This window comes from Aurantimonas endophytica (assembly GCF_014196845.1).
Taxonomy (GTDB): domain Bacteria; phylum Pseudomonadota; class Alphaproteobacteria; order Rhizobiales; family Rhizobiaceae; genus Aurantimonas; species Aurantimonas endophytica.
Window position 1 is genome coordinate 56,771 of record NZ_JACIEM010000003.1, and the last position, 57,369, is coordinate 114,139.

Genomic DNA, 57,369 nt, shown 5'->3' on the forward strand with positions numbered 1-57,369 from the left:
GGTGTACGAAGTCCAAGGCAGGAAACAAGCCGAAATCCCATATGATCTGGCCGTCAGAAACGACGAGAAAGACTCAGTCATGCGCATCGCGAAAGAACGTGACGAGTTGGTGAAGAGCCTTTCCAATGAACCCAGGGTCGGTATTTTTTGACACAGATTTTTCCTTCCATGACGGAGTATCTGGCGAAAAACTCTTTGTAGTCTTGGGCGCATCAGCAGACGTTTCTGTTGTCGCGAAAACCACTTCTATACAGCACGGGCGAGGCGTAACGTACGGATGCCAACCTAAAGATAGGTTCCACAATTTCTTCATACCTCCCCAGGCCACGTATCTAAAAAAGGGCACGTGGGTTTGCCTAGACGAGTTCTACGAGCTTCAAGCCAAGAAGGCCCTTCAGAAGTCGTTCGACGGCAAGATTAAGCCCGTTTGTGTTTTTGCCGAAGCCATCATCCGAGGGATTCAGGAGTGCGCGTTGGAAAGCGACGACGTCTCGGAAGCTCAAGCCGACCTGATACGTGCATGCCTGGTGGAGACTCCCTGACCAGATGATCATGTGGATCATTTTCTGCAGCGAGCTTCTTCCCACTGCGGAAGCGCTCTGTGTAGAAGAAAGCGGGGCGGCGCAACATAGACGCAACATGACGGCCAAAAAGTCATCTAATTCAATGCCCTTCGCCCCATTCCTAATCTGAGGGTCACTGGTTCAAATCCAGTCGGGATCACCATTCCTCTAGCCGATCCGGCAAGAGGGAGTTTCGGTTCGCGACAACGCGCAGTTCCCCTCAGAACGGAACCACCCCTCCCTGACTGGACAAAGCCGGCGGTTCCCGGGTCCGCCAAGATGCCGGGATTCAAAGGCGAAACAGGATTTTCCATGCAAGCATTCGTGTTCAACCGCCGCTTCTGGGCGACGGCGGGCGTCGTGCTCTTCGTCGTTCCCGCCGTCTCAGCGCTGCTCGTATACGCGCTCGGTCTTGAGGCGACGGGTGGCGAGGGAGGACCGCTCGAACTGGCGCAGGAGGCATTACTGATCCTCACCGCGCTGATCTACGCGGCTGCAGCGACCCAGCAGCGGCAGGCAGAGCGGATGGCTTCGGTCGGCGCGACCGTCCTGTCGGTCGTCTTCTTCTTGCGCGAGTTCGACCGGCCGGTCACAGGCGCGGTCACCGCCTATCTCGACTCGCCGAGCTTTCGCTGGCACGAGACATCCCTGGTCGTCGCGATCGCCGTCATCTACCTGGCGTTCCGCTGGCGGCTGATCCCCGTCTTCGTCCGGTATCTGCGGACCCTGCATGCCGGACCCTACGTGCTGGTCGCGGCTCTGCTCTTTGCCGGCGGGCTCATGGATGGCAGGCACTGGCTCTGGGGCATCGCCTATCTGCCGACGGCGATCGAGGAAACGGCCGAGACGGCGGCCTATCTGATCTTCCTGCTCACCGGCCTGCATGTGTTCCGCGCGGCACGGCGCGCCCACGCGCTGCCGGATCTGCCCAGGCAGGAGACCGCCGCGGCGCGTCGTCTCGGATCATCGTCGGCGCCCATCCGCAGCTGAGCGCGGAGCCGCCAAAAACGGCGACGCCGTCGCGGTCTGATCGCGGATGGATGAGTTCGCGAGCGTCAGGGTGCGGACTGTACGACCTTGTCGGACGTGCCGCGATCGTCGATCGCCTGCACTCGACACCAGGGAAAGCCCTCGGCGACCGACACCTCCGCATCGGCACGTCGGGGTGCCTTGGCTGAGGCCCCGGCCTTCTTCGGCCGCGCGCGGCGCGGCTTGTTCCGGGAGGGACCGCGCGTGCCCGGCACGGGCTTGTCCTTGAAGGGCCGGCGCTAGCCAAGCCGCGCGGGTCGGCGGACCATCCGTGCGAAAGGAAAGGATCGGCAAAAGATCCGCATCGCCAGAATGCCGCGGTTCAGCTTCGCCTTTCGGTCAGGATCGCGCCGGCGATGACATCGAAGAGATGGTCCGCGCGGGGCCTGAGCGACGGCTGATCCCGGAGCCATGCGAGCGCGCCCAGGAGGGCGAACAGGTCGGTGCCGTCGATGTCGGGGCGCGCCACCCCCGCAACCTGGGCACGGGCGAGGAGCCGCGTGCCGGCGGCGCGCATCGTGGTGCAGGATGCATGGAGCGCCGAATCCGGATCGGCGATGGCCGCCACCATCGCGGCGATGGCGCCGCTGTAATTGTGCGCGACCGCCACGGCCTCCCGCAGCCACGAGACCAGGGCCTCGTCGGGGGACGCGGCAATTTCAAGCCCACCCGCTCGCGCCGTCAGTTCGTCGAAGCTGGCGCGCAGGAGCGCTTCGAGCAGCGCCTCTCGCGTCGGGAAATGGCGGTAGAGCGTGCCGAGCCCGACCTCCGCCTTGCGGGCGATGTCGCGCAGTGACGCATCCGCGCCCTGTTCGGCGATGACCGCCCGCGCGACGGCCAGCAGGTGGTCGTAATTCTTCCTGGCGTCGGCGCGCATCATTCTCCCTTGACAACCGGGTCAGTGCTCCGCTTATACGGGTCACCGCTCCGGAAGAGCGATACGGGAATTTGGACGAAGGTGGAAGCGATGTCGGCAGAAATGATGAAGGCGGTCCGCCAGCATGAGTTCGGAGGCCCTGAGGTGCTGGTCTACGAGGATGCGCCCAAGCCCGAACCGAAGCCGGGAGAGGTGCTGGTTCGCGTTCACGCGGTCGGGGTCAACCCGCCCGACTGGTATCTGCGCGACGGCTACAAGATGCTGCCGCCCGAATGGCAGCCGCAGGTTGCGTTTCCCGTCATTCTCGGAACCGACATTTCCGGCGTCGTGGCTGCCGTTGCCGATGACGTCTCGGGCTTCACCGTCGGCGACGAGGTCTATTCGATGGTTCGCTTCCCGAGCGGCCTTGCCGGGGGCAGCAGGGCCTATGCGGAATATGTCGTCGTGCCGGCGTCGGAGCTGGGCCGCAAGCCGGCCGGCATCGATCATCTCCATGCCGCAGCGGCCCCGATGTCGCTGCTGACCGCGTGGCAGTATCTGATCGCGCTGGGGCACGACGAACCGAACCCGCTTCAGCCGAACCGGCATCAGCCGGTGCCGATCGAGGGCCGGACCGTCCTCGTGAACGGCGCAGCGGGCGGCGTCGGCCATTTCGCGGTGCAGCTGGCCAAGTGGCGTGGTGCGCGCGTCATCGCCGTCGCGTCCGGCAAGAACGAGACGTTCCTGCGCGACCTCGGCGCCGACGAATTCATCGACTACAGGAAGAGCCTTCCCGAGGAAGTCGTGCGCGATGTGGATCTTGTCCTGGACGCTGTCGGCGGCCCGACGACCGGCCGCTTCCTGCGCACGCTGAAGCGGGGCGGCGCCCTGTTCCCGGTGTTCCCCCTGGGTTTTGCCGGCGCCGAGGAGGCCGAGAAGCAGGGCGTCACGGTTTCGGCGACCCAGGTCCGCTCGAACGGGGCGCAGCTGGAGGAAGTGGGACGCCTTCTCGACGACGGCACCATCCGCGTGGCGATCGACAGCAGCTTTCCGCTGGCCGACGCCCGCGAGGCGCACGAGCGGGCGGCCGAGGGGCACATCCAGGGCAAGATCGTGCTGACGGTCGCGTAACCGCGGGTCACGCCCCGGCCTGTTCCGCTTCGGCCGAAGGCCGGCACTTCATCGAAAGGATGGTCGGATGACCGATGCCAAGCTGCGCCAGGGAACCCCCGCCTGGTTCGAGATGGTCGGCAGGCTGATGCGCGAAGCCGCCTTGCAGGCGCCGCTGTCGCCGGATCTCAACCTGTCGCTGGTCGAGCGCTACACCGATGGGGCGGAGATGCCGGGCGGGCTCGTCCAGGGCCTGCGCTTCGACATCCGGAACGGCAAGCCGACTTTCAGGGTCGGTGCGCGGCACGGCGAGCGAGGGGACGTGACGATCGAGATAACCGCCGCGGCTGCCCGCACATTGAACCGCCTGCGCAGCGACGACTTGGAATTTCAGGCGGCGCGCGACGGTTTCCTCAAGTCAGGCGAGATGCGGGTGGACGGCGATCCCGCGGCGATGGGCAGCTGGCTGGAGACGGTACACGACCCGATCGTGGACCGGACGCTTTAGCCCCGCGCGGCCTTCCCGACCTATCTCGCGTCGCTGCCGGGCTCGACGCCCTTGGCCTGCGCTTGCCGCCGCCGGCACCGCGGCCGAAGAAGCGCCGCGGCTTGGCTTGTCAGGCGCGGGGCTTCTTCGGCCGCGGGCGGCGCGGCTTGTCGCGGGAAGGCCCGCCCGAGCCGTGCACGGGCTTGCCCTTGAAGGGCCGGCGCTCGCCATCCTGGCCGCCCGGGCCGGCGGAACCATCGGCGTAGGAAATCGTGATGTCGTCGCCCTCGCTGTGCGCGGCGGCGTCGGCGAAGCGCTTGGCGACGCTTTCGGTGATCTCGAACTTGGTCTCGCGATCGAAGATCTTGATCGCGCCGATCTCCTGGCGGGTGATCTTGCCGCGGCGGCACAGAAGCGGCAGCAGCCATTTCGGATCGGCGTTGTTGCGCCGCCCGACATCCATGCGGAACCAGACCGAGGGACCCGAGCGCTCGTGCTTGGCGGGGCCGCGCTCGTCGCGGTCGCGGCCGCCGGGCTTGGCGCCCTTCGGATCCGGGCCGAAATTCGGCTCGAAGACGTCCTCCGGCGACGGCAGGCTGGCGCGCCACTTGCGCACCAGCGCCGCGGCGAGGACTTCCGGCGAGTGGGCGGCGATCAGCCTTGCGGCGGTTGCCGTATCCTCCTCGGAGGCTTCTTCGGTGAAGATCGGGTCGGCGAGCAGCCGCGCCTCGTCGGCGGCGCGGATCTCCTCGGCCGAGGGAGCCGCGCCCCAAGTCGCGTTAATGCGGGCCTGGACGAGCAGGGCTTCGGCCTTGCGGCGGCGCGAGATCGGCACGAGCAGGACCGAGACGCCCTTGCGCCCGGCCCGGCCGGTGCGGCCCGAGCGGTGCTGCAGCGTCTCGGCGTCGCTCGGCAGGTCGGCATGGATGACGAGGCCGAGGCTCGGCAGGTCGAGACCGCGCGCCGCGACGTCGGTCGCTACACACACCCGCGCCCGGCCGTCGCGCAGCGCCTGGATCGCCTGGTTGCGCTCGGCCTGGCCGAGCTCGCCCGACAGCGTCACGGCGGCAAAGCCGCGCTCGATCAGCGCGGACGACAGATGCCGGACGGTCTCGCGGGTGTTGCAGAAGACGATGGCGCTCGGCGCCTCGGCCTGGCGCAGGATGTTGGTGACGGCGTGCTCGACCTCGTTCGGCGCGATGCGGATGGCGCGGTATTCGATGTCGGCATGGCCGGCCTGGCCGCGCGCCACCTCGATGCGCAGCGCGCCCTGCTGGTAGCGCTTGGTCATCTGGATGATGGTCTTCGGCAGCGTCGCCGAAAACAGGAGCGTGCGGCGCGAGGCGGGCGTCGCCTCGAGCAGGAATTCCAGATCCTCGCGGAAGCCGAGATTGAGCATCTCGTCGGCCTCGTCGATGACGAGAGCCTTCAGATTGCCGATCTGCAGCGCGCCGCGGGTCAGGTGGTCGCGCAGCCGGCCCGGCGTGCCGACGACGATGTGGACGCCCTGGCCGAGCAGGCGGCGCTCGGCGCGCGGGTCCATGCCGCCGACCAGCGTCGCCAGCTTGGCGCCGGTATTGGCGTAGAGCCAGGTGAGTTCGTTGGTGACCTGGATGGCGAGTTCGCGCGTCGGGGCGACGATCAGCGCCATCGGCTCGCCCGCCTCGGGCAGCGTCTCGGCATCGCCGAGCAGGTCGGGCGCCAGCGCGAGGCCGTAGGCGACGGTCTTGCCGGAACCGGTCTGGGCGGAGACCAGCAGATCTCTTCCGGCGGCCTCCGGCTTCAGGACGGCGGACTGGACCTCGGTGAGGTCGGTGTAGCCACGGCTGGCAAGGGCGGCGGCGAGCGGAGCGCTCGTCGTGGGAAGCGGCATGGAAATGTCCTAGACGGGCGGGGACCGGGCGGATGCGCGCGACGGTTCCCTGAAATGCGGGCGACATGTCGCCTTGACTGTTGCCGGCTGCATATCAAGCTTTTGCCGGGAAGCCAATCATGGCGACGCGCGCAAGAGGCGTGCGGCAGCCATTGCGCACGCCGCTTGCGCCGGTCGGCCGATCGGCGGCGGCACTGGGCGCGGTGCTCTGTACGCAAACCGCATCGGACGGCCACCCGCATAAGGGGAGCGGCCACCCTGTCCCGCATCAGGCCGGGATGACGAACTCGGCTTCCACCCGGCGGCAGTCCATCTCGAAATCCAGCCCGATGACGGGCGGCCGGTTGTAGTGCCAGGCAAGGCCGTTACGGGCGGCGCCGGTCGGGCCGATCAACTCGGCATAGACCGCGCCGAGGTCGTGCACCGTATAAACCTGCACCGCGGTGGTATCGGCCCAGCCGGCATCGAACAGCCCGAGCCGGCGCTCCATCTCGGCCAGCACGAAGCGCGCCTTGTCGGCGAGGCCCTCGGTGCTGGTATCGCCGTGGCGGACGATCCGGTCGACATATTCGCCCTCGCCGAGCTCCGCGACCTCGCAGGAGCCGGCAACGACGAAGGACGGCGCTGCCGCCTCGTCCGGCACCGTGTAACTGAAGGCGTGGAAGGAAGGCGTCGCGGGCGGATCGATCGCCGGGCAGACATGCGAGCGGGCGACCGGATTGGCATCGCCTTCCATCACGCCCCATTCGCGCAGCGTGCCGGCATAGACGCGGTTGAAGGCGAGGAAGGTCTCCTCGGTGAACGGTGCCGGCGAGCGGAGCTCACAGGCGCAGAAGGCGGTCAGCGGCCGGCCCACCGCCGCCAGATGCGCCGCGATCTTCTCGAAGCCCTCCGCGACCGGCACCGGCTGCGAGAACCGCACGCGCTGCATTCTGTAGCCCGGCCGCGCCACGACACCGGCGGAAAACTGCATGACCAGCGGGATGTAGGCGTAGCCGCCTTCCCGCATTTCGACGAGGCTCATCGGCCCACTCCCGTACTGGCCAGCCTTTTGGGTGACCTTTGAACATGATTGATTGATCGCGGCGATCCGCAGATTCAGGCCGGCACCGCGTGCTCGCCGGCCGGGATGATGCAGCGCGCCATCCGGCGGGGCCCGAGTTCCGCGACCGGCGGCGGCGCGACGACGCAGCGATCGATGGCAAAGCCGCAGCGCGGCGCGAAGGAGCACGCCACCGGCGCGACGTCGAGCGGCGGCGGCGCGCCCTGGATGGTCTGCAGCGGCTCGCCGCCCGGATTGCCGTGCACAGTCGAAGCGAGCAGGCCTTGCGCGTAGGGATGCCGCGGATCGCGGACGACCTCGCGCAGCGCGCCGTTCTCGACCACTTCGCCAGCATACATCACCGCGATCCGGTCGCAGATCTCCACCGCGACGCCGATATCGTGGGTGACGAAGATCACCGACATGCCGAATTCCTGCTGCAGCTCGCGCAGCAACAGCAGAATCTGGATCTGCACCGTCGCGTCCAGCGCCGTCGTCGGCTCGTCGGCGAGCAGCACCTTCGGACGGCAGGCGAGCGCCAGGGCGATCATCGCGCGCTGGCGCATGCCGCCGGACATTTCGTGCGGATAGGCATCGAGCCGGCTCTTGGCCGAGGGAATGCGCACCCGCTCCAGCATCGCCAGGGCCCGCGCCCGCGCCTCGGTGTTGGAAACGCCCTCGTGGCGCACCACCGATTCGGCGATCTGCGCGCCGATCGTATAGACCGGGTCGAGCGCCAGCATCGGCTCCTGGAAGATCATCGACACGGTCCGGCCGCGAAACGCCGACAACTGCTTGTCGCCCATCGCGACGACGTCCTCGCCGGCAACGCGGATCTTGCCGGAGATCGTCGTCCGGCGCTTCGGCAACAGCCGCATCAGCGCCTTCAGCGTGACGCTCTTGCCCGAGCCGCTCTCGCCGAGCAGGCCCAGCACCTCGCCCTCGCGAACCGCGAAGCTGACGTCGTTGACGGCGTGCACGGTGCGGTTGCCGGAGAAGCGGACCTTGAGGTTCTCGACCTCGATGGCGTTGACCGGCACCTCACTCATCGGGTGCTCCCGGCAGCGACGGGATCTGGCGATGGAAATCGCTGGCGCGCTGGAAGCCGGCGCCGAGGCGCAGGATCACGTCTTCGGCGAAGGGCCGGCCGACGATCTGTAGGCCGACCGGCAGGCCGGCGCGCGTGAAGCCGGACGGGACCGACAGCGCCGGCAGGCCGAGATAATTGATCGGGCGCATGAAGCGGGTGATCTGCTGGATCACCGCCTCGGCGCCCGGCGCGCCGCCGACATCGCTTTCCTCCAGCGTCGGCGAAGCCTTGGCGCTGACCGGCGCGAGGAACGCGTCGACCCCGGCCACCGCTGCCAGATGCTCGGCCAGCGCGATGCCGCGATAGCGCAGCGATTCCAGATAGGTGACCGCAGGAATCGCGAAGCCGTTCTCCAGCCGCGCCCGCACCTGGTCGCCGTAATCCTGCGGCCGCTCCCGCAGCCACTGGCGATGGAAGGCGGCGCCCTCGGCCGCGAGCAGGACCTGCGAGGCGGCCGACAGCACGGCCTGGTCCGGCAGGTCGATCGCGACGATCTCGACGCCTTCCTGCCGGAACAGATCCAGCGCCGCCTGGTAGACCGCTTCCGTCTCCGGATCGAGATTCTCGGTGTAGAAGCGCGACGGGACGCCGAGCCGCATGCCACGGACATCCTGGTCGAAGGCGGCGGCATAGTCGGGCACCGCCACGTCCGACGCCGTCGGATCGCGCGGATCGGCACCCGCGATCAGCCCAAGGATCAGGCCGCAATCGAGGGCAGAGGTCGCGAGCGGGCCGACCGTGTCCAGCGACTGCGACAGCGGCATCGCGCCGAAGCGGCTGACCCGGCCGACGGTGGTCTTGAGGCCGGTCACCCCGCAGAAATTCGCCGGCATGCGCACCGAACCGCCGGTGTCGGAGCCGAGCGCCGCCGGCGTCAGCCGGGCGGCGACGGCCGCGCCCGAGCCCGAGGAGGAGCCGCCGGTGACGTGGGCGGGCCGCCACGGATTGCGCGCGTCGCCGAAATGCACGTTGTGGCCGGTCGGCCCGTAGGCGAACTCGGCCATGTTCAACGTGCCGAGCCGGATCGCGCCGGTCTCGGTCAACCGCAGCAACGCGGTCGAATCCTCGTCGGCCACCCAGTCGCGGCGGATCTTCGAGCCGCAGGTCGAGATCTTGCCCTTGGCGTAGAACATGTCCTTGTGCGCGAAGGGCACGCCGTCGAGGAGCCCCCTCGCCGCGCCGCCGGAGAGCCGCGTGTCGGCCTCGCGCGCGGCGGCAAGCGCCTCGTCGGGTTCGATGGCGATGAAGGCGTTGATCACCGGCTGCCACGCGGCGATCCGGGCAAGGCAGGCCTGCGTCAGTTCGACGGACGAGACCTTCCTCGCGGCCAAGGCCTCGATCATGCCGGCGAGGTCGAGCAGCGCCGGGTCGGCGACGGTCGGGGTCATGGCAGTCATGACGGCACCGCGCGCTGGGCGACGACGAAGCCCGACGGCTCGGCCGCGAACGGCAGGGTTCCCTCGGTCGGCGCGAAGCCCGCCAGCGCCGGTCCGATCGCCAGCGCGATGCGCTCGGCGCTGCCCGGCGCCAGTGTCTGCCCGGCCAGGGCGGCCATCGCCGCCACGGTGTCGCCTGTCAGTTTCTCGTTCATGCGGCCATTGCCTCTTTGGGTGCCTTGGAATGTCCCGAGCCCGGTATTGCCATGTGGCAGGCGGCCTGGTGGGCCGGGCCGACCGCGTAGAGGGCCGGGGTGGTGGCCGAGCATACCGGCTCGGCAAACGGGCAGCGCGTGTGGAAACGGCAGCCCGATGGCGGGTTGATCGGATTGGGCGGATCGCCGGCGATCGGCGCCTCGGTGGTGCGGCGATCCGGGTCGAGGGTCGGCATCGCCGCGAAAAGGGCCGTGGTATAGGGGTGGCGCGGGCTGTTCCACAGCTCCTCGACCGGGCCGATCTCGACCACCTCGCCGAGATACATCACCAGCACCCGGTCGGAGATGTAGCGCACGACGTTGAGATCGTGGCTGATGAAGAGATAGGTCAGCCCGAACTCGCGCTTCAGGTCGTTGAGGAGGTTGAGCACCTGCGCCTCGACCGACTTGTCCAGCGCCGACACCGCCTCGTCGAGAATGACCAGGCGCGGCGACAGGGCCAGCGCCCTGGCGATGTTGACGCGCTGGCGCTGCCCGCCGGAGAGCTCGTGCGGATAGCGGTTGGCGAAGCGGTTGGCGTCGAGCCCCACCTTGACGAGGAGGTCGCGGGCGAGCGTGCGCGCCGCGCCGTCGTCGACCCCGTGGACCTTCGGGCCGAAGGCGATGGAGTCCTCGATGGTCAGGCGCGGGTTGAGCGAGGCGTAGCTGTCCTGGAAGACCATCTGCATGCGGCGGCGCAACTCGCGCAGCGACAGGTCGGGGCCGACCTTGTTGCCGTCATAGATCATCTCGCCGCCGTCGAGCGGCATCAGGTGCATCAGGAGCCGCGCCGTCGTCGACTTGCCGCAGCCGGATTCGCCGACCACGCCGAGCGTCTCGCCCTTGGCGATGTCGAAGGAGACCCCGTCCACCGCCCGCACCACGCGCTTCTTGCCGAACAGCTTCTCCCGTCCGCCGGAAAAATGCTTGGTGAGGTTGCGGATGCTGAGCAGCGGCTGGCGGGCGCCGCCGACATCGTCGGTCGCGGCGAGCGCAGTGGTTTTCTGGCGCATCGTCAGCTCCTGATGTCCATCGCAGAGCGCAGCCCGTCGCTCAGCATGTTAAAGCAGATGGAGACCGCGAAGATCATCACCCCCGGCAGCGCGGCGATCAACGGCTGGGCATAGATCGCGGTGCGCAGCGTGTTGAGCATCAGGCCCCATTCAGCTTCCGGCGGCCGCGTGCCGAGGCCGAGGAACGAGAGGCCGGCCGCCAGGATCATCGACACCGAGACAAGGCTGGTGGCGTAGATGAAGATCGGCCCGAGCACGTTGCCGAGGACGTGCACCCGCATGATCGTCAGCGCGTTCGCCCCCGAGGCGCGGGCGGCGTCGATGAAATCGAGGCTGCGCACGCTGGTCGTTACGCTTTCCGCCACCCGCGCGATCGGCGGGATGAAGACGATGGTCAGCGAGACGATGGAGTTGAGGATGCCGGCGCCGAGCGCGCCCGAGATGGCGATGGCGAGCAGCACCGACGGGAAGGCGTAGAACACGTCGATCGTGCGCATGATCGCCGAATTGGGCAGGCCGCCGGCATAGCCGGCGATGACGCCAAGTAGGGTGCCGATGACGAAGGCGTTGAACACCGGCAGGAGCCCGATGAGCAGCGACAGCCGGCCGCCATAGATCAGCCGCGAGAGCATGTCGCGGCCGAGCTCGTCGGTGCCGAGGATGTGGCCCTCGGTGCCGATCGGCCGAAGCCGGCGGATCATCGAGCCCTGGTAGGGATCGGCGAGGCCGAGCCACGGGGCGAACAAGGCCGCCAGGAGGATCAGCGCCAGCACCGCGGCGCAGGTCATCGAGAGCCTGTCGCGAACGAGGCGCCCGCCGACGGTGCGCCAGTAGCCGCGCGGCTTCTCGATCCGGGCGAGCGGGGTGAAGGCTTCGGTGGCGATCGCCATCGGCTCAGCTCCGCTGGATGCGCGGATCGATGGCGGCCTGCGCCACGTCGACCACGAGATTGAGGAACACGAAGAACAGCGCCAGGACGAGGATCGTCCCCTGCAGCAGCGGCAGGTCGCGCTGGAAGATCGCCGAGTTCAAGAGGAAGCCGGTGCCCGGCCAGGAGAACACCGTCTCGATCAGGATCGAGCCGCCGAGGAGGTAGCCGAGTTGCAGGCCCATCACGGCGATCGCGGTGGGCGCGGCGTTGCGGATCACGTGGGCGAAAACGCGCCCCTCGCCCAGCCCCTTGGCGCGCAGCGCCTCGACGAAATCCTGGCCGAGAATGTCGCCGACCAGGGCACGCACCGTGCGGGTGACGATGCCCATCGGGATCACCGCCATGGTGAGCGCCGGCAGCACGAGATACTGGATCGCGTCCCAGGTGAAGGTGAAGTCCCCGCTCCACGCGCCCACCGCCGGCAGCCAGCGAAGCTGCACCGAGAAGATGATCACCAGCACCATGCCGAGCCAGTAATGCGGCACCGAGACGCCGGCGATGGCGATGCCGGTGGCGAGCTTGTCGACGAAGGTGTCGCGGAAGTAGCCAGCGAGGAGGCCGAGCACGACGCCGGCGACGAAGCCGATGAACGCCGCGACGCCGGCGAGCAGCAGCGTGTTGCCCACCGCCCGCATCACTTCCGTCAGCACCGGCCTTCCGGAGGCGATGGAGGTACCGAGATCGCCGTGCAGCGCCTTCATGATCCACAGGCCGAACTGCACCGGCAAGGGCCGGTCGAAGCCGTAGGCGGTGCGCAACTGCGCGGCGAGCTCGACCGAGGCATCCGGCGGCAGGATCGAGACCAGCGGATCGCCCGGTGCGATGTGGACGAGCAGGAAGCAGACCAGGGCGACGAAGAAGACGATCGGCACGACGTAGAGGACGCGCTTCAGAACATAGGCAAGCAAGGGCCGGCCTCCATGGGAGCGATGGGGTCGGAAAGGCAGGGCCGGCCGTTACAGCCGCCCCTGCCTCTGGGTCCTATTCCTCGATGGTGATCGGCGAGAAGTCGACGAACCAGCTCTTCGGCTGGACGAAGCCCTGGATCTTCGGGCTGAGTGCCCGCGGGCCGACATCGTGCGCCACCCAGAGGAACGCTGCCTCGTCCACCGACGCCTCGTGCAGCTCGGCCAGCGCCGCGTCCCGCGCCTCGGCATCGAACGTCGTGCGGGCCTTGGCGACCAGCTCGTCGAATTTCGGCTCGTTGATGTGGCCCCAGTTGTTGGAGACCGGCGGCGCCATCTTGGAGTCGAGGAAGCGCACCATGGCGAAGAACGGGTCCATCGCGGCATAGGTCACGTTGGTCGCGTGCGCGCCGTTGGCGGTCGGGTCCATGGCGCCGCGCCGCCAGTTGGTGAAGAGCGTGTTCCACTCCACCACGTCGAGCTCGACGTCGAAATAGCATTCGGCCAGCGCCTGCTGCATGTACTCGTTCATCGGCAGCGGCTGCATCTGGCCGGAGCCGGAAGCCGAGGTCTGGGTCTTCACCGTTAGCCGGTTGCTCTCGGAAAAGCCGCTCTCCTCCATGAGGCGGCGCGCCTCCTCCGGATCGTACTTGATCTCGAAGGTCGGGCTACCGCGCCAGGGATGGCCTTCCTCGACCGTCCCGGTCGCGGGCACCATCAGCCCGCCGAGAAGCCCGTCGCGCAGGCCCTCGCGGTCGATGCAGAGATTGGCCGCCTTGCGGACGTTGAGGTCGTTCCAGGGAGAGCCCTCGATGCGCGAGAACTGCCAGGGCCAGACATGCGGCTGCTCGTTGGCCTCGATGACGAAGCCTCGGCCTTCGATCTCCGGAATGGCGTCCGGCGAAGGCGCCTCGGCCCAGTCGATCTGCCCGGACAGGAGCGCTGCGGTCCGGGCATTGGCTTCCGGCATCGGCAGCAGCACCATCCGGTCGACGCCCGGTACGCGCGCCTCGTCCCAATATTCCTCGTTCTTCACCAGTTCGAGGCGCTCGCGCGGCACGAAATTGTCCATCTTCCACGGACCCGTGCCGGAAGCGTCGGCAGCAAAGCGTTCCCAGGCGGCGGCAGCGCGCTCGGCCTCGGGCACGTCAGTCAGCCCGTCATAGATCGCCTGCCAGTGGGTCGGGCTCGCCATGAACAGATTCGACAGATTGATCGGCAGGAAGGAATCCGGCTCGGAGGTGGTGAGTTCGACGGTCATATCGTCGACGACCCGCGCCGAGCGCAGCGTCGGCATGCGCGAGGCGGTGACGCCGACCTGGCTTGCGTCGAATTGCGGCGCGTCTTCCTTCAGCACCTTCTCGACGTTCCACACCACGGCGGCCGCGTCGAAGGGCGAGCCGTCATGGAAGGTGACGCCCTCACGCAGGGTGAAGGTCCACTTGGTCGTGTCGGATTCGTCGACGGCCCACTCGGTGGCGAGGCCCGGAATGATGACGGACGCATCCTCTTCCGACGACAGGTCCCACATGGTCAGGGCGTCGTACATGGTCAGGCCGGTGAAGCGGTTGCCCTCGAATCCCTGGTCCGGCTGGCCGAGCGTGCGCGGGATGTCGGCTGCCGTCATGCCGATGCGCAGCACCGACTCCGTCTGGGCATGCGCCGGCAGCGATGCCAACAGGAGCAGGGCCGCAAGGGCGGTGCCTTCCAGGAAGGTGGAGCTGATTTTCTGCATGCGTGAATTTCCTCTCGCCAAGCTTCGACGAGGAACATGATGCAATGACCGTGCCACACCGCAGCTCCGCTTGCAGCGTCTGGGAAGGCGGCAGAAACGGGGCGAGGGAGACAAACCGGCAGCAAAGCGCCCATAATATAGGCATGCATACCGATTGGACATCGCGCGTCTTTCACCCTGGCGTCGTCGAACCGGCGGTGTAGTTTGGACTTGTGGGGATCGCCTCGCGCCGGGTCAGGCCAGGGGTGCTGATCCAAGGCCCGGGTGAAGGTCGAGGAGGACGGGATGTCGGACGCGGCAGGCGATCTGGAAGCGGTGAAGGCCTATCTCGAGGCCTCGATGGCGCCCGACCCGGCGCGCGCGGCGAGTTTTGTCGCACCAGGCTTCGTCGCACGCTTCACCGGCGGACGCGTCTTCCACGACCCGAGTGGCCCGACCTCGTTCAACGCGGCGCGATACCGATGGGTGAAGAAGCGGATCGAGCGCTACGACGTCGTCCCCGGCGGGGCCGAAGGCACCATCGTCTACAGCCTTGGCTATCTCTACGGCGAATGGCCCGACGGCACGCCCTTCGACCACAACCGCTATGTCGATCGTTTCGTCGTCCAAGACGGGCTGATTCTCGAAACGGATGTCTGGAACGACAGCGCCGAGTGGATCCTCGACCCGTCATGCGCACGCACGGCCTGACCACCCGTCCCGCTAGGCGCGCCAGAACCCGAACAGCGCGGCGACGAAGGCAGCCTTGAAGGCCAGAAGTTCCAGCGCCCAGTCATAGGCGTAGATCAGGTTGAGCCCGGGAGCGAGCGCCCAGAGAAGCTCGCCGAGACCGACCCAGGAGACGCTGTTCTGGGTGGCGAACCATTTGGCGATAGCGACCACGTAACCCTGGGCGAGGAGCCAGGCCGGCGCCAGCGTCGCGAAGGCACGAAGCCCCCGCGCCAGACGCCCGGCGCGGCGGGGGGCGGAGAATATCTCGATGGCAAGGGCCCAGATCACGAGCAGCGATATCCACGACGAGATCAGCGCCGTGACGATCTGCAACACCAGACTGAGATCGGAAAATTGCACCCGGACGTCCCCCTGACGATCACCGGTAGTCTGCACAGCAACGCTGGCGATTCTTGGCCGGCGCAATCATTCAGCGAGCGTTTGCAGACACGGTTCGGTGAAGGATCGTCTTATCAAGGACCTGAAGCCGGGCTTTCGCGCAAATGGCCGCGCCTGGCGAGCCGGAGGAGCCTTTCCCCGGCGCCGGGGCGAGGCAGGCCTGCCGGCAGTCGTCTGGCGGCCCTCTGCGGCATGATGGCCAAAGGGCCGCCCGAGCCACGCCGGGGAATTCCTTTCGCCGGCAGCGGCCTTGCGCGACATGCTTTGCCCTTGTCAGCGTTTCGGGGAGCGTCTAACTCCGGGCCGAAACGTGCGGATGCCGGCTGTCGCCGGTGGTGCCGGCACGGCTGAACGACCGGCCCGGCGCCTGCCCGGGCCATGCCGAGGGACCGTCCATGACCTATGTCGTGACCGACAACTGCATCCGCTGCAAATACATGGATTGCGTGGAGGTGTGCCCGGTCGACTGCTTCTACGAAGGCGACAACATGCTCGTCATCCATCCCGACGAGTGCATCGACTGCGGCGTCTGCGAGCCGGAATGCCCGGCCGAGGCGATCAAGCCGGATACCGAGCCGGGCCTCGACAAATGGCTGAAGATCAACACCGAATACGCCGAGAAGTGGCCGAACATCACGATCAAGCGCGAGGCTCCGGGCGACGCCAAGGAGCATGACGGCGAGGAAGGCAAGTTCGAGAAATATTTCTCGCCGGAGCCCGGCCAGGGCGACTGAGTCTGCCGATCACGCCCCACTCGCGGCCCCGGCCGGCCGCGGGTGGACTTTGACCTCCCTCACCCGTAGCCGTCGCCCCGCAGCCGGTCGAGCCGGCGACGCTCCCGCTTGTTGGGCGGGCGCTCGGACGGCTGGTAGCCGGTCTCCTGCCCGGCCGGCGTATCGTCCGGCTTGGGCGGCGGCGGGGTGATGTCCTCGAAGAGGCCGGCCGCTTCGCTCGCCGGTCCACGACGGACCCCCGGATCGCGAATGGTGAGGATGCGGATACCGCTCTTCAGGCTGATCGTCAGCGTGTCGCCCGGCCGCACGAGCCGCGCCGCGCTGTCGATCTTGTCACGATTGACCCTGACGCCGCCCGACTGAACCAGCTTCTGGGCAAGGCTGCGCGACTTCACCACCCGGGCGAAGAACAGCCATTTGTCGACGCGCTGCCCGGACTCAGCCATCGCGTCGCCGACCCATCCTACTTGCCGAGCTTGTCCCGCAGCGCCGCCAGCTTGGCGAAGGGCGAATCGGGATCGGCCACGCGCTGGGGCTTGGCCTGCTGCGGCTGCTCGAAGCGGCGCGACTGCCGCTCTTCGCCGCCCGCACGATCCTTCTTCCAGTCCTTTTCCGGACGCTGCTTGTCCGGCCGGCCACGGCCCTTGCCGGAGGCGAACTTGCCGCCGCCCTCACGGCCACCGCCCTCTTTGTCGCCGGTGCGCGGCGCTGTGCCACGCTCGCGTGCCGGGCGCTCGCCCTCGGGCGCCGCGGTGCGTTCGCCGCCACGTTCGTTACCGGCGCCGCGGCCCCTGCCGCGGTTCTGGCCGGGACGCTGGCCCGGACGGCCGCCGGCGCGCTGCGGCCGCCAGACCTGGATGATCTTGGCCGGCTCGGGGGCTGTTTCGGCCGAGTCGGCGGCAGCGGGTTCGGCCGCGGTGGCGGCCTCTGCTGCCGTGTCCTCTGCCGGCGCGACATCTTCCGCGAGCGCGCTGACGGCCTCCTCGACCAAGGCGGCAACCTCAGGAGTCGCGGCCGTCGGGGTATCGGAAGCGACGGCCGGCGCCTCATCGCCTGCAGGCGCCGCCGATTCGGATGAAACCGCCGTCGTTTGCGGCGCTGCAGCGGCCGGCTCGCCGGCTTCGCCTGCCGCGACAGCGCTGGCGTCGCGCTCTTCGTCGACGACGATGCCGACGGACGCCGCATCATCGCTGGATGCTTCCGCCTCGACCGCTGGTGCAGCAGTCTCAGGCGCGTCCGCGGCGACGGTGACCGGTTCGTCCGCCGCTTCCGTCACGGCCTCACCGGAAGTTGCTGCGTCCCCCGGCTCCGGCTGCGGCGCGTCTGCCTTGGCAGCTGCCTCCGCGGCCTTGCGGTTCGCTTCCGCCTTCGCCGCGGCTTCCGCCGCGACCGCCTCGGCATCGAGCCGATGCAGTTCGGCCTCGACGGCGGGCGCCTCCATGCCTTCCGGCCGGTAGCCGAGGCCCTTGAGGATCTCTTCCATGTCCTCGGCGGTGGCGCCGAGAATCGACATCATCGCCGGGGTCACCAGGAACTGCGCGCCGTTATAGGCGCCGTCCGGCCGCTTGCCGGTGCCGGGCTTCCAGGCGAGCGCCGGGCGGATCAGGTCGGCGAGCCGCTCCAGTATGTCGACGCGCACCGCGCGCCGTCCGAGCAGGCGGTAGCCGGCAAGGCCGTAGAACACCGGATCGAAGGTCGCGTCTGCGACGGCCGAGGTGCGGCCGGTCGCGAGGAGATGCGTGGCCTCGCCGTAGCCGGGACGCTCGCGCCCGTCGTTCTTGATCGCCCAGAGCAGCGTGACCAGCGCGGCCGGAGCCGGCTTGATCAGCGCCGGCACGAAGATGTGGTAGGCGCCGAAGCGCACGCCGCAGCGCCGCAGCGCCGCCCTAGCGTCCTGCTCGAGGGCGCGGACTTCCTCGGCGACCTCGCGTCGCTGCAGGGTGCCAAGGTTTTCGTAGAGGCGGTAGGCGATGCCCTTTGCCGTACCCTGCAGCGCATCGGCGGACTTGAGGTCCGCCAGCGGCTTCAGGACGGTCGAGACCTGGTAGGTCACGAAGCGCTCCGCCCGCGAGGCGACCTTGTCGCGCGCCGGGCCGGTCAGCTGCTCGTCGGCGAGCAGAACGACCTTCGGGGCGAGCACGTCGTCGCTGGCGGTCAGCGAGGCGATCGGCGCACCGAGCCAGCGCACCAGGCCGTCCGAGGCCAGCGCCAGATCGCCGTTCGGCGCGTTGGCGAAGCGCTCGGCGCGTTTTTCGAACTCGCCGGCCAGCGCCTTCTGCGAGGCCGCGCGCACAGCCTTGCCGTCCGTCCCCTCGGTCCGGCCGTCCAGGGTGAACCTGAATCCCTGCAGCTCCCCGACAGGGTGGCCCTCGACCACCACCGTTCCGTCGCTGCCGATTTCAGCTTCCATTACCGCATTCTCTCTCAACCGTCTCATCAAGACGCTTGTCCTGCGGTCTACGAAGCGTTTCGTCAACCTGTCGTGAAGGGCGTCGGAAAGCCGGTCTTCGACCTCCCGCGTCTTTTCCTGCCAGTGTGTCGGATCGGCCAGCCATCCCGGCCGGTGCGAAATATAGGTCCAGGTCCGAATCTCCGCGATCCGCTGCGAGAGCGTGTCGATGTCGCCCTCGGCCCTGTCGGCGCGCAGAACCTGCGCCGCCATGTAGTCTTCCGCGACCCGTCCCCGGCTGGTCAGGTCGCCATAGATGGTGGCGATGATCTCGGCATGCTGGGCCGGCGCGATGCGCCGATAGTCCGGCAGCTTGCAGGCCTCCCACAGCAGCTCGACCCGAGCCGGCGTCGTCGCCCGGTCGGCGACTGCCGAATCCTTCGACAGGAATTCCAGCGCCCGCTGGTCGACCGCCGGCAGCGAACGCGACAGCGACGGCGATGGCGGCAGCGCCTCCAGGCTGCGCCGCAGCGCGTCGATCGAGGCGAAGTCGAACTCGCGGCTGCGCCACTGGAGCACCCTTACCGGCTGGAAGGCGTGCGCCTCGAGCGCCTCGACCAGTTCCTGCGGCAGCGGATCCACCTTGCCGGTGACGCCGAACGTGCCGTCCCGCAGATGCCGCCCGGCGCGGCCGGCGATCTGGGCAAATTCGGCCGGCGTCAGCTGGCGGTACTGGAACCCGTCGAACTTCCAGTCCTGGGCGAAGGCGACATGGTCGACGTCGAGATTGAGCCCCATACCGATCGCGTCGGTGGCAACGAGGAAATCCACCTCGCCCGACTGGTAGAGTTCGACCTGGGCGTTGCGGGTGCGCGGCGACAGCGCGCCCATCACCACGGCCGCCCCGCCCCGCTGGCGCCGGATCAGCTCGGCGATGGCGTAGACCTCCTCGGCCGAGAAGGCGACGATGGCGGTGCGCCGCGGCAGGCGCGTGATCTTCTTCGACCCGGCATAGACGAGGTTGGACAGGCGCGGCCGGGTCACCGTGTTCATGCCCTTGAGCAGCCGCTGCAGCACCCCCTGCATGGTCGACGAGCCGAGCAGCAGCGTCTCCTCGCGGCCCCTGGCATGCAGGATGCGATCGGTGAAGACGTGGCCGCGCTCGAGATCGCTCGCCAGTTGCACCTCGTCGATGGCGACAAAGGCGGTGCCCGGATCGCGCGGCATCGCCTCGACGGTGCAGACCGAATAGCGCGCGTTCGGCGGCTTGATCTTCTCCTCGCCGGTGATCAGCGCGACGGCCCCGACGCCCACCCGGTCGCAGACCTTCTGGTAGACCTCGCGCGCGAGCAGGCGCAGCGGCAGCCCGATCGTGCCGGAGGAATGAGCCACCATCCGCTCGATGGCGAGGAAAGTCTTGCCGGTATTGGTGGGACCCAGCACCGCGGTGACGTTTGTCCCATCAAAGCGGACGGTCTCGTGGACGGGGCGAAGCTCGGTCATCTGTCCCGCCTATGTGGGATTGCCGGCTCGTTGGAAAAGGCTTCGTGCCCGATTCGCAAGTTCGAGCCGATGGTTGCGACCGGATCGACACCGAGATGCGACGGCGTGGGCGCCGTTACGGCGCCTCGTCGACGGCCGCTTCACAGCCTTTGAGCATGTCGAAGGCGAAGTTCGTGGACGCCTGGGCGCCGCGTCGGCGCAGCGTGCCGGAACCAGGCACGAAGCGGGTGTCGCAGGCCTCCATCAGCGTGCCCGAGAGGCCGAGTTCCTCGTCGAACAGCGCGACCAGAAGACGATTCGGGCTGGGCGGCTGGCTGCAGCAGGCCCGCACAGCCGCCGCCGCCTCGTTCGTCGGAAGCAGCCCGGCCAGCAGGCCGATGGCCATCGCCGGCGCGCGGCTCACGCCCTGCAGTCCATGGATGAGCAGTCGTGCATCGGCCGGGAGCCCGTCGGCGAAGGCACGCGCCGCGGCCACGTGCTCGCGGGTCGGCGCGGCGAGGCTGGCCGGGTCGTCGACATCGTCGAACTCCAGGACGAGATGACGGTCCGGCGCAAGATCGCGGGGCCCGAGATAGCTGAGGCCGGGCGCCTTGAGGGAGAGGACGTGGGTCGGGTCGAGCGATGCTAGGTGCCGTCGCGCCTCGGACTGCCCCCGCACGACCACCCGTCCCGGCCAGCCCGACGCGTAACGCCGCCCGCACCGGGCTTCGATGAAACCTGCCGTCATCCACGCCTCCCGTCGTGCATTCACCGACAGCCGGCCTATCAGACCGGCTCACAGAACAGTTCGACTATGGACCGTTCGCGCAAGCCCTGTCATCCGCATGCCCGCGTGGGAAGCCGCTTCCCCGTCCGGGCAGTCTCTCCGGCAGGCCCTGAACCGCGAAGCGATGCGGTCGAACTGGCCGTCTAAGAAAAATTTCGAACGACGTCGATTTTTTTGGGAACCCTTCTTTTCGATGCGTGTTCTTAGGACACCCCCAAGCGATCATCCCCCCTCGATCGCGATGCAGACGGAAAAAGGCAGCTCCCCCCTCGCTGCCTTTTTTCGCGTCTGGGGGTCGGCTTCCAGTATCCCGCGCTTTGATATGGCTGCCGCACGATTTCGGTTGCGCTGTCGTGGCCTGCCGTCCTAGGCGACGGTTTCCCGCCGCCACGAGCGAACCTTCATGCAAGCCGGCATCCTCCTGGCCTTCGCCTCCTACTTCGCCTTCGCGTGCGGCGATGCTGCGCTCAAGGGCGTCGGCGATCGCCTGCCGATCTTCGAGATCGGCTTCTACGTCTCGCTCTTCGCCCTGTTGCCGGCCCTGTTCACCAAGCGTCCGGAGGACAACTGGGGCAACGTCTTCGTGCCGAAGCGGCCTGGGCTGCTGACCATCAGGATGATCAGCGGCACGCTCGGCGGCATCCTCGGCGTCATCGCCTTCACCACCCTGCCGCTGGCCGAGGCCTACGCCCTGATCTTCCTTTTGCCGGTCTTCGTCACGGTATTCTCCTGGCTGGTCCTCAAGGAGCGGATCGGCTGGCGGCGCTGGCTGGCCGTGCTCGGCGGGCTGATCGGCGTGCTTCTCGTGGTGCGCCCGGGTTTTCGTGAGGTACTGCCGGGGCACTTCGCCGCCCTCGGGGTCGCGATATGCGGCGCCGTGACCGTCATCGTTCTGCGCGTGCTGGGGCCGTCGGAGCGGCGCATCACGCTGATCGGCGCGGTGCTGGTCGCCGCCGTTCTCGTTAACGGCGTCCTGATGATCCCTGACTACGAGACCCCGCATCACGGGCTCTGGCCGATCCTGATCCTCGGCGGGGTCTGCGCCGGTATGGGGCACCTGCTCATCGTCTTTGCCACGCGGCTTGCCCCCGCGGCGCGGGTGGCGCCGACGCAGTACAGCCAGATCGTCTGGGCGACGATCATCGGTGCCAGCTTCTTCGGCGAGTATCCCGATGCCCTGTCGCTGGTCGGCATGACCCTCGTCGCCGTCTCGGGCCTCTTCACCTTCGTGCGCGAGAAGGAAGTCGGCGACTGGCCGGATCGCGTGCCGCTGATCCGCAACCGCTGAAGCTCCCCACTGTTCGCACTTGCGAAGAGCAGCTTCTGGCGCGATCTTGAGCGGCTGTGGGAAGCCTCTATAAGCGGACCCGGGCACCAAGGGGGAATGTTGCTTGACCATCCGTAAGATACTCGTCGCCAACCGGTCGGAAATCGCGATCCGGGTCTTCCGTGCCGCCAACGAGCTGGGGCTGAGGACCGTGGCGATCTGGGCGGAGGAGGACAAGCTCGCGCTGCACCGTTTCAAGGCGGACGAGAGCTACCAGGTCGGCCGCGGCCCGCATCTGAGCCGGGATCTCGGGCCCATCGAGAGCTATCTGTCGATCGAGGAGATCATCCGGGTGGCGAGGCTCTCCGGCGCCGACGCCATCCACCCGGGCTACGGGCTCCTCTCCGAGAGCCCGGAATTCGTCGATGCCTGCACCGAGGCGGGCATCGTCTTCATCGGCCCGACCGCCGACACGATGCGCCGGCTCGGCAACAAGGTCGCCGCCCGCAACCTCGCGGTCGAACTGGGCGTGCCGGTCGTGCCTGCGACCGCGCCGCTCCCCGACGACATGGCCGAAGTGCGCCGCATGGCCGCCGAGATCGGCTTCCCGGTGATGCTGAAGGCGTCATGGGGCGGCGGCGGCCGCGGCATGCGGGTGATCCGCGCCGAAAAGGACCTCGAGCGCGAGGTGACCGAGGGCAAGCGCGAGGCGATGGCCGCCTTCGGCAAGGACGAGGTGTATCTGGAACGGCTGGTCGAGCGCGCCCGGCATGTCGAGGTGCAGATCCTCGGCGACACGCACGGCAACGTCGTCGACCTGTTCGAGCGCGACTGCTCGATCCAGCGCCGCAACCAGAAGGTCGTGGAGCGCGCGCCGGCGCCGTACCTGAACGACGCGCAGCGCCGGGAGATCGCCGGCTACGGCCGCAAGCTCGCCGATGCGACGAGCTATGTCGGCGCCGGCACGATCGAGTTCCTGATGGATGCCGACACCGGCGCCTTCTACTTCATCGAGGTCAATCCGCGCATCCAGGTCGAGCACACCGTGACCGAGGAGGTCACCGGCATCGACATCGTCAAGGCGCAGATCCACATCCTCGACGGCGCCGCGATCGGCACGCCGGAGAGCGGCGTGCCGCGCCAGGAGGACATCAAGCTCAACGGCCATGCCCTGCAGTGCCGGATCACCACCGAGGATCCCGAGCACAATTTCATCCCTGACTATGGCCGCATCACCGCCTATCGCGGCGCCACCGGATTCGGCATCCGGCTCGACGGCGGCACCGCCTATTCCGGCGCGGTCATCACCCGCTTCTACGACCCGCTGCTGGAGAAGGTCACCGCCTGGGCGCCGACGCCGCAGGAGGCCATCGCCCGCATGGACCGGGCACTGCGCGAGTTCCGCATCCGCGGCGTCGCCACCAACCTGACCTTCCTCGAGGCGATCATCGGCCACGAGAAGTTCCGCGACAATTCCTACACGACCAAGTTCATCGACGAGACGCCGGCCCTGTTCGAGCAGGTCAAGCGCCGCGACCGCGCCACCAAGCTGCTGACCTATCTCGCCGACGTCACCGTCAACGGCCATCCGGAAACCAAGAACCGCGCCCGCCCCTCGCCCGACCAGGCGCCGCCGGTGGCGCCGCTGTTCGAGGCGCCGATCATCCCCGGCACGCGGCAGAAGCTCGACGAACTCGGCCCCGAGGGCTTCGCCGCCTGGATGCGGGCCCGGCCCGAGGTCCTGGTCACCGACACGACGATGCGCGATGGCCACCAGTCGCTGCTGGCGACGCGCATGCGCACCCATGACATCGTCGCGGTCGCCGATGCCTATGCGCGCGCCTTGCCGCAGCTCCTCAGCCTCGAATGCTGGGGCGGCGCGACCTTCGACGTCGCCATGCGTTTCCTCACCGAGGATCCGTGGGAGCGGCTGGCGCTGATCCGCGAGAAGGCGCCCAACATCCTCTTGCAGATGCTGCTGCGCGGCTCGAACGGCGTCGGCTACACCAACTATCCGGACAATGTCGTCCGCCATTTCGTGGCGGAAGCCGCCAAGGGCGGGGTCGACCTCTTCCGTGTGTTCGACTGCCTGAACTGGGTCGAGAACATGCGCGTCTCGATGGACGCCGTGCGCGAGGCCGGAAAGCTCTGCGAGGGGGCGATCTGCTACACCGGCGACCTGTTCGACCCGGAACGCTCGAAATACGACCTCAAATATTACGTCGCCCTCGCCAAGGAGATGGAGGCGGCAGGCGCCCACATTCTCGGCGTCAAGGACATGGCTGGGCTTCTGAAGCCGGCGGCGGCGCGCGTCCTGTTCAAGGCGCTGCGCGAGGAGGTCGGCCTGCCGATCCACTTCCACACCCACGACACCTCGGGCATCGCAGCCGCCACCGTGCTGGCGGCGATCGATTCCGGCGTCGACGCGGTGGATGCGGCGATGGACGCGGTCTCCGGCAACACCTCGCAGCCCTGCCTCGGCTCCATCGTCGAGGCGCTGAAGGGCACCGAGCGCGACCCCGGCCTGTCGTCCGAGGCGATCCGGCGGATCTCCTTCTACTGGGAGGCGACGCGCAACCAGTATGCCGCCTTCGAGAGCGACCTGAAGGGTCCCGCCTCGGAGGTCTACCTGCACGAGATGCCCGGCGGCCAGTTCACCAATCTCAAGGAGCAGGCCCGCTCGCTCGGTCTCGAGACGCGCTGGCACCAGGTGGCCCAGACCTATGCCGACGTGAACAAGATGTTCGGCGATATCGTCAAGGTGACGCCGTCCTCGAAGGTGGTCGGCGACATGGCGCTGATGATGGTCAGCCAGGATCTGACCGTCGCCGACGTGCTCGACCCGAAGAAGGACCTCGCCTTCCCCGAATCCGTCGTCTCGATGCTGCGCGGCGATCTCGGCCAGCCGCCGTCCGGCTGGCCCGCCGACATCCAGGCCAAGGTGCTGAAGGGCGAGACGCCGATCACCGTCCGGCCCGGCTCGCTGCTCGAGGATGCCGACCTCGACGCCGAGCGCGCGGCCATCGAGGAGAAGCTCGAGCGCAAGCTGAGCGACCAGGAGTTCGCCTCCTATCTGATGTATCCCAAGGTCTTCACCGACTTCGCCGCGGTCCAGGAACTCTACGGCCCCGTCTCGCGCCTGCCGACGCCGTCCTATTTCTACGGCATCGAGCAGGAGGGCGAGGTGCTGGTCGATCTCGAGCGCGGCAAGACGCTGGTGGTGCGCTGCCTCGGCATCGGCGAGACCGACGAGAAGGGCATGCGAACCGTGTTCTTCGAGCTCAACGGCCAGCCGCGCCGGGTGAAGGTGCCGGACAGGGCCCACGGCGCCGCCGGCGGCGCCGTTCGGCCAAAGGCCGATGCGACCAATCCGAACCATGTCGGTGCGCCGATGCCGGGCGTCGTCTCCACTTTGGCCGTGGCGGTCGGCCAGACCGTGAAGGCCGGCGACGTGCTGCTTTCCATCGAGGCGATGAAGATGGAGACGGCGCTGCATGCCGAGCGCGACGGCACGATCGAGGCGGTGCATGTGACGGCGGGCGCCCAGATCGACGCCAAGGACCTGCTGGTGGTGTTCGCTGGCTGAATAACCGGGCTGTGGTTAAGGGAAGCGGCGCGTCGGGTCGCTGCCCTTTTTCCTGCCCTCGCCCTAAGGGGCGACGGCAGACGCCGCTCGTAGAGCCGTTGACGTTCTCTGCTGGTTCGTGCATGTTTATGCCGATTGATGCACGATTGGCCGGCAGATGGCTCTACCTCTTCTCACCCTCGAACGACAGGAGCGGATTCGCTCCCTGCTGGCCAGTGACGGTCGTGTTCTCGCGGCCGATCTCGCCGACAGGTTCGGCGTTTCCGAAGATACCGTCCGGCGCGATCTCCGCGAACTGGCCGATGCCGGCCAATGTCAGCGCGTGTATGGCGGAGCAGTCCCGGCTGCCCCTAGGGAAGGGAAGCTGTCCGAGCGCCAGCGCATAGGGACCTCACGCAAGTCGGCTTTGGCTAAAGCTCTTGCCCAGACGGTCGAGCCAGGGGCGTTGCTGTTCATCGATGCCGGCTCGACCAATCTGGCAATCGCCGAGGCGCTAGCCGAGAATTGCGGGCTGACGGTCGTCACCAACGCGCCTTCCATCGCGAGCGCCCTCATGGAGCGGTGCGGCATTGAGACGATACTCCTTGGCGGGCGCGTTGACCGGGGCACGGGCGCATGCCTCGGGCCGAAGGCGATGGCTGACGCTTCGCTTTTCCGCCCGGACATTCTGGTGCTCGGGGCCTGCGGGGTCGATGCCGAACAGGGCGTCACCGGCCATGTCCTGGAAGAAGCCGAACTGAAGGCCGAGATTGCTTCCCGGGCCGGGCGTATCCTGGTAGCGGCGACGACGGACAAGCTGGGAACCGCCAGTTCCTATCGCGTCGTCCCGACCGAGCGAATTTCGCTCCTGTTCGTGGAGAACGACTGCCCGGCCTCCCTGCTGGCCCCCTTCAAGAGTCGCGGCACGGCGATTTGCCGTGCCGGCCCCGAACCCGCCAATGCGGCGGCGGCGGCCCAGCGCCGCGCCCGACGTTGACCCCATCCCGCGGGACGGCAGGAGCCGTTTCGCCATCTCAGACCTTAGCGAGACTTCGCGTGACCCCTCCGACCAATCCCCCGCGGCCTGCCGCCCGCCTTGCCTCGCCCGGCCCGCGCTTGGCCGTTTCGATCGCCTTTCTCGTCAACGGCTTCGTGCTCGGCAGCTGGGCGCCGCAAGTGCCGGTGCTCGCGGCGCGGCTCGGCTACAGCGAGACCGCGCTCGGACTGCTGATCCTGGTTTTCGGGCTCGGTGCGCTGAGCGCCATGCCGCTGATCGGCGTCGTGATCAGCAAGGGCGGATCGAAGCGTCCGACCCTGGCCACGCAGGTGCTGCTGGCAGCGGCGCTGGCGTTTCTGGCATTCGCGCCGTCGACGGCATTCGCCATTCCGGCTGCGTTCTTCTTCGGCGTGACGCTGGGCGGCATGGATGTCGCGATGAATGCCAACGCCATCGCGGTGGAAAAGACCCGCGCCAAGGCGATCATGTCGTCGTGCCACGGTTTCTGGTCGCTCGGCGGCTTCGCCGGGGCGGCCGCCGGCGGGCCGCTGATCGCAACGTTCGGCCCGCAGGGCCACGCGCTGTTCGTCGGCGCCCTGACACTGGCGCTGCTCTGGCCGGTCTACCGCTTCGGCCTCGACGACCGAACGCTCCCCGTCGTCGGCGCGGCGGTGCCGGCCAGCGGCTTCGCAAGCTTCGCCGAAGCCGCCCGGCGCGACCGAACCGCCCTATTGAAGGCGCTGGCGATCGGTATCTTCACGCTGTTCGCGTTCTTCCCGGAGGGCGTCGCGATCGACTGGAGCGCCCTGTTCCTGCGCCAGGATCTCGGCGTCGACGTCGCGGCCTCGGGGCTCGCCTTCGCAGCCTTCTCGGCGGCGATGGCGCTGTTCCGCTTCATCGGCGACCCGCTGCGCGACCGGTTCGGCTCGGTGCCGACGCTGGTCGTGTCGCTGTTCACGGCATCGAGCGGCCTTTGCCTGATCGCCTTGTCGGGCGAGCTTTTCTGGGTGCTGGTGGGTTTTGCAATCATGGGGATGGGGCTGGCCAACGTCGTACCCGTTGCCTTCTCGGCAGCCGGCAATCTGCCGGGCCTGAAGCCGGGGGTTGGCATCTCGATCGCCACGACGCTGGGCTATTCGGGAGCGCTCTTCGCGCCGTCGGCCGTCGGGTTCGCCGCCGAGCGCTTCGGCTTCTCGACTGTGTTCCTCACGCTGGCTGGACTGCTCGGCGTGCTGCTGGCCATGACGCCGCTCGTGCGCAACGCCGATCGCGTCAGATCGGAGCGGCTGGCAAGCCGCTCCGATCAGGTTGCCCTCTAGGGCGTCGCTTGGCGGCTAGATGCGGCCCATCAGCAGCAGTACCAGGACCACCACCAGGATGAGGCCGAGAATGCCGGAAGGGCCGTAGCCCCAGCCGCCGGAATAGCCCCAGGTCGGCAGCGCGCCGACGAGGAGCAGGATGATGATGATGAGAAGGATGGTGCCGAGACTCATGGTCGCTGTCCGTTCCGTGATCTGACGATAATGTCGATCACAAACCGTTGAACGACCGTCGCGGTTCCGCGACCCTCGCCGTCCTGGCGACAATTCGGTTAAGAAGGTGCAAATCCGCTAGGCGGGACCGAACCCGCCGATCGCGACGAAGACCGCGATGAGGGTGAGGATGATGCCGAAGACGATGCTCGGCCGGTATCCCCACTGCCGCGAAAACGGCCAGATCGGCATCACCGCGATCAGCGCGAGGAAGACGAGGACGACGATGATCGGTCCGTATCCGACGGCCATTTGCTGCTCCGCAAGGGTGTTCGTCCTGCCATAGGGCAGCTTCGACCGCCGACGCAAGGCGGTCATCGCCCTGACATCGACCGACAGTGAATTGACAAGGCGGCGCCCAGGCGCCAACTCGCATCGTGAAATCGCACCCTCGGGGTTCGCCATGACCATCCAGACACCGATCGACCTCGTCGACGCCGATCCCTCGCCCCGCCGCCAGACGGTGGGCGTCGACGTCGGCGGCGTCATGGTCGGCGGCGGCGCGCCCGTCGTGGTGCAGTCGATGACGAATACCGACACGGCGGACGTCGACGCGACGGTCGCGCAGGTCGCGGCCCTCGCGAAGGCCGGCTCGGAGATCGTGCGGATCACCGTCGACCGCGACGAGGCGGCGGCGGCCGTGCCGCGGGTCCGCGAACGGCTCGACCGGCTGGGCGTCACCGTGCCGCTGGTCGGCGACTTCCACTATATCGGCCACAAGCTGCTCGCCGATCATCCGGCCTGCGCCGAGGCCTTGGCGAAATACCGCATCAATCCTGGCAATGTCGGCTTCCGCGAAAAACGCGACCGGCAGTTCACCGACATCGTCGAGATGGCGATCCGCTGGAACAAGCCGGTCCGCATCGGGGTGAACTGGGGCTCGCTCGACCAGGAATTGCTGACAAGGCTGATGGACGCCAACAGCGCCTCCGCCGTGCCGCGTTCGGCGCGGGCCGTCACGCGCGAGGCGATCATCCAGTCGGCGCTGCTGTCGGCGGAACTTGCCGAGGAGGTCGGCCTCGGGCGCGACCGCATCATCCTGTCGGCCAAGGTCAGCCAAGTGCAGGACCTGATCGCTGTCTATCGCGACCTGTCGCGGCGCACCGACCTCGCGCTGCATCTCGGCCTCACCGAGGCGGGCATGGGCTCGAAGGGCATCGTCGCCTCCTCCGCCGCCATGGGTATCCTGCTGCAGGAGGGCATCGGCGACACGATCCGCGTCTCCCTGACGCCCAAGCCCGGCGGCGACCGCACCCAGGAAGTGCAGGTCGCGCAGGAACTGCTGCAGACCATGGGCTTCCGCCAGTTCGTTCCGATCGTCGCCGCCTGCCCCGGTTGCGGCCGCACCACCTCCACCGTCTTCCAGGAACTCGCCGAGACGATCCAGGCCGACCTTCGCCGCAACATGCCGGTCTGGCGCGAGCGCTATCCCGGCGTCGAGACGCTGAACGTCGCGGTGATGGGCTGCATCGTCAACGGGCCAGGTGAGTCCAAGCACGCCGATATCGGCATCTCCCTGCCCGGCACCGGCGAGACGCCCGCCGCGCCGGTCTTCGTCGACGGCAAGAAGACGGTGACCCTGCGGGGCCCGGCGATCGCTGCGGATTTCCAGGTGATGGTCGCCGACTATATCGAGCGCCGCTTCGGGAGCGGCACGACGGCGCCGTGACAAACGGCGGGCGCCCTTATTCCAGCCTGCGACGCGGCAGCGCTCCGGTGCCGCCGCAGGATCGATACGCCCCCGCCCGCACATCGGACCCGAGCATGTGGGCCCGGCTTCTCCGCTTTCGCCGGCCAGTGGCGATGCTGTGCGCGGCGGCCTTCGTCAGCCTGGCGCTGGCGCCAGGCGGCGCAGTCGCGGAGACGCCGCCGGCTGGAACACTCGTCCTGCCGGCGCTGCCTTTCCCGCCGAGCCCGCCATCCTTCGCGGCCGATCCTGCGGCCGGCATCGTCGACGCGACCAAGGCGCCCACCGCCGAGACGATCTGCCAGGTCATCGCCGCCAACGCGTCGGCCGTCGGCATGCCGGAAGCCTTCTTCGCCCGGCTGATCTGGAAGGAAAGCCGCTTCGATACCGCCGCGGTCTCGCCGGTGGGAGCACAGGGCATCGCCCAGTTCATGCCCTACACGGCCGAGGAACGCGGTCTCGCCGACCCCTACGACATGCGCTCGGCGATCCGCCATTCGGCGCTCTATCTGTCGGACCTGCGGGCCGAGCTAGGGAGTTGGGGTCTTGCGGCCGCCGCCTATAATGGCGGGATCAACCGGGTGAAGCGCTGGCTCGCCAGCGGCGGTACGCTGCCCTACGAGACCGAGGCCTATGTCGCCGACATCACGGCGCGGCCGGCCGACTGGTTCCGCGAGGCGGGACGAGAGATCGAGATCCGGCCGCTGGATCCCGAACGGAACTTCCAGGAGAGTTGCGCCCGCCTGCCGATCATGAAGACGCGGGCGATCTTCGCCTCGCTCGACGGCGGGGAAAGCGCCCCGATGCGCCCCTGGGGCGTGCAGGTGGCCGGCCACGAGCAGCGGGCGGTTGCCATGCGGATGTTCGAGCGCGTGCGCGCCAGCCATCCGGGCCTCGTCAAGGAGGCGCCGATCGTCATGCGCAAGCGCACCGGACCCCGCCGGACGATCTACGCCGTCCGACTTGGCGCTGACAGCCGCGGCGAGGCCAACGCGCTCTGCCAGCAATTGCGCGGCGCCGGAGCGGCCTGCATCGTGATGAAGAACTGAGCCGGCTTATAGTCCGGGATCTTCTGGCGCGGCGAAACGGCCGTCAATGCTGCCGGTGGGCGACGAAGCGCGCCGCCGCCAGCAGCGTCCGTCCGCGCTCGCCGTAGGGCGACAGCTCGGCCTCCGCTTCCGCCACGAGGTCATCGAGCCGCCGGCGCGTCCATTCGTGGCCGTTGAGCGCCGGCAGGGTCTTCTTGCCGCGTTCGCGATCCTTGCCGGCGGCCTTGCCCAGCGTCGCCGCATCGGCTGTCTCGTCGAGGAGATCGTCGGCGAGCTGGAAGGCAAGCCCCACGAGCTCGCCGAATCGCCGCAGCCGCTGCCGGTCCGCCGGAGCGGCGTCCGCCACCACCGGCCCCGCCTCGCAGGCGAAGGCGATCAGCGCGCCGGTCTTCATCGCCTGCATCGTGGCGATCTCGTCTTCGGTCAGGTCGCGAATTTCCGCCGCCAGGTCCAGCGCCTGGCCGCCGACCATGCCGCCGGCCCCGGCATCGCGGGCCAGCATCAGGACGAGCGCAGAGCGGGCGGCGAGCGACAGGCGCTCGGCACCGGCAATGAGGCCGAAGGCGAGAGTCAAAAGCGCATCGCCGGCGAGGATCGCCGTTGCCTCGTCGAAGGCCTTGTGGACCGTCGGCTTGCCGCGCCGCATGGCGTCGTCGTCCATCGCCGGCAGATCGTCATGGACGAGCGAGTAGCAGTGCACGCATTCCAGCGCGACGGCTGCATCCAGCGAATCATCCGCCGTGGCGCCGAACAGGGCGGCTGCCTCGATCACCAGGAACGGCCGCAGCCGCTTGCCGCCGCCGAGCGCGCCATGCGCCATTGCCGCGCGGACCCGTTCCGGGGCACCGGCGAGCGGCCCCTCGCCGTCAAGGATCGCGGCCAGCCGCGCCTCGACGCGGGCGGCAGTGGACGCCAGAAGTGCTTCGAACCCGTCGCCGTCCATCGCCCGATTCCTCGCCCGTTCCGCTGCCGGGGCTTTGCGCGAGCCACGGGCCGGGGTCAAGCCTCGGCGCCGTTGCGAGGCGCCAAGCTCCCGGCTAAGGCTGGAGCGATGAAGCCTCGACCTCGCCCCGTCCCCGTAGCAGCCGCCCTTCGCGGCATCGGTGCGCCATGATCCGCCGGGTGCTTGCGGCTGTCGCGATCGTCGTCGTCCTGCTCGTCGCGATCCCGCTGGTGCTGACGCCGCTCTACGCGATCCGGGCGATCCACCCGGTCTCGACACTGATGCTCGCCGACCACTTCACCTTCCGCCCTGTGCTACGGGAATGGGTTCCGATCGAGGACGTCGCGCCGGTGATGGTGTATTCCGTGCTGATGTCCGAAGACGGCCAGTTCTGCCGCCATGACGGGATCGACTGGGGCGAGATGCGCGCCGTCGTCGATGCGGCGCTCGCCGGCGAAGAGACCCGCGGCGCCTCGACCATCCCGATGCAGACCGTGAAGAACCTGTTCCTCTGGAATGACCGCTCGTATCTGCGAAAGGTGCTGGAGGCGCCGCTGGCGATCTATTTCGACCTCCTGGTGTCGAAGCGGCGGATCATGGAAATCTATCTCAACGTCGTCGAGTGGGACACCGGCGTCTATGGAATCGGCGCCGCCAGCCAGCACTATTTCGGCAAGCCGGCAAGCGAGCTGTCGGCCCGCCAGGCGGCGCTGCTCGCGGTGACGCTGCCGGCGCCCGGCACCCGCAACCCGGCCAATCCGGGGCCGGGCCTCGACCGCCTGGCGCGGCGCGTCGAGCGGCTGGCGAAAGCCTCGGGCGACTATGTCGGATGCGTCAGGCCGGCCGAAACCGGCTGAGGATTTCGCCCTACCCCTTCCCAAGGGCCGCATGCTTTGCTATGGGCTGCCTCGAATTCCCGTCACGGCGAAGCCTTGCGGCGATCATGGATCGCTCGTCGGCGCGTCCGACGTGAGACGGCGAACCGCAGGGCTCCACGGCCCGGCGAGGCGCTGCGGGACCGGAACCAGAGACGATTTTTGCCGGCGCGCCCTCGTGCAGCGGGCGACAGACCGAACGGAGCACGACATGGCCGTACCTAAACGCAAGACCAGCCCGTCGAAGCGCGGCATGCGCCGCTCGGCGGACGCGCTCAAGGCGCCGACCTATATTGAAGACAAGAACTCCGGTGAGCTGCGTCGCCCGCATCACATCGACCTGAAGACCGGCATGTACCGCGGCCGGCAGATCCTGACGGTCAAGGAAAAGGCGTAAGCCTCATCCGACCTCAGGGTGCGGCTTCGGCTGCATGACATTCGCAAGGCCGGTCCCCGCGGACCGGCTTTTTGCGTCCGCACGCCCGTCGTCGTGACCTAGACCGGTCGACAGCCTCGGCCCGATCTTGCGCCTCCCGGCTGTGCCGGCCCTGCGACGGCGGGCTTCGTCGGGCTATTTCTCGCCGGTCGTCTCGGCCGTCTTGGCGTCCAGCGCCTCGAGCCGCTTCTGCATCTGTGCCAGTTGCTGGCGCATTGCCTTGATGTCTTCCGGACCGGCCTTGTCGCCGTCATCCGCGGCGCCGGTGCCGTTCTTCGGCTCCCCGGCCTCGCCCATGGCGCCTGCCATGAACGGGTTGAACATCGCCATCGCCTGGCGGAACATCTCGGTGTTGCGGCGAACCTGCGCTTCCATCATCTTCATCGGCGTCTGCGCCATGGCACCCGGCAACTGGTCGCGGAAGCCTTCCTGCTCGCGCGAGAACGCGCTCATCGTCTGTTCCAGATAACCCGGAATGACCATCTGCATCTGGTCGCCGTAGAAGCGGATCAGCTGCCGCAGGAAGGTGATCGGCATCAGGTTCTGGCCGCCCTTGTTCTCCTGCTCGAAGATGATCTGCGTCAGAACGGCGTGGGTGATGTCCTCGCCGGTCTTGGCGTCCTGGACGACGAACTCCTCGTTGCCCTTGACCATGGAGGCAAGGTTCTCGAGCGTGACGTAGGTACTGGTACCGGTGTTGTAGAGACGGCGGTTGGCATATTTCTTGATGACCGTCACATCGGAATTCTTGGCCATGCCTCACCCCCTGTTGCAGCTTGCCGACGCCAGGATACTGCTTTGTGTGCAGTTGCGTCGCTGCGCCGCATAAATGATAGGCACAAAATCCGCCGCAATCCAAACCTTTCGCGCAACCTGCCGCAGCGACCGGGTTTTTCGTCGTGCATGACCCTTTCAAGACGAAACCGCCGCCAGCCGGCCGTAACCGTTTCGGCGCGTGCGGCGCGGGAACGCGCGAGGGGTCCGCGCCGCAGGCAACGGGGGTGGCGGGTCACCGCTCATCGCCGCAACAGACCGCCAGGACGCGTTTGCCAATGCGGCTGTCGATGCCTTATCTTTCGGCAGGAAGCGTCGAGGACGAACAAGGACAATCCCCATGAGCAACGGACAATCGGTCGTCATCGTCGGTGCGGCGCGCACGCCGGTCGGCGCTTTCAACGGCGCCTTCGCCGACGTGCCTGCGCATGAACTCGGCGCGGCCGCGATCCGCGCGGCGCTGCAGCGCGCCGGGGTCGAGGCGGCCGAGGTCGACGAGGTCATCATGGGCCAGATCCTCACCGCCGGCGAAGGCCAAAATCCCGCCCGCCAGGCGGCGATGGAAGCCGGTATCCCGCAGGAGGCGACCGCCTGGGGCCTCAACCAGCTCTGCGGCTCAGGCCTGCGCACGGTGGCGATCGGCATGCAGCAGATCGCCATGGGCGACGCGAAGATCATCGTCGCCGGCGGCCAGGAATCGATGTCGATGGCCCCGCACGCGGCGCATCTGCGCTCCGGCCAGAAGATGGGCGACCTAAAGCTCGTCGACACGATGCTGAAAGACGGCCTGATCGACGCCTTCAACGGCTATCACATGGGCAATACCGCCGAGAACGTCTCGCGCCAGTGGCAGATCACCCGCGACATGCAGGACGAATTCGCGGTGAAGTCGCAGAACAAGGCGGAGGAAGCCCAGAAGGCCGGTCGCTTCAGGGACGAGATCGCGCCGTTCACCGTCAAGGGCCGCAAGGGCGACACGGTGGTCGAGGACGACGAATACATCAAGCACGGCACGACGCTGGAGAAGGTCCAGAAGCTGCGCCCGGCTTTCGACAAGGAGGGCACGGTAACCGCCGCCAACGCCTCCGGCATCAACGACGGCGCCGCCGTCACCGTGCTGATGAGCGAGGCCGAAGCCGAGCGGCGCGGGCTGACGCCGCTGGTGCGCATCGTCTCCTGGGCGACCGCCGGCGTCGATCCCGCGATCATGGGCACCGGGCCGATCCCCGCTTCGCGCAAGGCGCTGGAAAAGGCGGGCTGGTCGGTGGACGATCTTGATCTCGTCGAGGCCAACGAGGCCTTCGCGGCGCAGGCCTGCGCCGTCAACAAGGATCTCGGCTGGAACACCGACATCGTCAACGTCAATGGCGGGGCGATCGCTATCGGCCATCCAATCGGCGCGTCGGGCAACCGCATCCTCAACACGCTCATCCACGAGATGATCCGCCGCGACGCCAAGAAGGGACTCGCAACCCTCTGCATCGGCGGTGGCATGGGCGTCGCCATGTGCTTCGAGCGCGGCTGAGGCAGGCTGTGGATGGCGGGGCAAGCTCGGGAGGCTGCCCCGCAGCGCCAACACATCACGAAGAATGGGGAGGACGACATGGGCAGAGTGGCCATCGTTACGGGTGGAACGCGCGGCATCGGCGCGGCGATTTCGACGGCGCTCAGGGATGCCGGGCATCAGGTCGCGGCGACCTACGCTGGCAACGAGGAGCGAGCCAACGCCTTCAGTGCCGAGACCGGCATCGCGGTGCACAAATGGGACGTCTCATCCTATGACGAATGCGCCGCCGGCATCGCCCGGGTGGAAGCCGAACTCGGGCCGGTGGAAATCCTCGTCAACAATGCCGGCATCACCCAGGATGCGATGTTCCACAAGATGACGCCGCAGCAATGGCAGGCGGTCATCGGCACCAATCTCAGCGGCCTCTTCAACATGACGCGGCAGGTCTGGGAGGGCATGCGCGACCGCGGCTTCGGCCGCATCGTCAACATCTCCTCGATCAACGGCCAGAAGGGCCAGGCCGGACAAGTCAACTATGCCGCAGCCAAGGCGGGCGACATCGGCTTCACCAAGGCCCTGGCGCAGGAGGGGGCGAAGAAGGGCATTACCGTCAATGCCGTCTGCCCCGGCTACATCAACACCGACATGATGGCGACGATCGCCGACGACATCATGCAGAAGCACATCCTGCCGCAGATCCCGGTAGGCCGGCTCGGCGAGGCGCACGAGATCGCCCGCTGCGTGGTGTTCCTCGCATCGGACGATTCCGGCTTCATCACCGGCTCGACCCTCTCCGCCAATGGTGGCCAGTACATGCACTGACCGCCGCCGGACGGAGCGCAGAGCAAAAAGTGGAATTCCCTTTTCTTGCTACGCGGCGTCGAATGCTGCGCCGCCCAAGTCGTTAGCCCTTCAACGCAAAACCTTCGCCGGGCCTGCAACCAGCGGAACCAAAGACAAGGAAGCTTGTTCTGCCGTCACGCTCGTGCGGACGCTCCAGGCGGACCGCCGACTTTCAGGGAGAACGGTAATGAACAAGAGGGCATGGGCCTACGGGGCCTTGGTCGCGGCGACGCTCGCGTCGGCGACCCCCGCGATGTCCCAGGGCATCCAGATCGGACCGGACGGCATCCGCGTCGTGCCGGAGGAGCAGGTTCGAGAGCGCGACGGCCGTCCGGAGCGACGCGAAGAGCGGCGTGAGGACCGGCGCGAACTGAGCGAGCGGGAAGCCGTCCGCATCGCCCGGCAGGAAGGCGTGCGCGAGGTCGATTCCGTGCGACGGACCCGCGGCGCCTACCGCATCGTCGGCATCGATCGCCGCGGCGACGACATCCAGGTCGACATCGACCGCCGCAATGGCGCGGTGCTTTCCGTCCGCTGACAGCGACGGAACCGGGTATCAGGCAGGCCGCACTCCTTCGGGGATGCGGCCTTCTTTCGTTCAGAGCATGGCGTTGCTGCTGCCGAGGATCATCAGGGCCGGCGAACTGATGCTCGAGCTGCTCTGCGCATCGTAGAGTGCGATGAAGCGGCTGATGAAGCGTTCCAACTGCTTGGGGTCCTGGAACGATTCGAGGTCGAGCTTCTTCTCCAGCGTCCGTTTCTGCACGTCGATGTTGCTCTGCCCCGATTCCGCCGGCAGGCCTACCGCGATCTGCACCACGTTGAGCAGGGCGGGATCAGCGAGAATGTCGTAGAACGACGTGAGCTCCGGTCCCATGCGGCGGAAATACAGCGCCAGACGGACCGCCTCGTTGTCCGACCCGGCCTCTTCCTCCATCGCCTGCCGGAGAAAGAAGTCCTGCGTCGACAGGAAGTTCTTCGCCGTCTGGACGTCCCGCCCGTCGCGGTCGATGCGGCCGTCGGGCGTGAAGGCGTATGCAGCCGCGAACTCGATCATCCGCTTGTCGCCGGAGGCGTTGACGAAGCTCTTGGGGTCGGCGAGATCGCTGGTCAGGATGGCGACGAGGTCCTTCTCCGACAGTTTCTCCGCTTCGAGCCCGTAGGCCTTCAGCGCGTAGTCGGTGATGGTCTTGTTCGTCACGAAGTCCTTGACCGACACGACCGATGCCAGTGCCGAGCGATACGCCTCGGTCTCCGCCTTGGCCTTCTCGACCGCCGCGGCCGTCGGATCCTTCCCCAGCCGGTCGGCGTAGCGGTCGGCGGTGTCCGCCTGGTTGGCCGCCGTCTGGGCGAGACGCGGCGCGGCGACCTTGCCGCTGTCGTCGAAGTTGAAGGCGGCCGCGAGCCGGAGGTAGCGCTCGTCGCCCAGCGTGTTGACGAAGGATTTGGGATCCGACGGGTCGCTGCGCAGCACCCGCATGATCGTCGAGCGGCTTTCCTCCGCAGGGTCCAGATCGAAGGCCGTCAGCGCATAGTTGTAGACCGCATTGCTGGAAACGAACTGCAGGGCCGTGGTGACCGAGGCGATGGCGACCTTGAACAGGCTGCTTGCGATGCGGTCGCTGCTGGCATTCTGGTTCTGGTAATTACCGAAATAGGCGTCGACCGTGGCCTGCGTCGACGCCTTTGTCTGTGCACTCTCGCCGGCCGGTACGTTGCCCTGTGCGTCGAAATTGAAACGCTCGACGAGCGTTCGATATTGCTGCTTGCGCAACAGCTTCTCCGGCGTGTCCTCGGCCATGCGGTTGAGCGCGCTCTGCGGGTCGGCGGGATCGCTGGTCAGGATCGTCCAGGCGAAAGCCGGCGTCTCGACCCCCGCGTCGAGACCGACGGAACTCAGCGCCACGCCGAACAGGCGGATATTGCCGACGAGATCGTCGGCGGTGCGCACGTCGACGATCTCCGCCTCGTAATAGCTCACCTGATAGGCGGCAGCCTGCGGGCTGCCGCCTAGGCCCTTCCGGTCGAGATAGGCGAAGACGGTCGTGTTGGCGTGACTGGGACTCTGCAGTCCCCCGGCCGGCGCCGAGCCGTCCGGCTCGAAAGGCAGCATCGCGGCCAGAACGGCATAGCGCAGATCGCCGTCTGCCGCCGGTCCGTCGGCGGCATTGCCGGTCAGCACGTCCCGGATGAAGGAGCGCGAGGCGATCGCCGGATCGATGCCCGCCGCCTCCAGCGCGACGGTGAACAGGGTCTGGTTGTCGAGGAAGGCATCGACGTCGGTGATCGCCCCGATCCCGTCCAGATAGGCCTTGGTCGTGGCGGCGAGCGCCTGCCCGGCTCGCACCCTGTGCTCGGAATAGGCGTCGACCAGGAGGTCGGTCTGGACCGTCGTCTGCGCCGTGGCTTTCGCGGGCTCTGCCGCCTTGGCGAAGGTAAAGGCGGCGGCGAAGGTCCGGTAGCGCTCGTCGGAAAGCTTGTTGGCGATGCTGGTCTTGTCGCTGAGATCGCTCTCCAGCACCTTCTTGATCAGCGCCCGGGAAGGGATCTGCTCCTCGAGCCCGTAGGCCTTCATCGCGTAGGAGTAGAGCCGGTAGTCGGCCATGAACTCGTCGATGGTGGAGACGCTGTGGATGTTGGCCCGGTAGTATTCCGCGTCCCGCTTGATCACCGGATCCGACGCGATCCGGTCGAGCGTCTTCGGCATGTCGCGCGTGTAGAGCTGGTAGCTGAGATAGGTCGACAACATGCCGGGCGCATCCTCGGTCTTCCGCTGCGGCAGCGGCAAGCAGCCGCGGACCGCGGCGACGTTGGCGCAAAAATCCGACCAAACCCTTAAGCGGGGCTGGAGCTTCGGCGCTTCGCCCCAGCGCAGGTCGCTGCCGCCGGATCAGGCGACCTTCAGCATCCGGCCTTCGGCATCGGAAACGACGCAGAGATCGAGCAGGCGCTGCACGCTGGCGGCGTGGCGGAAATCCGGCTGGCCATTGACGCCCGACAGGAGCGCCAGCACGAAGCGGTCGGCGTTGCGCGGCGTCGGCGGGCACTCGAGCCGCTTCCAGGTCTGAGTCTCGATGTCCGGGCCGAGGCAGACGTCGAGCGAGGAATCGTCGGTCGTCGACCAGACCTTCAAGGCACCCTTCTCGCCGTGGATGGTGAGGTCGAGGTCGTTCGCCTTGCCGGTCGCGGCCCGGCTCATGTGCACCGCGCCCAGCGCGCCGTTCGAGAACTCCACCGTCATCGCGCAGGAATCGTTTGCGTCCAGCCGGTATTCGCCGATCACCCCGCCTTCGGCCTTGTCGAACGTCTTGAGGCGGGCCGACAGGGCCGCGACGTCCAGACCCGTCCCGAAGGTGACGAAGTCGAGAAGATGGATGCCGATGTCCCCGAGGACGCCGCCCGAACCGTGCGCCGTCGACAACCGCCACAGCCAGCGTTCGTCGACGCGCCAGTCGCCCCAGTGTCGCCCGGTGAGCCAGCTCTGCAGGTAGCTCGCCTCGACATGGCGGATCGTGCCGATCTCGCCGGCCTCGATCATGCGCCGCGCCATCTGGAGCGCGTGGGCGTTGCGGTATGTGAGGTTCACCATGTTCACGACGCCGGCCCGCTCGGCCGCCTCGACCATCTCGAAGGCGTCGTCGGCGGTGACCGCCAGCGGCTTCTCGCAGAACACCGCCTTGCCGGCTGCCACGATCGCCAGCGTCGTCGCCTTGTGCGCTACGTCCGGCGTGGAATTCACCACCGCGTCGAACTCGCCCCAGGCGAGCGCCGCGTTGAGGCTCTCGAACGCGCGGGGGATGCGGTGCATCTCGGCGAAGGCGCGAGCCCGCTCGGCATTGGTGTCGCAGGCGGCGACGAGCCGGCAGCCGGGGATCGAGCCGAAATGCTCGGCGTGGCGATGCGACATGGCGCCGGTGCCGAGGATCATGATCCGCTTCTCGCCAACCATGCCCGTGCCTTCCGTCGCCGCGCTCATCGGAACCCCGCCTCGCCGGCCTGGTGCAGCGAAGCGCCCTTCGCCTCGATCGTCTCTGGCGCCTCTGCGACCGGCACGTTCGGCGCCTCGGCGACATCCGGCCAGGCGACCGGGTTGTAGGCCCAGCGCACGGCGTTGCGCAGCACCGTCTGGATCTCGGGGTTGTGATAGATCGGATAGGTCTCGTGGCCCGGCCGGAAATAGAAGATCCGCCCTGCCCCACGCTGGTAGGTCAGACCCGAGCGGAACACCTCGCCGCCCTCGAACCAGGAGATGAAGACGGTCTCCAGCGGCTCCGGCACCAGGAATGGCTCGCCATACATCTCGGCGTTCGGCAGTTCGATCGACGGCCCGACGCCCTGGACGATCGGGTGCGCGCGGTTGACCGCCCACAGCCGCTCGCGCTCGCCGGCCTCGCGCCAGCGCAGCGAGCAGGGCGTGCCCATCAGCCGCTTGAAGACCTTGGCGAAATGTCCCGAATGAAGGACGATCAGCCCCATGCCCTGGTGCACCCGGTCGGCGACCCGCTCGACCACCGCGTCGGACACGTCCCCGTGGGACTTGTGTCCCCACCACAGCAGCACGTCCGTCGCGTCGAGCCGGGCCTGCGACAGCCCGTGCTCGGGCTCGTCCAGCGTCGCCGTCGAGACGTCGATGTCGGCCTCGCGGCCGAGCGCCGCCGCGATGACGGCGTGGATGCCATCGGGATAGATGTCCCTCACCACCGGGTTCTCGCGCTCATGCGCGAACTCGTTCCAGACGACGGTCCTGATGGTCATCACGGGTCTCCTCATGCGCAGCCGATCGCGACCGCCCGCAGGAGGGGGCGGCCCGCAATCGGTTTTCGTCAGTTTGCCTCGATCAGCGCGAAGGGCAGCGTCGAAAGGACGTCGCCGACGGCGAGCGTCGACACGGGTGCCACCGTCTCCTCCGTCAGGACGTTGCGCCAGTTGCGCCCGGCCAGCGTCTCGGGGAGGCGGATCACCGTTCCCTCCCATCGCGAGGCCGCCACATGCGGCTCGCTCGCGCCGGCCAGCAGGCCGAGGCAGAGGCGCGGCGCGACGGCGATCGCGGCCGCCCCGTCCTCGTTGGTGCGGGCGAAGGCGACGATGTGCGCCGCCATCGGCCCTTCCACCGTCAGCGGCAAATAGGCGCCGCGGGTGAACAGCGCCGGCGTGCGGCTGCGCCTGGCGAGCGCCGCGCGGGTGAGCTTCGCCTTGATCCTGCCGCTGCGCCAGTCGGTCAGCGCATCCGACCAGGGCTGGTCGGATTCGATCGTCGCCGCGCGGGCGTCGAAATCGATGGCGCGGCGATTGTCCGGGTCGACCAGCGAGAAATCGTAGAACTCGGTGCCCTGGTAGATGTCCGGCACGCCCGGCGCGGCGAATTTCAGCGTCGCCTGCGACAGCGATGTCAGGGCGCCGGCGGCGACGAAGGGCTGCACGTCCTTCCAGAATCGGGCGAGCAGATCGCCGGTCTGGGCGGGATCGAGAATGGCGGCGACGAATTCGCGCAGCGCGGTCTCGTAGGCTTCCGCCGGCGAGGTCCAGCTCGTCCAGCGCTTGGCCTCGCGGACCGCCTTCTCGGCATATTGCTGCAGGCGCTCGGTCAGCGCCGCGCGGGCTTCGCTGTCCTCGGGATCGAAATCCGGTGGCAGCACACCGAGCAGCGACTGGTAGAGCCCCCACTCCGTCCCGGCGTCGGGCGAGATCAGCAGCGGCTCGATGGTCTTGCGCCACGGCGCCAGCTCGGTCGCGAGACCGGCGACGATGTCGCGCCACAGCTCCGGCGCCTCCGACAGCGTGTAGAGCCGCGCCCGCGCGTCCTCGGCCCGCTTGGTGTCGTGGGTCGAGGTGGCCAGCAGCCCGTCCGGCTGGTCTTCCAACCGGATCTGCATGGCGTCGTGGAAGGCGGAGGTCTCCGCGCCGTAATGGTCCGGCTCGCCGCCCACCTCGTTGAGGGCGATCAGCCGGTTGTAGCGGTAGAAGGCGGTGTCCTCGACGGCCTTGGCCATGACGGCGCCGGTTGTCTGCTGGAAGCGCCGGGTGAAGTCGAGCGCGCCGGCGACATCCGCGCCGTCGACGAAGTCGAGCTTCAGCAGCCGGCCGATGAATTGGATCGGCTCGTCCGCCTCGACCTCGCGGCCGCTCATCGCCAGGTCCACCGCGTCGTCGATGATCGCGATGTCGCGGCGCGGCACGCCGTCCACCGAGACATAGGTGCGGTAGACCGGCAGCGCTGCCGCTACCTCGACGATAGCGCGGGCCATGGTGTCCTGGCCGAGGTCGCGCGTCGCGAGCCCGCGGCCGGCGACGCTGAGCGCGACACCGGTGAGATGCGTCAGCTCGCCGGCGAGGTTGCGCTGGAAGATCGAGCGCTTCTGGCGGACGATCATCGCCCGCAAATCTTCTTCCTCGCCGAGGAAGCCATGATAGGCCTCGGTCATCGCGGCTTCCTGGGCACCGTCGACATAGAGCCCTGCCAGCGCGGTGATGAACTCGTAGCCGGTGGTTCCCTCGATCTCCCAGGAGGTGCGCAGGCGCTCGTCGCCGGTGAGGATCTTCTCCACGTGCACGATAGGCGTGCGGCGCACCGACTGGAACGCCTGGCGCAGCTGCTCGAGATACCCCTTCGGATCGGCAAGCCCGTCGACATGATCGATGCGGATGCCGTCGAGCCGGCGCTCGCGCGCCAGGCGGATGACCAGCTGGTGGGATTCGCGGAACACCCGCCGCAGTTCCTGGCGGACGCCGATGAGGTCGGCGATCTCGAAGAACCGGCGATAGGTCAGACGCTCGCGGGCCGTGCGCCACCAGGCGAGGCGCCAGGCCTGCGCCTCGTGCAGCTCGTGCAGCGCCGTCTGGTCGGCGCTCAGCGCCATGACCGCGCTCTCGAGCGCCTCGCGGAAGCCGGGCTCAGCCAGGTGTTCGGCCAGCCGTTCCACCAGTTCGTCCGCCTCTGCCGGCGTCGAGACGGAGAAGCGGCGGACCAGCCGATCCTTCTCCGGATGATCCATCAGGCTGAAGACATGGCCGTAGGTGCGCGGGTCGATGGGCAGTCCGTAGCCGGCCGCGTCGAAGCGCATGCGGGCGTTCTCCGCATCCAGCTGCACCGCAAGGTCGCCGTCGGCCAGCGCCTCGCCATAGGGCTTGGCCAGCACCGGCACGAGAATCTTCTCGGCCTCCCAGGAGATGTCGAAGGTCTGGGCATAGCGGCTCTCCGAGCCCCAGCGCAGCACGTCCTCCCACCAGAGATTCTTCGGCGAGACGCCCATGTGGTTCGGCACGAAGTCGAGGATCAGGCCCAGATCGGCCGACGACAGCGCATCGCTCATCGCGGTGAAGCCGGCGACGCCGCCGAGGTCTTCCTCAAAGGCATTGTAGTCGGTGACGTCATAGCCGTGAGTCGAGCCCGGCGACGCCGCGAAGATCGGCGCGGCGTAGAGGTGGCTAATGCCCAGCCGCGCGAGATAGGGCGCGAGATCCCGCGCGGTCTCGAACGTGGTGCCTTCGCGGAATTGCAGGCGGTAGGTGGCGACGAGGGAGCGGCTCATGTGGCGCTGGGTCTTTCTTCACGCATGGCGGCCGCGAGGCGGCGGAAGCGTTCATCCGCGGCAATATCCTCGATCGACGTCGAGGAGCGGATGCGCCAGTTGGGGTACTGATCCGTGGTGCCCGGCAGGTTGGACTGCTTCTCCGACCCCAGCATGTCGTCGAGCTGCACGGCGACGAGCAGCGACGGCGTGCGGGCGATGAAGCGATGCAGGGCGATCGCCAGCGAATCGGGCAGGGTTTCGGGAAGGCCGGCTTCCCCGCTCGCGAGATCGTCCATGCCGGACGGCAGGAGCCTCGCGTCGGCCAGCGCGATGACCAGCGCCAGCCGGTCGCGCTCGCGCTGACCAAGATCGCGCCTGGTCGCGGCCGCATCCTGGGTCCCCACTTCCTCGCGCAGCCTGATATCGAGGCCCCGCCACCAGCCGGCGAGCGTGGCCAGATCATGGGTCGAGATGCAGGCAAGGGCCAGCGGCGGATAGGCTTCGGGCGGCAGGAAATCGATGTCGCCGTGCCGCTCGAAATAGAGGACGCGGTAGGAGAGGACCTGCGTCTCCTCCATCACCCCCCGGAAGCCGGCCGGGACCGTGCCGAGGTCCTCGCCGACGACCAGGCAATCGTTCGCCTGCGAGGCCGCGGCGACGCTGTCGATCATCGCGCCGAGCGGATAGCGCACGTAGCCGCCGCCCGCCGACGATACGCCGTCCGGGATCCACCACAACCGGGCGAGGCCCATCGCATGGTCGATCCGCACCGCGCCGGCATGGCGGGTGAGCGCCTCGAAAGCCTCGCGCATCGGCCTGTAGTCACGGTCGGCGAGCGCCTTCGGCGACAGCGGCGCCAGGCCCCAGTCCTGGCCCTGGCTGTTGAACATGTCGGGGGGCGAGCCGACCCGGGCGCTGGCGACGGTGAGCGAGGGGTCCATCCACGTCTCGGCACCGTCCGGCGCAACGCCGACGGCGAGGTCGAGATAGAGACCGATCGTCATGCCGGCGCTGCGGGCGCGGGCCTGCGCATCGGCCAGCTGTTCCTCGGCCTCGAACTGCAGCCATGTATGGAACAGGACGAGGTCGGCATTCTCCTCGCGGAAGCGCGCGACCTCCGTGCTGGCGCGGTCCTTCATGCCCTCGGGCCACGAATGCCACCCGGCGTAAGAGCCCGCCGCGACCTGGCGTTCGGAAATCGCCTCGAACAGAGCGAAGCCGGCGAGCGCCTCGCCGCCCGCCTCGCGGAAACGCTCGAATGCCTGCTCGTCGCGGATTTCCTCGATACGTGCCGCGAAGACCGCCTTCAGCAGCGTGCGCTTCAGCCCGCCGGCCGCGCCATAGTCCAACAGGTCCTCGTCGAGACCGGCAAACAGATCCGGCTTCTGAGAGCGCAATGCGGCGATTGCCTCCGCCCCGCCCTCCAGCCGGTCGACGGCGATGTAGAATGGGCTGAGGAACCGCCGGGTGGACGGCGAATACGGGCTGTACCGCCCCGGATCCGACAGGAACAGGGCATGGATCGGATTGACGCCGACGAACGAGGCACCTTCGGCGGCGGCGATCGTGGCGAGCCGTGCCAGATCCTCGAAATCCCCGATGCCGAGACTGCGTTCGGAGCGCAGCCCGTAGAGCTGGCAGGCAACGCCCCATTTCCGGCCGTCGGCGACCACCCTGGGCAGCGCGCAGGTCAGGCTCGGACGGTGCTGGGCCGACGCGAAGGTTCCCTCTTCGCCGGTTTCGGGATCCACCCCCAATGCCTCCAGAAGACCCCGGATCGCGTCGTCGTCGATCCGCTGGCGCTCCCCGAGTTCGGAAACATAGGCGATTTCGATACCGTGGCTTTCGGCCAGCCGGGCCAGGCGTTCGCTCACGCCGAAGGCCCCGCGATCAGCCGTTGCGTATCGAGACGGAATACCACCGACGGGCCGGGCAGCACGCCGCCCTGCAGTTCTTCGTCCGCGCCCCTCGGATAGGCATGCACCAGGTCCCCGCAGGTCAGGTCGGCCTTGGCAACGCCTTCCGGGATGGCCCAGGGCTCGTCGTCCAGATTGGCGAAGAGATGCAGGATCTGGCCGCTCCCCAGTTTCCACGAGACGACGAAGGCGCGCGAATCCTGAGAGGCCGTCCATTTGCCCGAGTGCGGCTCGATGCCGGAAAGCAGCGGTACGATGACGCGCTGCCTTGTCGCGAGCAGCCGGCGGGTCAACTCGAGCCGGCGGCGGTAGGTGGGGCGATCCTTGATCGACCAGTCGAGCCGCGAGTCCCTGAACGTCGTTTCGGCGTTCGGGTCGGGGATCAGCTTGCGGGCTTCCTCGTCGCGGAACGCGCTGAACTTGCCGAACTCGGCACGCCGCCCCTCGCGCACCAGATCGCCGAGTTCGCCATGAAAGTCGGTGAAGAAGCAGAACGGATCGGGATCGCCGAACTCTTCGCCCATGAACATCAGCGGGATCTGCGGCGACAGCAGCAGGATCGCCTGCAGGCACTCGACGGTCCGGCGCGAGCCGAGATCGGTCAGACGGTCGCCGAACGCCCGGTTGCCGATCTGATCGTGGTTCTGGATGAAGTTGACGAAGGCCGTCGGGGGCAGATGCCCTGATGGTTCGCCGACATTGCGTTCGCGATGCCCGGAATATTCGCCCTGGTAGACGAAGCCGGTGGCAAGGCATTTCGCCATCTGCTCGACGCTGTGGCGGCCGTAGTCGGCGTAGTAGCCTTCCGCCTCATGGGTCGCGATCACGTGGGCGCAATGGTGGAAGTCGTCGTTCCACTCGCCGGAGATCAGGCGCGGTTCGCCCGCCTCCCCCCGCTCGACATGCCAGGTGATGTTGCGGTCGTCCTCGGTGGTGAGGTGCACGTGCCGGTCCGGGAAGCGCTCACGCACCGTCGCGGCCAGTTCCTTCACCAGCGGCGTGTCGGTCGTGTCCTTGATCGAATCGATCGCATCGAGCCGTAGCCCGTCGATCTGGTATTCCTCCAGCCAGAACAGGGCGTTGTCGATCATGAACTGGCGCACCGGCGTCTCGTCGTAGGCGATCGCCGCGCCCCAGGGCGTGTGGATCTCCTCGTGGAAGAACTCCGGCGCGTAGGCGCCGATGTAGTTCCCGTCCGGCCCGAAATGATTGTAGACGACGTCGAGGAAGACCATCAGGCCGCGCTGGTGCGCCGCGTCGACCAGCCGCTTCAGCCCTTCGGCGCCGCCATAGACCTCGTGCGGGCAGTAGAGCAGCACGCCGTCGTACCCCCAGCCGCGTCGGCCGGCGAACTGCGCGACCGGCATCAGCTCGATGGCGGTGATGCCGAGTTCCTTCAGATAATCGAGCTTCTCGATAATCGCGTCGAACGTGCCTTCCGGCGTGAATGCGCCGGTGTGCAACTCGTAGAAGACCGCCTCTTCCCACGGCCGTCCGCGCCAGTCGCTCGAAGACCATTGATAGTCCGTCGGCTCGACCAGCCGGGACAGCGAATGCACATCGCCCATCTGGGCCCGCGCCGCCGGATCGGGAACCACCTGATCACCATTGATGCGGAAGCCGTAGCCACCACCCACGGCCACGCGGTCGCTGGTCACTTCCCACCAGCCGCCGCCGACCTTGTCCATCGTAACGAAGTCCGGCTCGGTCTCCGCACCCACGGCGAGCTCGATCTGGCCGGCGCTCGGCGCCCACAGACGGAACCGGGTCGCGTCGCCCTGCCGGGAAGTGCCCCAGGATGTCTCAAAGGAATATCGGTTGGTACTAGCCATATCCACGTGCTTGCTGCCCGGTTGCGCTGTCCGTCCGCAGCCCTCGGGCGATCAGACAGGAAAAACTCGACTTTTACGGCAAGCAGTCACGCTCGCACGCCAGCTGTCGGCTGGAATGCCTGCGTCGATCACCGTCCCTGTGCAGCTAAGTGGAGCAGCGGACGATCGTTCCACCCTCCGGAAGAGGGATTTCTCCATCCAGCCATTATTTGGCCGGAACGTGATCGGCCGTCAGGCAGCGGCACGGCTGTTACGGCCGCTGCCTATGCGGCCGTGGACGAGATCGTGGATGAAGCCGAGCTTGCCGATCACCACGTCCGACAGCACGAACGGGTAGAGGTCCTGGTGTCCCATCGCCCGGTTGAAAGAGTTGAGCGCCGCCGACAGGGCCAGCCAGGCATCGGTGATCTGCCGGATCGGCACGTGATCGGCGTAGACGTCGAAGTCGATCGTCGTCGTCAGGAGATCGCTGTCCGGCACGCGCGGATCGACGCCGACGCCCCAGCTGTTGCCGACCTCCAGCGTGTCGACGATGTGGAAGTAATGCGCCCAGGTCTCGGCGAAATCCTCCCAGGCATGCGATCCGGCATAGGAGGAGACGTAGCTCATCTGCCAGTCCGGTTTCGGTCCATTGGCGTAATGCGCCTGCAGGGCGTCGCCGTAATCGGCCTCGTCGTCGCCGAAGATCGCGCGGCATTCATCGAGCGCGCCGCCGTCGCGCACCAGACGATCCCAGTACCAGTGACCGACCTCGTGGCGGAAATGCCCGAGCAGCGTGCGATAGGGCTCGCCCATCGAGGTGCGCCGGGTCTCCCGCTGGGCGTCGTCGGCCTCGACCAGCGCGATGGTGATCAGGCCTTCGTCATGCCCGGTCATCACCTTGCCGCTCGGCTCGGCATCGTCGGAAAGAAACGCGAAGCCGAGGCCTTCCGGGTCCTCGACGCGGGTGACCAGCGGCAGATGCAGGCGCATCGCGGTGTAGATCATCCGCCTTTTGGCGACCTCCATGCGCCGCCAGAGTTCCACCCGGGTGGCGTCGGAATAGTCCGGAACCGTGATGTTGTGGCGGCAGGCGGCGCAAAGCTCATCCGGGTTGTCGCCGGCGATCAGCCAGTTGCAGACGCCGTGGACGTAGTTGCCGCAATATTTCCACTGGCCGCCGCCGGCATGGCTGCCGGCCGCCCGCCAGATTCCGTCTTCTGGGTCCAGCGCGAGGATGCGATTGGAGAAAGGCTCGTAGCCGAGCGCGTGGTTGCAACGCTCGCAGACGACGTTCTCGAAATACAGCACGTTCGAGCAGAAGGAGCAGGTAAAGAGCTTCATGGGTCCCCTCTGCGACGCCCCGTGCGCCGATTCTGGCTGTTGCGCGCAACAATGCGCTGGCACGCCGACGGTTCCGCTCCATGTGCACTGCAACAAGAGCGGCGACGCAAGTCCCGACGACTTGCCGCCCGCATCCTGACGGTTATGGTTCCCTGCCAGTCCCGCCGGATTTGCCGACCAGAAAGCGCCGATGTCGATCCTTGCTGCCCTGCACCACGTCACCCATTACCGTTACGACAGGCCGGTCCGGCTCGGCCCGCAGGTCATCCGGCTCCGGCCCGCGCCGCATTCGCGCACCAAGGTGCCGTCCTACTCGCTGAAGGTCCTGCCCGAGGGGCACTTCGTCAACTGGCAGCAGGATCCGTTCGGCAACTACCTCGCCCGCTTCGTCTTCCCGGAACCGGCGACGGAGTTCCGGATCGAGGTCGACCTCATCGCCGACATGACGGTCTACAATCCGTTCGACTTCTTCGTCGAGGAGGCCGCGGAAGCCTGGCCCTTCACCTACGAGGAACCGCTGCGCACCGACCTGACGGCCTATCTCGGCGCCGAGCCGGCGGGGCCAGAGTTGCAGCGCTTCCTCGACGAGCTAGACCGCAGCGAGACCCATACGGTGGACTTCCTCGTCGGGCTGAACCGCGTCATCGAGCAGCGGGTCAACTATCTGGTGCGGATGGAGCCCGGCGTGCAGACGCCGGACGAGACGCTCAGCATCGGCTCCGGCTCCTGCCGCGACTCCTCTTGGCTGCTCGTCCAGGTGATGCGGCATCTGGGCTTTGCCGCCCGCTTCGTCTCCGGCTACCTGATCCAGCTGAAGCCCGACCGCGTGGCGCTGGAAGGCCCGGCCGGCACGACCGTCGACTTCACCGACCTGCACGCCTGGGCTGAGGTCTATCTGCCCGGCGCCGGCTGGATCGGGCTCGACCCGACCTCCGGCCTGCTCACCGGGGAAAGCCACGTGCCGCTGGCCGCGACGCCGCATTACCGCTCGGCCGCGCCGATCACCGGCGCCGTCGACCCGGCCGGCGTCGAGTTCGAGTTCGAGATGACGGTCCAGCGCATCGCCGAGCGGCCACGCGTCTCCTACCCCTTCTCCGAGGAGAGCTGGCAGGCGCTCGACGCGCTCGGCGAGACGGTCGACGCCGAACTGCGCGCCGGCGACGTCCGCCTCACCATGGGCGGCGAGCCGACATTCGTGTCGATCGACGAGTTCGAATCGCCCGAATGGAACGCCGACGCCACCGGGCCGATGAAGCGGGGGCTGGCCGACGACCTGATCCGCCGGCTGCGCGAGCGCTTCGCGCCGGGCGGCTTCCTGCATCACGGCCAGGGCAAGTGGTATCCGGGCGAGACCCTGCCGCGCTGGACCTTCTCGCTCTACTGGCGCAAGGACGGCGTGCCGATCTGGCGGAATGCCGATCTGGTCGCGCGCGAGACGGCGGCGGAGCCCGTCGGCATCGCCGAGGCCGAGAAGATGGCCCTCAAGGTGGCCGAAACGCTCGGCGTCGATCCCGAGAATGCCCAGCCGGCCTTCGAGGATTCCGCCTACTGGCTCGCCCGCGAGGCGCAGCTGCCGGAGAATGTCGACCCGACCGATTCAAAGCTCGAGGATCGCGAGGAACGCGCCCGCCTCGCCACCGTGTTCAGCCGCGGCCTGTCGCAGCCGGCCGGCTACGTCCTGCCGGTGCAGGCCTGGCAGGCGCGCGCCGGAAAGGTCCGCTGGCTGTCGGAGCGCTGGAAGTCGCGGCGCGGCCACCTGTTCCTGACGCCCGGCGATTCGGCCCTTGGCTACAGGCTGCCGCTGGCCTCGCTGCCGCATCTGGAGCCCGGCGACTATCCCTACCACCACCCCGCCGACCCGACCCAGCCCTTCCCGCCGCTGCCGCCGGAGCAGCGCACCCAGTACGGCCGCACCGAGATGCAGTCGGCGGCGCGGGGATCGATGCAGCAGGAACTGGGCGGCATGAGCCAGTCGCTCGGCGCCGGCGCGGCTGAGCAGACATTGTCAGGCGGCGGATCCGCCCCGGCTGCCGGCACAGGCGCGACCGGACCGGCCGAAATCGCCGGCTTCGTGCGGACCGCTATCGCCATCGAGCCCCGCGACGGCAAGCTCTGCGTGTTCATGCCGCCGCTTGAATCGGCAGAGGCCTATCTGGAGCTGCTGGCCGCCGTCGAAGACGTCGCCGAGGCCGAGGGCCTGCCGGTGCAGATCGAGGGCTATGCGCCGCCGGCCGACCCGCGGCTCAACGTCATCCGCGTTGCGCCGGATCCGGGCGTCATCGAGGTCAACGTCCATCCCTCGTCGTCCTGGCGCGAGAGCGTCGCGATCACCACCGGCGTCTACGACGATGCGCGCCAGTCGCGCCTCGGCACCGACAAGTTCATGATCGACGGCAAGCATGCGGGCACCGGCGGCGGCAACCATGTCGTCGTCGGCGGCGCGACGCCGCTCGACTCGCCGTTCCTGCGCCGGCCGGACCTCTTGAAGTCGCTGGTGCTCTACTGGCAGCGCCATCCCTCGCTGTCCTATTTGTTCTCCGGCCTGTTCATCGGCCCCACCAGCCAGGCGCCGCGCGTCGACGAAGGCCGGCACGACCAGCTCTACGAGCTGGAGATCGCCATGGCGCAGATCCCGGCCGACTCCTCGACCGTGCCGCCGTGGCTGACCGACCGGCTGTTCCGCAACCTCCTGATCGACGTCACCGGCAACACCCACCGGGCCGAGATCTGCATCGACAAGCTGTATTCGCCGGACGGGCCGACCGGCCGTCTCGGCCTCGTCGAGTTCCGTGCCTTCGAGATGCCGCCGGATGCGCGGATGAGCCTTGCCCAGCAGCTGCTGGTGCGGGCGCTGATCGCCAAGTTCTGGAAGCAGCCCGAGGACGGCAAGTTCGCCCGCTGGGGCACGACGCTGCACGACCGGTTCATGCTGCCGGAATTCATCTGGCAGGACTTCCTCGACATTCTCGGCGATCTCGAGCGCTCCGGCTATCCGATGCGGCCGGAATGGTTCGAGGCGCAGGCCGAGTTCCGCTTCCCGTTCTGCGGCAGGATCGAGCGCGAGGGCGTCACGCTGGAGCTGCGGCAGGCGCTGGAGCCTTGGCACGTGATGGGCGAGACCGGCGCGATCGGCGGCACGGTGCGCTTCGTCGACTCCTCGGTCGAACGGCTGCAGGTCAAGCTCGGCGACTACGATCCGGCCCGCCACGTCGTCACCTGCAACGGCCGGCAGGTGCCGCTGACCGCCACCGGCAACGGCAAGTCGGCGGTCGCGGGCGTGCGCTTCAAGGCCTGGCAGCCGGCCTCCGGCCTGCACCCGACCATCCCGGTGCATGCACCGCTGACCTTCGACATCTACGACCGCTGGTCGAAGCGCTCGCTCGGCGGCTGCATCTACCATGTCGCCCATCCGGGCGGGCGCAACTACGACGTCTTCCCGGTCAATGCCTACGAGGCCGAGGCCCGGCGCCTCGCCCGCTTCGAGGAGATCGGCCACACGCCGGGCAGCTACGAGCCGGTGCGCGAAGTGCCGGACCCGGCCTTCCCGACGACGCTGGACCTGCGCCGGCCGGCATTCCTGGCCGGCTGACGCCCTTTTGGCGTCGCGCCCCCGATCAGGGGTGCGACGCGTCCGTGGTCCCGGTGCCTTGGCCGAGACGCGCCTTCAGCTCGGCCATCTCGGCCCGCAACGCCTTCATCTCGGCGAGGATCATGCGGTTGTCGTCGTGCGCCTGCTCGCGGCCGGCGTCGTCCACCGCCTGGTGCTCCTCCTGCATCGCCGAGACGATGACACCGATGAAGAGGTTCAGCACCGCGTAGGTGGTCGACAGGATGAAGGGCACGAAGAACAGCCAGGCGAGCGGGTAGGCTTCCATCACCGGCCGCACGATGCCCATCGACCAGCTCTCCAGCGTCATCACCTGGAACAGCGTGTAGACCGAGGCTCCGACGCTGCCGAACCACTCGGGAAACGTCGCGCCGTAGAGCTTGGTCGCCATCACCGCGAAGACGTAGAAGACCAGCAGCAACAGGACGATGATCGAGCCCATGCCGGGCAGCGCCGCGATCAGCCCGCCGATGACCCGCCGCAGCGACGGGATCATCGAGATCAGCCGCAGCACCCTGAGGATGCGCAGGGCGCGCAGCACCGTCAGCGGTCCGGTCGCCGGCAGCAGCGAGATCGCCACCACCGTGAAGTCGAACAGGCTCCACGGGTCGCGAAAGAACCGCCAGCCGAAGGCGTAGATCCGCAGCGTGATCTCGACGACGAAGATCGCCAGGGTCAGCCAGTCCAGGAAGGTCAGCAGCGGCCCCATGACGCTCATCACCCACGGGTCGGTTTCGAGCCCGAGCGTGACGGCATTGATGAGGATGACGGCGACGATGAAGAATTCCCACCTGCGCGAGCTGAGCAGGGTCCGAAGTTGGGCGCGCATGATGTCCGATCTCTGGCGATGTTCGGCGGAGCGAAGGCTGCTATTGCAGTCGGCGTCAAGAGGTCGGTTCCCCCCGCATGCAAGAAACAGCGTCCTGGTCCCCACTTACGCGTTACGCCTCGCTCGTCGGCACCGGCCGCGACGAGATGCTGGCGGGTGACGGCAGCGTCCGGTCGCAATACCGGCCGCTGGTGGATGCGCTGGTCGCCATGCCGGAAGCGGAGCGGGAATCGCGGTTTCGCAGCGCCAGCCAGTATCTGAGCGAGGCCGGCGTCCATCATCGCATCTACCGGCCGGGCGACGCCGACGAGGAAGAGCGCGAGTGGCCGCTGTCGCAGCCGCCGCTGGTCGTCGATCCGGCCGAATGGGCTGGGCTGGAAAAGGGTCTCGTCCAGCGCGCGGAGTTTCTCGAGCGCCTGCTCGCCGACATCTATGGCGAGCGGGCGCTGGTCCGCGACGGCGTGCTGCCGGGCGCGATCCTCGGCAGCAACCCGGAATTCCTGCGCCCGCTCGCCGGTCAGGGCCTGTCGGGCCAGCCGCTGATCCGCTTCATCGCCGTCGATCTCGGCAGAGGTCCGGACGGGCGCTGGTGGGTGCTCGGCGATCGCACCCAGGCGCCGTCGGGCGCGGGCTTCGCGCTGGAGAACCGGGTGGCGACGTCGAAGGCGTTTCCGGACCTTGCCCGGCAGATGAATGTCGAGCGGCTGGCCGCCTTCTTCCAGCGCTTTCGCGAGATGCTGCACGGCCTTGCCGGCGGCGACATGTCGAGCATCGGCTTGCTCACCCCCGGGCCGCACAACGAGACCTATTTCGAGCACGCCTATCTCGCCCGCTATCTGGGCCTGCTGCTGCTCGAGGGCGGCGACCTCGTGGTGCATCGCGACCGCGCGGACGTTCGGACCGTCGACGGATTCCAGCCGATCAGGGTGCTGTGGCGTCGCCTCGACGCCGAGTTCTGCGATCCGCTCGAACTGTTCGGCGGCTCGCGTATCGGAACGCCCGGCCTGTTGCGCGCGATCCGCTCCGGCGCGCTCGCCGTCATCAATGCGCCGGGCTCCGGGATCCTGGAAAGCCGCGCGTTGATGGCGTTCCAGAAGCCGCTCGCCAAGGCGCTGATCGGCGCCGAACTGGCGCTACCGACGATCGCCACCTGGTGGTGCGGGCAGAAGGCCGAGCGCCGCTTCGTCGAGGCGAACCGCCATCGCCTGCAGCTGGCCTCGGCCTTCCCGCCGGCGGCGACTGCCCAGCCGGTCGCCGATCCCGTCGCCCTCGACTGGGCCGACGCGCTCACCGCCGGCGGAATCGGCGTGGTCGCCGAGGAGATCGCGGCGCTCTCCACCGCCCCGGTCTTCATCGACGGCCAGTTGGAGCCGCGCCCGGTGACATGGCGGGTGTTCCTGTCGCGCGACGACCGCGGCTGGCATGTCATGCCGGGCGGCTTTGCCCGGATCGCCGATTCCCGCGATGCCCGGGCGGTTTCGATGCAGGCGGGCGGACGGTCCGCCGACGTCTGGGTCCCCTCCCGCGAGACGCCGCGGCCCGTCACGCTCCTGCCGCGCGAGCGAAGTTTCGTGCGCCGGGTTCCGGGCGCCCTGCCGGCCCGGGCCGCGGACAATCTGTTCTGGCTCGGCCGCTACGCCGAGCGCTGCGAGGTCGCCACCCGCCTCGTCAGGCTCTATGCGGCACGGGTCGGCGAGGTCCTGCCATCCGGCGAGATCGACGCCCGGCTCGAGGCACTGCTCGCCGAGTTCGGCGTCGCCCCTGACGCGATGGCGAAGGGCCTTCTCGCCCTTGCCCGCCGCGCCGCCGACACCGCATCGCGCATCCGCGACCGCTTCTCGCCCGACGGCTGGCGCACGCTCGACGAACTCGTCGAACTGATCCAGGAAGCTCACGCCGAGAAGGATGAAGATACCGTCGCGCTCGCCAACCAGATCCTCACCCGGCTCTCCGGCTTCACCGGCCTGGTGCGCGAGAACATGTACCAGTTCGCCGGCTGGCGCTTCATGCAATGCGGGCGCCGCATCGAGCGCGGCCGCATGTCGGCGCATATCGCCTCGGTGCTGCTCGCCGGCGATGCCCCGGAAGGCGCGCTCGAGGGCCTCCTGGAATTCACCGACAGCCGCGTCACCTACCGGCGCCGCTACTCGGTCGACCTGTCGCGCGAGACGGTCGTCGACCTCACCGTGCTCGATCCGCTCAACCCTCGATCGGTGGCCTTCCAGGTCAACAGCCTCGTCGACCGGCTGGCGGAACTGCCAGGCATGCATGCCGCCGAGACGCCCGACCTCATGTCCCGCCGCATCGCGCGGCTAAAGGTGCGGCTGCAGACCGCCGATGCCACGGAAATCGACACGGCGTTTCTCGACCGGGTGGAAGCCGATCTCGGGCTGATCTCCGACCTTCTGACCGAGCGTTATCTGTTGTCGAGCCCGGGCGCGCGGCCGGACCGGGCGGCACCGGAATGATCTACGATCTCACCCTGAAGATCGGCTACGATTACCGTTCCGCGGTCACCGACGCCCGTCACAGCCTGCGTGTGCGCCCGCGCAGCGACCGCCAGCAGGCCGTCACCGACCTGACGCTGACGCTGGCGCCGTTGCCCGACGAGTGTATCGAGGAGCGGGACTTCTTCGGCAATGCCGTGGACGCGGTGGTGTTTCATCGCCCGCACCGGAACCTGTCGGTGGAGATGCGGGCGAGGGTCCAGGTCGATCGCCCGGTGGTGGAACTCGAGCGGGCGCCCGGCCTCGCCGAACTCGCCGAGACCGCCTTCCTCCACCGCGACAGCGGCGGCGAAGCGCCGATGCACTTCCTCGGCACCAGCCGGATCGTCGCGCCGCTGCCCGCCGTGACCGACTACGCCGAACCCACACTGGTCGCGCCGGGTTCGACGGGGCCGGCGATCCTCGCGCTCACCCGGCAGATCAAGGCCGACTTCGCCTATCTGCCCGGCTCGACCGATGTCCGCACCAGCGTCGCCGCGGCGTTCGCGCAGCGCAGCGGCGTCTGTCAGGACTTCGCCCACATCATGATCGCCGCCCTGCGAGCCTGGCGCATACCGGCCGCCTATGTCAGCGGCTTCCTGCGCACCGACCCGCCGCCCGGACGACCGCGGCTGGAAGGCGCCGACGCCATGCATGCATGGGTCGAGGCATGGCTCGGCGACGATCTCGGCTGGGTGGGCTTCGACCCGACCAACGGCATCGTCGCCGGCGACGACCACGTCGTCGTGGCGGTGGGGCGTGACTACGCCGACGTCGCGCCGGTGGCGGGGACGTTCGTCACCACCGGCCGCCAGCGCACCCGCCATTCCGTCGACATGGTCCCCGTCCTCGAAGCCTGACGGACCGGTCAGTGAACCCATTGGTAACGGACGCATGATTACGTCCGATCAGAAAATTCCGATCGATCCCGGTTCTCCTGATGCACGTCGACGCTCCCACCATGATCCTGCTGACGGGCGGGATCGCCCTGATCGCCGCGCTGTCGCTGGCGAACGAGTGGCGCAGGGGCCGCGAGCCCGCGATCGGTCTCTGGAGCATCGGCTTCGCGTGCATTGCCGTCGGCTCCTCGCTTTCGATCTCGCGGTTGGCCGGCTGGTACGTCGCCGGCATATGGTTGCCGCACGGCATGCTGATCGCCGCCCATGCCTGCTTTCTGTTCGGGGTTGCCGAGCATGTCGGCGTCCGGCCGCGACGCCTGTGGCTCACCGCTCTCCTGCCCTGGGCGATCTGCTATCTGCTGCCGGCCGACATGGGCAGTGCGCCGCTGCTCGTCCTCGTCAACTCGCTCACCGTCAGCGTCTATGCGCTCGCCTGCGCCCTCCTCCTGCTGCGCTTCGGTGATGGCTCCGCGAACCAGCGCATGCTGGGCGGGCTCTTCGCCTTCCACGGCGTCGTCTATCTGATCAGGGCCGCGCTGGTCGGCGTCGACGGCGCCTTCGTCAATCTCGGCCGGTTCGAGGGATTTGCCGTGTCGGCCGGCCTTTTCCACGGCGTCTTCGTCGCCATGCTGCTGGCCCTGCTGATGATTTCGGCCGTGCGCGGACGCCGCGAGTCCGACCTCGCCACCCTCGCCCATAACGATCCGCTCACCGGCATCTACAAC

47 protein-coding genes (2 of these 47 only partly in view) are annotated in these 57,369 nt (G+C 68.1%); 21 read left to right on the plus strand and 26 right to left on the minus strand.

What is annotated here, in order from left to right:
• Both GGR03_RS11405 and GGR03_RS11410 read left to right on the plus strand, forming a co-directional pair.
• On the plus strand, positions 1–151 hold the 3' end of the coding sequence (locus GGR03_RS11405; protein WP_246367908.1) for a Panacea domain-containing protein. The gene continues 398 nt to the left of window position 1, outside the view; 151 of the gene's 549 nt are visible here — the last part of the coding sequence; the start codon falls outside the window, past its left edge; it ends in the stop codon at positions 149–151.
• Between the two features lie 724 nt (positions 152–875).
• Positions 876–1,553, plus strand: a complete 678-nt coding sequence (locus GGR03_RS11410) for a hypothetical protein (RefSeq protein ID WP_183208133.1) — start codon at positions 876–878, stop codon at positions 1,551–1,553.
• 361 nt (positions 1,554–1,914) lie between these two features.
• On the opposite strand, the gene GGR03_RS11415 is transcribed toward GGR03_RS11410, so the two are convergent.
• A complete protein-coding gene (locus GGR03_RS11415; protein ID WP_246367910.1) occupies positions 1,915–2,472 on the minus strand; it encodes a TetR/AcrR family transcriptional regulator in 558 nt (185 codons plus the stop codon).
• 87 nt (positions 2,473–2,559) lie between these two features.
• Between GGR03_RS11415 and GGR03_RS11420 the strand changes: the two genes are divergently transcribed.
• Positions 2,560–3,579, plus strand: a complete 1,020-nt coding sequence (locus tag GGR03_RS11420) for an NADP-dependent oxidoreductase (RefSeq protein ID WP_183208137.1) — start codon at positions 2,560–2,562, stop codon at positions 3,577–3,579.
• A 67-nt stretch (positions 3,580–3,646) separates the two neighbouring features.
• Positions 3,647–4,066: a hypothetical protein gene (locus GGR03_RS11425; RefSeq protein WP_183208139.1), complete on the plus strand. Its 420-nt coding sequence runs from the start codon at positions 3,647–3,649 to the stop codon at positions 4,064–4,066.
• Positions 4,067–4,175: 109 nt separating this feature from the next.
• Here GGR03_RS11425 and GGR03_RS11430 read toward each other — a convergent pair whose 3' ends face one another.
• The 9 genes from GGR03_RS11430 to GGR03_RS11470 all read right to left on the minus strand — a co-directional run bounded on the left by GGR03_RS11430 (position 4,176) and on the right by GGR03_RS11470 (position 14,264).
• Positions 4,176–5,918: a DEAD/DEAH box helicase gene (locus GGR03_RS11430; RefSeq protein WP_183208141.1), complete on the minus strand. Its 1,743-nt coding sequence runs from the start codon at positions 5,916–5,918 to the stop codon at positions 4,176–4,178.
• 268 nt (positions 5,919–6,186) lie between these two features.
• A complete protein-coding gene (gene cnbZ / locus GGR03_RS11435; protein ID WP_183208143.1) occupies positions 6,187–6,942 on the minus strand; it encodes a 2-amino-5-chloromuconate deaminase CnbZ in 756 nt (251 codons plus the stop codon).
• Positions 6,943–7,016: 74 nt separating this feature from the next.
• Positions 7,017–8,009, minus strand: coding sequence for an ABC transporter ATP-binding protein (locus tag GGR03_RS11440; RefSeq protein ID WP_183208145.1), 993 nt, complete (start codon positions 8,007–8,009; stop codon positions 7,017–7,019).
• Positions 8,002–9,447 carry an amidase gene (locus GGR03_RS11445; protein WP_425486712.1) on the minus strand — a complete coding sequence of 482 codons (1,446 nt, stop codon included), beginning with the start codon at positions 9,445–9,447 and terminating at the stop codon, positions 8,002–8,004. The genes GGR03_RS11440 and GGR03_RS11445 overlap by 8 nt, the downstream gene beginning before the upstream one ends.
• On the minus strand, positions 9,444–9,641 hold the full coding sequence (locus GGR03_RS11450; protein ID WP_183208147.1) for a hypothetical protein: 198 nt from the start codon (positions 9,639–9,641) through the stop codon (positions 9,444–9,446). The genes GGR03_RS11445 and GGR03_RS11450 overlap by 4 nt, the downstream gene beginning before the upstream one ends.
• The gene (locus tag GGR03_RS11455; RefSeq protein ID WP_183208150.1) at positions 9,638–10,693 is read right to left on the minus strand and encodes an ABC transporter ATP-binding protein; all 1,056 of its coding nucleotides are present in this window, start codon (positions 10,691–10,693) and stop codon (positions 9,638–9,640) included. Before GGR03_RS11455 ends, GGR03_RS11450 begins: the two co-directional genes overlap by 4 nt.
• 2 nt (positions 10,694–10,695) lie before the next feature.
• Positions 10,696–11,583 (minus strand): ABC transporter permease, encoded by an 888-nt coding sequence (locus tag GGR03_RS11460; protein WP_183208152.1) that lies wholly within the window; start codon positions 11,581–11,583, stop codon positions 10,696–10,698.
• Between the two features lie 4 nt (positions 11,584–11,587).
• A complete protein-coding gene (locus GGR03_RS11465; RefSeq protein WP_183208154.1) occupies positions 11,588–12,532 on the minus strand; it encodes an ABC transporter permease in 945 nt (314 codons plus the stop codon).
• A 73-nt stretch (positions 12,533–12,605) separates the two neighbouring features.
• On the minus strand, positions 12,606–14,264 hold the full coding sequence (locus GGR03_RS11470; protein WP_183208156.1) for an ABC transporter substrate-binding protein: 1,659 nt from the start codon (positions 14,262–14,264) through the stop codon (positions 12,606–12,608).
• Positions 14,265–14,549: 285 nt separating this feature from the next.
• Here GGR03_RS11470 and GGR03_RS11475 point away from each other — a divergent pair, with 285 nt between their 5' ends.
• On the plus strand, positions 14,550–14,954 hold the full coding sequence (locus GGR03_RS11475; RefSeq protein WP_183208158.1) for a nuclear transport factor 2-like protein: 405 nt from the start codon (positions 14,550–14,552) through the stop codon (positions 14,952–14,954).
• Between the two features lie 12 nt (positions 14,955–14,966).
• Here GGR03_RS11475 and GGR03_RS11480 read toward each other — a convergent pair whose 3' ends face one another.
• Entirely contained in the window at positions 14,967–15,335 is a 369-nt protein-coding gene (locus GGR03_RS11480; protein WP_183208160.1) for a hypothetical protein, read from the minus strand.
• 434 nt (positions 15,336–15,769) lie between these two features.
• Here GGR03_RS11480 and fdxA point away from each other — a divergent pair, with 434 nt between their 5' ends.
• Entirely contained in the window at positions 15,770–16,108 is a 339-nt protein-coding gene (gene fdxA / locus GGR03_RS11485) for a ferredoxin FdxA (protein WP_183208161.1), read from the plus strand.
• Between the two features lie 59 nt (positions 16,109–16,167).
• Here fdxA and GGR03_RS11490 read toward each other — a convergent pair whose 3' ends face one another.
• The 3 genes from GGR03_RS11490 to GGR03_RS11500 all read right to left on the minus strand — a co-directional run bounded on the left by GGR03_RS11490 (position 16,168) and on the right by GGR03_RS11500 (position 20,727).
• Positions 16,168–16,554, minus strand: coding sequence for an RNA-binding S4 domain-containing protein (locus GGR03_RS11490; protein WP_183208163.1), 387 nt, complete (start codon positions 16,552–16,554; stop codon positions 16,168–16,170).
• Positions 16,555–16,571: 17 nt separating this feature from the next.
• Positions 16,572–20,000, minus strand: coding sequence for a helicase-related protein (locus tag GGR03_RS11495; protein ID WP_183208165.1), 3,429 nt, complete (start codon positions 19,998–20,000; stop codon positions 16,572–16,574).
• 115 nt (positions 20,001–20,115) lie between these two features.
• Positions 20,116–20,727 (minus strand): phosphatase, encoded by a 612-nt coding sequence (locus GGR03_RS11500; RefSeq protein WP_183208167.1) that lies wholly within the window; start codon positions 20,725–20,727, stop codon positions 20,116–20,118.
• 442 nt (positions 20,728–21,169) lie between these two features.
• On the opposite strand from GGR03_RS11500, the gene GGR03_RS11505 reads away from it, so the two are divergent.
• From GGR03_RS11505 to GGR03_RS11520, 4 genes are all read left to right on the plus strand, one after another.
• Positions 21,170–22,054, plus strand: coding sequence for a DMT family transporter (locus tag GGR03_RS11505; protein WP_183208169.1), 885 nt, complete (start codon positions 21,170–21,172; stop codon positions 22,052–22,054).
• A gap of 103 nt (positions 22,055–22,157) precedes the next feature.
• Positions 22,158–25,619, plus strand: coding sequence for a pyruvate carboxylase (pyc, locus tag GGR03_RS11510; protein ID WP_183208171.1), 3,462 nt, complete (start codon positions 22,158–22,160; stop codon positions 25,617–25,619).
• A gap of 157 nt (positions 25,620–25,776) precedes the next feature.
• The gene (locus GGR03_RS11515; protein ID WP_183208173.1) at positions 25,777–26,595 is read left to right on the plus strand and encodes a DeoR/GlpR family DNA-binding transcription regulator; all 819 of its coding nucleotides are present in this window, start codon (positions 25,777–25,779) and stop codon (positions 26,593–26,595) included.
• A gap of 59 nt (positions 26,596–26,654) precedes the next feature.
• Positions 26,655–27,914 (plus strand): MFS transporter, encoded by a 1,260-nt coding sequence (locus GGR03_RS11520; protein ID WP_183208175.1) that lies wholly within the window; start codon positions 26,655–26,657, stop codon positions 27,912–27,914.
• 15 nt (positions 27,915–27,929) lie between these two features.
• Here the strand turns inward: GGR03_RS11520 and GGR03_RS11525 are convergent, their stop codons facing one another.
• Together GGR03_RS11525 and GGR03_RS11530 are read right to left on the minus strand one after the other, a co-directional pair.
• Positions 27,930–28,088, minus strand: coding sequence for a DUF3309 family protein (locus GGR03_RS11525; RefSeq protein ID WP_183208177.1), 159 nt, complete (start codon positions 28,086–28,088; stop codon positions 27,930–27,932).
• Between the two features lie 117 nt (positions 28,089–28,205).
• Complete coding sequence (locus GGR03_RS11530) at positions 28,206–28,379, minus strand: DUF3309 family protein (RefSeq protein ID WP_183208179.1); 174 nt, start codon at positions 28,377–28,379, stop codon at positions 28,206–28,208.
• A 151-nt stretch (positions 28,380–28,530) separates the two neighbouring features.
• Here GGR03_RS11530 and ispG point away from each other — a divergent pair, with 151 nt between their 5' ends.
• Together ispG and GGR03_RS11540 are read left to right on the plus strand one after the other, a co-directional pair.
• On the plus strand, positions 28,531–29,796 hold the full coding sequence (gene ispG, locus GGR03_RS11535) for a flavodoxin-dependent (E)-4-hydroxy-3-methylbut-2-enyl-diphosphate synthase (protein WP_183208180.1): 1,266 nt from the start codon (positions 28,531–28,533) through the stop codon (positions 29,794–29,796).
• Positions 29,797–29,891: 95 nt separating this feature from the next.
• The gene (locus GGR03_RS11540; protein ID WP_183208182.1) at positions 29,892–30,863 is read left to right on the plus strand and encodes a lytic transglycosylase domain-containing protein; all 972 of its coding nucleotides are present in this window, start codon (positions 29,892–29,894) and stop codon (positions 30,861–30,863) included.
• 43 nt (positions 30,864–30,906) lie between these two features.
• Here GGR03_RS11540 and GGR03_RS11545 read toward each other — a convergent pair whose 3' ends face one another.
• A complete protein-coding gene (locus GGR03_RS11545) occupies positions 30,907–31,806 on the minus strand; it encodes a polyprenyl synthetase family protein (RefSeq protein ID WP_183208183.1) in 900 nt (299 codons plus the stop codon).
• 167 nt (positions 31,807–31,973) lie between these two features.
• Between GGR03_RS11545 and GGR03_RS11550 the strand changes: the two genes are divergently transcribed.
• Positions 31,974–32,663 carry a biosynthetic peptidoglycan transglycosylase gene (locus tag GGR03_RS11550; RefSeq protein ID WP_183208185.1) on the plus strand — a complete coding sequence of 230 codons (690 nt, stop codon included), beginning with the start codon at positions 31,974–31,976 and terminating at the stop codon, positions 32,661–32,663.
• A gap of 229 nt (positions 32,664–32,892) precedes the next feature.
• Entirely contained in the window at positions 32,893–33,078 is a 186-nt protein-coding gene (gene rpmF / locus GGR03_RS11555) for a 50S ribosomal protein L32 (protein ID WP_163044083.1), read from the plus strand.
• 174 nt (positions 33,079–33,252) lie between these two features.
• Here the strand turns inward: rpmF and phaR are convergent, their stop codons facing one another.
• Positions 33,253–33,873: a polyhydroxyalkanoate synthesis repressor PhaR gene (phaR, locus tag GGR03_RS11560; RefSeq protein ID WP_183208187.1), complete on the minus strand. Its 621-nt coding sequence runs from the start codon at positions 33,871–33,873 to the stop codon at positions 33,253–33,255.
• A 358-nt stretch (positions 33,874–34,231) separates the two neighbouring features.
• Here phaR and GGR03_RS11565 point away from each other — a divergent pair, with 358 nt between their 5' ends.
• From GGR03_RS11565 to GGR03_RS11575, 3 genes are all read left to right on the plus strand, one after another.
• Positions 34,232–35,416, plus strand: a complete 1,185-nt coding sequence (locus GGR03_RS11565; protein ID WP_183208189.1) for an acetyl-CoA C-acetyltransferase — start codon at positions 34,232–34,234, stop codon at positions 35,414–35,416.
• 78 nt (positions 35,417–35,494) lie between these two features.
• Positions 35,495–36,220, plus strand: a complete 726-nt coding sequence (gene phbB / locus GGR03_RS11570) for an acetoacetyl-CoA reductase (RefSeq protein WP_183208191.1) — start codon at positions 35,495–35,497, stop codon at positions 36,218–36,220.
• A gap of 208 nt (positions 36,221–36,428) precedes the next feature.
• Entirely contained in the window at positions 36,429–36,779 is a 351-nt protein-coding gene (locus GGR03_RS11575; protein ID WP_183208194.1) for a PepSY domain-containing protein, read from the plus strand.
• Between the two features lie 60 nt (positions 36,780–36,839).
• Here GGR03_RS11575 and GGR03_RS11580 read toward each other — a convergent pair whose 3' ends face one another.
• The 7 genes from GGR03_RS11580 to GGR03_RS11610 all read right to left on the minus strand — a co-directional run bounded on the left by GGR03_RS11580 (position 36,840) and on the right by GGR03_RS11610 (position 48,823).
• Positions 36,840–38,990, minus strand: a complete 2,151-nt coding sequence (locus tag GGR03_RS11580; RefSeq protein WP_183208196.1) for a DUF1217 domain-containing protein — start codon at positions 38,988–38,990, stop codon at positions 36,840–36,842.
• A gap of 141 nt (positions 38,991–39,131) precedes the next feature.
• Positions 39,132–40,217 carry a Gfo/Idh/MocA family protein gene (locus GGR03_RS11585; protein ID WP_246367912.1) on the minus strand — a complete coding sequence of 362 codons (1,086 nt, stop codon included), beginning with the start codon at positions 40,215–40,217 and terminating at the stop codon, positions 39,132–39,134.
• Positions 40,214–40,996, minus strand: a complete 783-nt coding sequence (locus GGR03_RS11590; RefSeq protein WP_183208198.1) for a ThuA domain-containing protein — start codon at positions 40,994–40,996, stop codon at positions 40,214–40,216. Before GGR03_RS11590 ends, GGR03_RS11585 begins: the two co-directional genes overlap by 4 nt.
• Before the next feature lie 68 nt (positions 40,997–41,064).
• Complete coding sequence (gene treY / locus GGR03_RS11595; protein WP_183208199.1) at positions 41,065–43,770, minus strand: malto-oligosyltrehalose synthase; 2,706 nt, start codon at positions 43,768–43,770, stop codon at positions 41,065–41,067.
• The gene (gene malQ, locus GGR03_RS11600) at positions 43,767–45,626 is read right to left on the minus strand and encodes a 4-alpha-glucanotransferase (protein WP_183208201.1); all 1,860 of its coding nucleotides are present in this window, start codon (positions 45,624–45,626) and stop codon (positions 43,767–43,769) included. The genes treY and malQ overlap by 4 nt, the downstream gene beginning before the upstream one ends.
• Entirely contained in the window at positions 45,623–47,500 is a 1,878-nt protein-coding gene (treZ, locus tag GGR03_RS11605; RefSeq protein WP_183208203.1) for a malto-oligosyltrehalose trehalohydrolase, read from the minus strand. Before treZ ends, malQ begins: the two co-directional genes overlap by 4 nt.
• Before the next feature lie 231 nt (positions 47,501–47,731).
• The gene (locus GGR03_RS11610) at positions 47,732–48,823 is read right to left on the minus strand and encodes a zinc-binding metallopeptidase family protein (protein ID WP_183208205.1); all 1,092 of its coding nucleotides are present in this window, start codon (positions 48,821–48,823) and stop codon (positions 47,732–47,734) included.
• Between the two features lie 190 nt (positions 48,824–49,013).
• Here GGR03_RS11610 and GGR03_RS11615 point away from each other — a divergent pair, with 190 nt between their 5' ends.
• Positions 49,014–52,412 carry a transglutaminase family protein gene (locus GGR03_RS11615; RefSeq protein WP_183208207.1) on the plus strand — a complete coding sequence of 1,133 codons (3,399 nt, stop codon included), beginning with the start codon at positions 49,014–49,016 and terminating at the stop codon, positions 52,410–52,412.
• Between the two features lie 25 nt (positions 52,413–52,437).
• Here the strand turns inward: GGR03_RS11615 and GGR03_RS11620 are convergent, their stop codons facing one another.
• A complete protein-coding gene (locus GGR03_RS11620) occupies positions 52,438–53,259 on the minus strand; it encodes an ion transporter (protein WP_183208209.1) in 822 nt (273 codons plus the stop codon).
• Between the two features lie 77 nt (positions 53,260–53,336).
• Here GGR03_RS11620 and GGR03_RS11625 point away from each other — a divergent pair, with 77 nt between their 5' ends.
• The 3 genes from GGR03_RS11625 to GGR03_RS11635 form a co-directional block, all read left to right on the plus strand.
• Positions 53,337–55,727, plus strand: coding sequence for a circularly permuted type 2 ATP-grasp protein (locus GGR03_RS11625; protein WP_246367914.1), 2,391 nt, complete (start codon positions 53,337–53,339; stop codon positions 55,725–55,727).
• Positions 55,724–56,605, plus strand: a complete 882-nt coding sequence (locus GGR03_RS11630) for a transglutaminase family protein (protein ID WP_183208211.1) — start codon at positions 55,724–55,726, stop codon at positions 56,603–56,605. Before GGR03_RS11625 ends, GGR03_RS11630 begins: the two co-directional genes overlap by 4 nt.
• Positions 56,606–56,685: 80 nt before the next feature.
• Positions 56,686–57,369, plus strand: partial view of a GGDEF domain-containing protein gene (locus GGR03_RS11635; RefSeq protein WP_183208213.1) — the 5' portion only. 516 nt of this gene lie beyond the right edge of the window; the window shows 684 of its 1,200 coding nt (coding positions 1–684); the start codon lies at positions 56,686–56,688; its stop codon lies beyond the right edge, outside the window.

Coding starts and splice junctions, on each gene's coding strand:
- GGR03_RS11410 (WP_183208133.1), top strand. CDS start 876: ATGCAAGCATTCGTGTTCAACCGCCGCTTCTGGGCGACGGCGGGCGTC.
- GGR03_RS11415 (WP_246367910.1), bottom strand. CDS start 2,472: ATGATGCGCGCCGACGCCAGGAAGAATTACGACCACCTGCTGGCCGTC.
- GGR03_RS11420 (WP_183208137.1), top strand. CDS start 2,560: ATGTCGGCAGAAATGATGAAGGCGGTCCGCCAGCATGAGTTCGGAGGC.
- GGR03_RS11425 (WP_183208139.1), top strand. CDS start 3,647: ATGACCGATGCCAAGCTGCGCCAGGGAACCCCCGCCTGGTTCGAGATG.
- GGR03_RS11430 (WP_183208141.1), bottom strand. CDS start 5,918: ATGCCGCTTCCCACGACGAGCGCTCCGCTCGCCGCCGCCCTTGCCAGC.
- cnbZ (WP_183208143.1), bottom strand. CDS start 6,942: ATGAGCCTCGTCGAAATGCGGGAAGGCGGCTACGCCTACATCCCGCTG.
- GGR03_RS11440 (WP_183208145.1), bottom strand. CDS start 8,009: ATGAGTGAGGTGCCGGTCAACGCCATCGAGGTCGAGAACCTCAAGGTC.
- GGR03_RS11445 (WP_425486712.1), bottom strand. CDS start 9,447: ATGACTGCCATGACCCCGACCGTCGCCGACCCGGCGCTGCTCGACCTC.
- GGR03_RS11450 (WP_183208147.1), bottom strand. CDS start 9,641: ATGAACGAGAAACTGACAGGCGACACCGTGGCGGCGATGGCCGCCCTG.
- GGR03_RS11455 (WP_183208150.1), bottom strand. CDS start 10,693: ATGCGCCAGAAAACCACTGCGCTCGCCGCGACCGACGATGTCGGCGGC.
- GGR03_RS11460 (WP_183208152.1), bottom strand. CDS start 11,583: ATGGCGATCGCCACCGAAGCCTTCACCCCGCTCGCCCGGATCGAGAAG.
- GGR03_RS11470 (WP_183208156.1), bottom strand. CDS start 14,264: ATGCAGAAAATCAGCTCCACCTTCCTGGAAGGCACCGCCCTTGCGGCC.
- GGR03_RS11475 (WP_183208158.1), top strand. CDS start 14,550: ATGTCGGACGCGGCAGGCGATCTGGAAGCGGTGAAGGCCTATCTCGAG.
- fdxA (WP_183208161.1), top strand. CDS start 15,770: ATGACCTATGTCGTGACCGACAACTGCATCCGCTGCAAATACATGGAT.
- GGR03_RS11490 (WP_183208163.1), bottom strand. CDS start 16,554: ATGGCTGAGTCCGGGCAGCGCGTCGACAAATGGCTGTTCTTCGCCCGG.
- GGR03_RS11495 (WP_183208165.1), bottom strand. CDS start 20,000: ATGACCGAGCTTCGCCCCGTCCACGAGACCGTCCGCTTTGATGGGACA.
- GGR03_RS11500 (WP_183208167.1), bottom strand. CDS start 20,727: ATGACGGCAGGTTTCATCGAAGCCCGGTGCGGGCGGCGTTACGCGTCG.
- GGR03_RS11505 (WP_183208169.1), top strand. CDS start 21,170: ATGCAAGCCGGCATCCTCCTGGCCTTCGCCTCCTACTTCGCCTTCGCG.
- GGR03_RS11515 (WP_183208173.1), top strand. CDS start 25,777: ATGGCTCTACCTCTTCTCACCCTCGAACGACAGGAGCGGATTCGCTCC.
- GGR03_RS11525 (WP_183208177.1), bottom strand. CDS start 28,088: ATGAGTCTCGGCACCATCCTTCTCATCATCATCATCCTGCTCCTCGTC.
- GGR03_RS11530 (WP_183208179.1), bottom strand. CDS start 28,379: ATGGCCGTCGGATACGGACCGATCATCGTCGTCCTCGTCTTCCTCGCG.
- ispG (WP_183208180.1), top strand. CDS start 28,531: ATGACCATCCAGACACCGATCGACCTCGTCGACGCCGATCCCTCGCCC.
- GGR03_RS11540 (WP_183208182.1), top strand. CDS start 29,892: ATGTGGGCCCGGCTTCTCCGCTTTCGCCGGCCAGTGGCGATGCTGTGC.
- GGR03_RS11545 (WP_183208183.1), bottom strand. CDS start 31,806: ATGGACGGCGACGGGTTCGAAGCACTTCTGGCGTCCACTGCCGCCCGC.
- GGR03_RS11550 (WP_183208185.1), top strand. CDS start 31,974: ATGATCCGCCGGGTGCTTGCGGCTGTCGCGATCGTCGTCGTCCTGCTC.
- rpmF (WP_163044083.1), top strand. CDS start 32,893: ATGGCCGTACCTAAACGCAAGACCAGCCCGTCGAAGCGCGGCATGCGC.
- phaR (WP_183208187.1), bottom strand. CDS start 33,873: ATGGCCAAGAATTCCGATGTGACGGTCATCAAGAAATATGCCAACCGC.
- GGR03_RS11565 (WP_183208189.1), top strand. CDS start 34,232: ATGAGCAACGGACAATCGGTCGTCATCGTCGGTGCGGCGCGCACGCCG.
- phbB (WP_183208191.1), top strand. CDS start 35,495: ATGGGCAGAGTGGCCATCGTTACGGGTGGAACGCGCGGCATCGGCGCG.
- GGR03_RS11575 (WP_183208194.1), top strand. CDS start 36,429: ATGAACAAGAGGGCATGGGCCTACGGGGCCTTGGTCGCGGCGACGCTC.
- GGR03_RS11580 (WP_183208196.1), bottom strand. CDS start 38,990: ATGTTGTCGACCTATCTCAGCTACCAGCTCTACACGCGCGACATGCCG.
- GGR03_RS11585 (WP_246367912.1), bottom strand. CDS start 40,217: ATGAGCGCGGCGACGGAAGGCACGGGCATGGTTGGCGAGAAGCGGATC.
- GGR03_RS11590 (WP_183208198.1), bottom strand. CDS start 40,996: ATGACCATCAGGACCGTCGTCTGGAACGAGTTCGCGCATGAGCGCGAG.
- treY (WP_183208199.1), bottom strand. CDS start 43,770: ATGAGCCGCTCCCTCGTCGCCACCTACCGCCTGCAATTCCGCGAAGGC.
- treZ (WP_183208203.1), bottom strand. CDS start 47,500: ATGGCTAGTACCAACCGATATTCCTTTGAGACATCCTGGGGCACTTCC.
- GGR03_RS11610 (WP_183208205.1), bottom strand. CDS start 48,823: ATGAAGCTCTTTACCTGCTCCTTCTGCTCGAACGTGCTGTATTTCGAG.
- GGR03_RS11615 (WP_183208207.1), top strand. CDS start 49,014: ATGTCGATCCTTGCTGCCCTGCACCACGTCACCCATTACCGTTACGAC.
- GGR03_RS11620 (WP_183208209.1), bottom strand. CDS start 53,259: ATGCGCGCCCAACTTCGGACCCTGCTCAGCTCGCGCAGGTGGGAATTC.
- GGR03_RS11625 (WP_246367914.1), top strand. CDS start 53,337: ATGCAAGAAACAGCGTCCTGGTCCCCACTTACGCGTTACGCCTCGCTC.
- GGR03_RS11630 (WP_183208211.1), top strand. CDS start 55,724: ATGATCTACGATCTCACCCTGAAGATCGGCTACGATTACCGTTCCGCG.